At 64.3% G+C, this 56,914-nt stretch carries 56 protein-coding genes (2 of these 56 only partly in view); 27 read left to right on the forward strand and 29 right to left on the reverse strand.

Annotation, left to right across the window (positions count from 1 at the left end; genetic code table 11):
* The 13 genes from JQ616_RS03835 to urtA form a co-directional block, all read right to left on the reverse strand.
* Positions 1–586, reverse strand: partial view of an urease accessory protein UreE gene (locus tag JQ616_RS03835; protein ID WP_212012343.1) — the 5' portion only. 29 nt of this gene lie to the left of the window's left edge; 586 of the gene's 615 nt are visible here — the first part of the coding sequence; its start codon is at positions 584–586; its stop codon lies beyond the left edge, outside the window.
* A gap of 7 nt (positions 587–593) precedes the next feature.
* A complete protein-coding gene (locus JQ616_RS03840; RefSeq protein ID WP_212012344.1) occupies positions 594–893 on the reverse strand; it encodes a putative quinol monooxygenase in 300 nt (99 codons plus the stop codon).
* Between the two features lie 24 nt (positions 894–917).
* Entirely contained in the window at positions 918–1,217 is a 300-nt protein-coding gene (locus JQ616_RS03845; RefSeq protein WP_212012345.1) for a putative quinol monooxygenase, read from the reverse strand.
* A gap of 110 nt (positions 1,218–1,327) precedes the next feature.
* Entirely contained in the window at positions 1,328–3,043 is a 1,716-nt protein-coding gene (ureC, locus tag JQ616_RS03850) for an urease subunit alpha (protein ID WP_212012346.1), read from the reverse strand.
* A 1-nt stretch (position 3,044) separates the two neighbouring features.
* The gene (locus JQ616_RS03855; protein ID WP_212012347.1) at positions 3,045–3,599 is read right to left on the reverse strand and encodes an HD domain-containing protein; all 555 of its coding nucleotides are present in this window, start codon (positions 3,597–3,599) and stop codon (positions 3,045–3,047) included.
* A gap of 5 nt (positions 3,600–3,604) precedes the next feature.
* The gene (locus JQ616_RS03860; protein WP_016847280.1) at positions 3,605–3,910 is read right to left on the reverse strand and encodes an urease subunit beta; all 306 of its coding nucleotides are present in this window, start codon (positions 3,908–3,910) and stop codon (positions 3,605–3,607) included.
* Positions 3,911–3,919: 9 nt separating this feature from the next.
* Positions 3,920–4,222 carry an urease subunit gamma gene (locus tag JQ616_RS03865; RefSeq protein ID WP_050387204.1) on the reverse strand — a complete coding sequence of 101 codons (303 nt, stop codon included), beginning with the start codon at positions 4,220–4,222 and terminating at the stop codon, positions 3,920–3,922.
* A gap of 46 nt (positions 4,223–4,268) precedes the next feature.
* Entirely contained in the window at positions 4,269–5,105 is an 837-nt protein-coding gene (locus JQ616_RS03870) for an urease accessory protein UreD (protein WP_212012348.1), read from the reverse strand.
* Between the two features lie 50 nt (positions 5,106–5,155).
* The gene (gene urtE, locus JQ616_RS03875) at positions 5,156–5,851 is read right to left on the reverse strand and encodes an urea ABC transporter ATP-binding subunit UrtE (protein ID WP_212012349.1); all 696 of its coding nucleotides are present in this window, start codon (positions 5,849–5,851) and stop codon (positions 5,156–5,158) included.
* A 3-nt stretch (positions 5,852–5,854) separates the two neighbouring features.
* Positions 5,855–6,616 carry an urea ABC transporter ATP-binding protein UrtD gene (gene urtD / locus JQ616_RS03880; protein ID WP_050628281.1) on the reverse strand — a complete coding sequence of 254 codons (762 nt, stop codon included), beginning with the start codon at positions 6,614–6,616 and terminating at the stop codon, positions 5,855–5,857.
* Positions 6,617–6,620: 4 nt separating this feature from the next.
* Positions 6,621–7,790 (reverse strand): urea ABC transporter permease subunit UrtC, encoded by a 1,170-nt coding sequence (urtC, locus tag JQ616_RS03885; RefSeq protein WP_212012351.1) that lies wholly within the window; start codon positions 7,788–7,790, stop codon positions 6,621–6,623.
* The gene (gene urtB / locus JQ616_RS03890) at positions 7,787–9,382 is read right to left on the reverse strand and encodes an urea ABC transporter permease subunit UrtB (RefSeq protein ID WP_212013134.1); all 1,596 of its coding nucleotides are present in this window, start codon (positions 9,380–9,382) and stop codon (positions 7,787–7,789) included. Before urtB ends, urtC begins: the two co-directional genes overlap by 4 nt.
* 129 nt (positions 9,383–9,511) lie before the next feature.
* Positions 9,512–10,840: an urea ABC transporter substrate-binding protein gene (urtA, locus tag JQ616_RS03895; RefSeq protein ID WP_050628279.1), complete on the reverse strand. Its 1,329-nt coding sequence runs from the start codon at positions 10,838–10,840 to the stop codon at positions 9,512–9,514.
* A 551-nt stretch (positions 10,841–11,391) separates the two neighbouring features.
* On the opposite strand from urtA, the gene JQ616_RS03900 reads away from it, so the two are divergent.
* From JQ616_RS03900 to JQ616_RS03910, 3 genes are all read left to right on the forward strand, one after another.
* A complete protein-coding gene (locus JQ616_RS03900; protein ID WP_212012353.1) occupies positions 11,392–12,822 on the forward strand; it encodes a DEAD/DEAH box helicase in 1,431 nt (476 codons plus the stop codon).
* Between the two features lie 24 nt (positions 12,823–12,846).
* Complete coding sequence (gene infA, locus JQ616_RS03905) at positions 12,847–13,140, forward strand: translation initiation factor IF-1 (protein ID WP_016842649.1); 294 nt, start codon at positions 12,847–12,849, stop codon at positions 13,138–13,140.
* Between the two features lie 266 nt (positions 13,141–13,406).
* Complete coding sequence (locus tag JQ616_RS03910; protein WP_016842648.1) at positions 13,407–13,619, forward strand: cold-shock protein; 213 nt, start codon at positions 13,407–13,409, stop codon at positions 13,617–13,619.
* Positions 13,620–13,845: 226 nt separating this feature from the next.
* Here JQ616_RS03910 and JQ616_RS03915 read toward each other — a convergent pair whose 3' ends face one another.
* The 5 genes from JQ616_RS03915 to JQ616_RS03935 form a co-directional block, all read right to left on the reverse strand.
* Positions 13,846–14,487, reverse strand: coding sequence for a TadE/TadG family type IV pilus assembly protein (locus tag JQ616_RS03915; protein WP_212012354.1), 642 nt, complete (start codon positions 14,485–14,487; stop codon positions 13,846–13,848).
* Positions 14,484–15,035 (reverse strand): TadE/TadG family type IV pilus assembly protein, encoded by a 552-nt coding sequence (locus JQ616_RS03920; protein ID WP_212012355.1) that lies wholly within the window; start codon positions 15,033–15,035, stop codon positions 14,484–14,486. The genes JQ616_RS03915 and JQ616_RS03920 overlap by 4 nt, the downstream gene beginning before the upstream one ends.
* Before the next feature lie 179 nt (positions 15,036–15,214).
* Positions 15,215–15,721 (reverse strand): pilus assembly protein N-terminal domain-containing protein, encoded by a 507-nt coding sequence (locus JQ616_RS03925; RefSeq protein ID WP_212012356.1) that lies wholly within the window; start codon positions 15,719–15,721, stop codon positions 15,215–15,217.
* Between the two features lie 199 nt (positions 15,722–15,920).
* Positions 15,921–17,366, reverse strand: a complete 1,446-nt coding sequence (locus tag JQ616_RS03930) for a hypothetical protein (RefSeq protein ID WP_212012357.1) — start codon at positions 17,364–17,366, stop codon at positions 15,921–15,923.
* 23 nt (positions 17,367–17,389) lie between these two features.
* Positions 17,390–18,220 carry a sterol desaturase family protein gene (locus JQ616_RS03935; RefSeq protein WP_212012358.1) on the reverse strand — a complete coding sequence of 277 codons (831 nt, stop codon included), beginning with the start codon at positions 18,218–18,220 and terminating at the stop codon, positions 17,390–17,392.
* A 282-nt stretch (positions 18,221–18,502) separates the two neighbouring features.
* On the opposite strand from JQ616_RS03935, the gene JQ616_RS03940 reads away from it, so the two are divergent.
* The 9 genes from JQ616_RS03940 to JQ616_RS03980 all read left to right on the forward strand — a co-directional run bounded on the left by JQ616_RS03940 (position 18,503) and on the right by JQ616_RS03980 (position 27,261).
* The gene (locus JQ616_RS03940) at positions 18,503–18,667 is read left to right on the forward strand and encodes a Flp family type IVb pilin (RefSeq protein WP_139480303.1); all 165 of its coding nucleotides are present in this window, start codon (positions 18,503–18,505) and stop codon (positions 18,665–18,667) included.
* Positions 18,668–18,839: 172 nt separating this feature from the next.
* The gene (locus JQ616_RS03945) at positions 18,840–19,364 is read left to right on the forward strand and encodes an A24 family peptidase (protein ID WP_212012359.1); all 525 of its coding nucleotides are present in this window, start codon (positions 18,840–18,842) and stop codon (positions 19,362–19,364) included.
* Positions 19,365–19,492: 128 nt separating this feature from the next.
* Entirely contained in the window at positions 19,493–20,284 is a 792-nt protein-coding gene (gene cpaB, locus JQ616_RS03950) for a Flp pilus assembly protein CpaB (protein ID WP_212012360.1), read from the forward strand.
* 2 nt (positions 20,285–20,286) lie between these two features.
* Entirely contained in the window at positions 20,287–21,774 is a 1,488-nt protein-coding gene (locus tag JQ616_RS03955) for a type II and III secretion system protein family protein (RefSeq protein ID WP_249136374.1), read from the forward strand.
* A gap of 8 nt (positions 21,775–21,782) precedes the next feature.
* Positions 21,783–22,535 (forward strand): CpaD family pilus assembly protein, encoded by a 753-nt coding sequence (locus JQ616_RS03960; protein WP_212012362.1) that lies wholly within the window; start codon positions 21,783–21,785, stop codon positions 22,533–22,535.
* Positions 22,532–23,800: an AAA family ATPase gene (locus JQ616_RS03965; RefSeq protein WP_212012363.1), complete on the forward strand. Its 1,269-nt coding sequence runs from the start codon at positions 22,532–22,534 to the stop codon at positions 23,798–23,800. Before JQ616_RS03960 ends, JQ616_RS03965 begins: the two co-directional genes overlap by 4 nt.
* A gap of 24 nt (positions 23,801–23,824) precedes the next feature.
* Positions 23,825–25,288 carry a CpaF family protein gene (locus tag JQ616_RS03970; RefSeq protein WP_212012365.1) on the forward strand — a complete coding sequence of 488 codons (1,464 nt, stop codon included), beginning with the start codon at positions 23,825–23,827 and terminating at the stop codon, positions 25,286–25,288.
* Between the two features lie 11 nt (positions 25,289–25,299).
* Complete coding sequence (locus JQ616_RS03975) at positions 25,300–26,277, forward strand: type II secretion system F family protein (RefSeq protein WP_212012367.1); 978 nt, start codon at positions 25,300–25,302, stop codon at positions 26,275–26,277.
* Between the two features lie 9 nt (positions 26,278–26,286).
* Positions 26,287–27,261, forward strand: coding sequence for a type II secretion system F family protein (locus tag JQ616_RS03980; RefSeq protein ID WP_212012369.1), 975 nt, complete (start codon positions 26,287–26,289; stop codon positions 27,259–27,261).
* Between the two features lie 97 nt (positions 27,262–27,358).
* On the opposite strand, the gene JQ616_RS03985 is transcribed toward JQ616_RS03980, so the two are convergent.
* Positions 27,359–28,165 carry a tetratricopeptide repeat protein gene (locus JQ616_RS03985; protein ID WP_212012371.1) on the reverse strand — a complete coding sequence of 269 codons (807 nt, stop codon included), beginning with the start codon at positions 28,163–28,165 and terminating at the stop codon, positions 27,359–27,361.
* Positions 28,166–28,372: 207 nt separating this feature from the next.
* On the opposite strand from JQ616_RS03985, the gene JQ616_RS03990 reads away from it, so the two are divergent.
* Both JQ616_RS03990 and JQ616_RS03995 read left to right on the forward strand, forming a co-directional pair.
* Positions 28,373–29,752: a leucyl aminopeptidase family protein gene (locus JQ616_RS03990; protein WP_212013137.1), complete on the forward strand. Its 1,380-nt coding sequence runs from the start codon at positions 28,373–28,375 to the stop codon at positions 29,750–29,752.
* The gene (locus tag JQ616_RS03995; protein WP_212012373.1) at positions 29,745–30,587 is read left to right on the forward strand and encodes a C40 family peptidase; all 843 of its coding nucleotides are present in this window, start codon (positions 29,745–29,747) and stop codon (positions 30,585–30,587) included. The genes JQ616_RS03990 and JQ616_RS03995 overlap by 8 nt, the downstream gene beginning before the upstream one ends.
* A 151-nt stretch (positions 30,588–30,738) precedes the next feature.
* Here JQ616_RS03995 and JQ616_RS04000 read toward each other — a convergent pair whose 3' ends face one another.
* The 6 genes from JQ616_RS04000 to JQ616_RS04025 form a co-directional block, all read right to left on the reverse strand.
* On the reverse strand, positions 30,739–32,364 hold the full coding sequence (locus tag JQ616_RS04000; RefSeq protein WP_212012375.1) for an ABC transporter ATP-binding protein: 1,626 nt from the start codon (positions 32,362–32,364) through the stop codon (positions 30,739–30,741).
* Between the two features lie 3 nt (positions 32,365–32,367).
* Positions 32,368–33,552: an ABC transporter permease gene (locus JQ616_RS04005; protein ID WP_212012376.1), complete on the reverse strand. Its 1,185-nt coding sequence runs from the start codon at positions 33,550–33,552 to the stop codon at positions 32,368–32,370.
* Positions 33,552–34,661 carry a microcin C ABC transporter permease YejB gene (locus tag JQ616_RS04010; RefSeq protein ID WP_212012378.1) on the reverse strand — a complete coding sequence of 370 codons (1,110 nt, stop codon included), beginning with the start codon at positions 34,659–34,661 and terminating at the stop codon, positions 33,552–33,554. The genes JQ616_RS04005 and JQ616_RS04010 overlap by 1 nt, the downstream gene beginning before the upstream one ends.
* A 3-nt stretch (positions 34,662–34,664) precedes the next feature.
* On the reverse strand, positions 34,665–36,536 hold the full coding sequence (locus JQ616_RS04015; protein ID WP_212012380.1) for an extracellular solute-binding protein: 1,872 nt from the start codon (positions 36,534–36,536) through the stop codon (positions 34,665–34,667).
* A 17-nt stretch (positions 36,537–36,553) separates the two neighbouring features.
* Positions 36,554–38,458 (reverse strand): extracellular solute-binding protein, encoded by a 1,905-nt coding sequence (locus JQ616_RS04020; protein WP_212012382.1) that lies wholly within the window; start codon positions 38,456–38,458, stop codon positions 36,554–36,556.
* A 215-nt stretch (positions 38,459–38,673) separates the two neighbouring features.
* Positions 38,674–39,222 (reverse strand): c-type cytochrome, encoded by a 549-nt coding sequence (locus tag JQ616_RS04025; RefSeq protein ID WP_212012384.1) that lies wholly within the window; start codon positions 39,220–39,222, stop codon positions 38,674–38,676.
* A 199-nt stretch (positions 39,223–39,421) separates the two neighbouring features.
* Here JQ616_RS04025 and JQ616_RS04030 point away from each other — a divergent pair, with 199 nt between their 5' ends.
* Positions 39,422–40,162: a 3-deoxy-manno-octulosonate cytidylyltransferase gene (locus JQ616_RS04030; RefSeq protein ID WP_212012386.1), complete on the forward strand. Its 741-nt coding sequence runs from the start codon at positions 39,422–39,424 to the stop codon at positions 40,160–40,162.
* Between the two features lie 33 nt (positions 40,163–40,195).
* Complete coding sequence (locus tag JQ616_RS04035; protein ID WP_212012388.1) at positions 40,196–41,056, forward strand: prephenate dehydratase; 861 nt, start codon at positions 40,196–40,198, stop codon at positions 41,054–41,056.
* A gap of 149 nt (positions 41,057–41,205) precedes the next feature.
* On the opposite strand, the gene JQ616_RS04040 is transcribed toward JQ616_RS04035, so the two are convergent.
* On the reverse strand, positions 41,206–42,225 hold the full coding sequence (locus JQ616_RS04040) for an LLM class flavin-dependent oxidoreductase (RefSeq protein WP_212012390.1): 1,020 nt from the start codon (positions 42,223–42,225) through the stop codon (positions 41,206–41,208).
* 390 nt (positions 42,226–42,615) lie between these two features.
* On the opposite strand from JQ616_RS04040, the gene metF reads away from it, so the two are divergent.
* From metF to maiA, 3 genes are all read left to right on the forward strand, one after another.
* Positions 42,616–43,530 carry a methylenetetrahydrofolate reductase [NAD(P)H] gene (gene metF / locus JQ616_RS04045; RefSeq protein WP_212012391.1) on the forward strand — a complete coding sequence of 305 codons (915 nt, stop codon included), beginning with the start codon at positions 42,616–42,618 and terminating at the stop codon, positions 43,528–43,530.
* Between the two features lie 3 nt (positions 43,531–43,533).
* Positions 43,534–47,388 (forward strand): methionine synthase, encoded by a 3,855-nt coding sequence (metH, locus tag JQ616_RS04050; protein ID WP_212012392.1) that lies wholly within the window; start codon positions 43,534–43,536, stop codon positions 47,386–47,388.
* A gap of 182 nt (positions 47,389–47,570) precedes the next feature.
* Positions 47,571–48,230 carry a maleylacetoacetate isomerase gene (gene maiA / locus JQ616_RS04055; protein WP_212012393.1) on the forward strand — a complete coding sequence of 220 codons (660 nt, stop codon included), beginning with the start codon at positions 47,571–47,573 and terminating at the stop codon, positions 48,228–48,230.
* Between the two features lie 236 nt (positions 48,231–48,466).
* Here maiA and JQ616_RS04060 read toward each other — a convergent pair whose 3' ends face one another.
* The 3 genes from JQ616_RS04060 to JQ616_RS04070 form a co-directional block, all read right to left on the reverse strand.
* Positions 48,467–49,537: a Cj0069 family protein gene (locus JQ616_RS04060; RefSeq protein WP_212012394.1), complete on the reverse strand. Its 1,071-nt coding sequence runs from the start codon at positions 49,535–49,537 to the stop codon at positions 48,467–48,469.
* A 147-nt stretch (positions 49,538–49,684) separates the two neighbouring features.
* Positions 49,685–50,767 (reverse strand): nickel/cobalt efflux transporter, encoded by a 1,083-nt coding sequence (locus JQ616_RS04065; RefSeq protein ID WP_212012395.1) that lies wholly within the window; start codon positions 50,765–50,767, stop codon positions 49,685–49,687.
* Between the two features lie 21 nt (positions 50,768–50,788).
* The gene (locus JQ616_RS04070) at positions 50,789–51,067 is read right to left on the reverse strand and encodes a metal/formaldehyde-sensitive transcriptional repressor (RefSeq protein ID WP_016847064.1); all 279 of its coding nucleotides are present in this window, start codon (positions 51,065–51,067) and stop codon (positions 50,789–50,791) included.
* A 177-nt stretch (positions 51,068–51,244) separates the two neighbouring features.
* On the opposite strand from JQ616_RS04070, the gene JQ616_RS04075 reads away from it, so the two are divergent.
* The 8 genes from JQ616_RS04075 to JQ616_RS04110 all read left to right on the forward strand — a co-directional run.
* On the forward strand, positions 51,245–51,601 hold the full coding sequence (locus JQ616_RS04075; protein WP_212012396.1) for a hypothetical protein: 357 nt from the start codon (positions 51,245–51,247) through the stop codon (positions 51,599–51,601).
* Between the two features lie 188 nt (positions 51,602–51,789).
* Positions 51,790–52,608 carry a chromate resistance protein ChrB domain-containing protein gene (locus tag JQ616_RS04080; protein WP_212012398.1) on the forward strand — a complete coding sequence of 273 codons (819 nt, stop codon included), beginning with the start codon at positions 51,790–51,792 and terminating at the stop codon, positions 52,606–52,608.
* 80 nt (positions 52,609–52,688) lie between these two features.
* Positions 52,689–52,919 carry a hypothetical protein gene (locus JQ616_RS04085; protein WP_212012400.1) on the forward strand — a complete coding sequence of 77 codons (231 nt, stop codon included), beginning with the start codon at positions 52,689–52,691 and terminating at the stop codon, positions 52,917–52,919.
* A 27-nt stretch (positions 52,920–52,946) separates the two neighbouring features.
* Positions 52,947–53,282, forward strand: a complete 336-nt coding sequence (locus JQ616_RS04090) for a hypothetical protein (RefSeq protein ID WP_212012402.1) — start codon at positions 52,947–52,949, stop codon at positions 53,280–53,282.
* Positions 53,283–53,326: 44 nt separating this feature from the next.
* The gene (locus tag JQ616_RS04095; protein WP_212012404.1) at positions 53,327–54,271 is read left to right on the forward strand and encodes a DUF1259 domain-containing protein; all 945 of its coding nucleotides are present in this window, start codon (positions 53,327–53,329) and stop codon (positions 54,269–54,271) included.
* A gap of 61 nt (positions 54,272–54,332) precedes the next feature.
* Positions 54,333–55,511 carry a chromate efflux transporter gene (gene chrA / locus JQ616_RS04100; RefSeq protein WP_212012406.1) on the forward strand — a complete coding sequence of 393 codons (1,179 nt, stop codon included), beginning with the start codon at positions 54,333–54,335 and terminating at the stop codon, positions 55,509–55,511.
* Positions 55,512–55,620: 109 nt separating this feature from the next.
* Positions 55,621–56,595, forward strand: coding sequence for a magnesium transporter CorA family protein (locus JQ616_RS04105; RefSeq protein WP_212012408.1), 975 nt, complete (start codon positions 55,621–55,623; stop codon positions 56,593–56,595).
* A 130-nt stretch (positions 56,596–56,725) separates the two neighbouring features.
* A protein-coding gene (locus JQ616_RS04110) for a dihydrofolate reductase family protein (RefSeq protein ID WP_212012410.1) crosses the window boundary here: on the forward strand, positions 56,726–56,914 show its start. 528 nt of this gene lie beyond the right edge of the window; 189 of the gene's 717 nt are visible here — the first part of the coding sequence; its start codon is at positions 56,726–56,728; the stop codon falls past the right edge of the window.

Consider the following 56,914-nt stretch of genomic DNA (forward strand, 5'->3'; position numbering starts at 1 on the left):
CATGGTGATGATGGGCATGCTCGCAATGCTCATCATGGTGGTGGTGATCGTGGCCATGATCATGGTCATGCCCGTGATCATGGTGATGACCATGATCTTGCGCATGGCTATGGGCGTGATCGTGGCCGGCATGAGCATGCGCCTCGGCATGCGCATGCTCGGCATAGGCGCCGCCCTCGGGATCGAACGGCGCCTCGATTTCGATGACGCGCGCCCCTAACCCCTTCACCATCGTCTCGATCACGTGATCCCTGCGGATGCGCAGGCCCTTCGGCATGATCTGCGTCGGCAGATGGCGATTGCCGAGATGCCAGGCGACGCGGATCAGGTGATGCGGATCGCTGCCGCGGATTTCCGCGAGCGGCTCGGGAGCTGCGACCACCTCGACGAGGCGGCCGTCCTCCAGCACCAGCGCATCGCCGCCGCGCAACGCGACCGCGTTCTCGAGATCAAGCAGGAATTCGAGACCGCGCGTTCCGGTCATCGCCATCCGCCGCCGGTGCCGGTCGTCGAAATCGAGCACGACAGTGTCGGCTGCGGCTTCCTTGAAGCGATGCTGTCCCAGAACCTTGGTTGCGCGGATCATCGATGCCTCAGAGCTTCTGAACCTTGCCGTCGCTGATGATCTCGATCACCGTCGGCCCGGTCTTCATGTCGGCGGAATATTCGCGCCACACCTTCATGTGCGGCGCCTTGCTGTGCGCAGTCAGGTCATCGCGGGTTTCCCAGCGCTCGACCACGACATACAGATTGGGATCATTGACGCTGACATGGCCCTCATAGGAGAGGCAGCCCTTCTCCTTGTGGGTCTCGACGATGCAGGCCTTGTGTCCCTTGATGAAGGCGTCCTTGTTCTCCGGCTTCATCGGTGTGGTCGCGATGACGTAAATCATGATGTTTCTCCGTTCTTGTTCTTATTATCGGACGTCGACCTTCTCGGGCGTGATCACCTCGATCTTCGGCGGCGCGGACATGCACTTCACCGCGACCCGGCCGAAGGTCTTCATGTGCTCGGCGGTGCGATGCGGCACCAGGGCGTCGGCATTTTCCCACTGCTCGACGAACACCATCTTGGCGTGATCGGTGACGCTCTCATGCAGATCGTAGGCGATGTTGCCGGGCTCCTTGCGGGTTTCCTTGATGCAGGCCGTCGCCGCAGCGATGAATTCGGCGCGGGTCTCGGGCTTGATGGTCAGCGTGGCAACGACGTAAATCACGGAAATTCCTCCCGGTTTTCTTTTCTGGTTGAGTCTTGTCTTGGCGCGTTTTCTTTCCGCGAGCCGGAAATCCACTTCGCTCGAAAACGCTCAGGTTACCGGGGTGGGTTTTAGAACATAAAATAGCGCTGTGCCATGGGCAGCACCTCGGCCGGCGCGCAGGTCAGCAGCTCGCCGTCTGCACGGACCTCATAGGTCTCCGGATCGACCTCGATCTTGGGCGTCGCGTCGTTGTGGATCATGCTCTTCTTGGAGATTTTTCCGCGGGTGTTCTGCACCGCGTAGAGCTTTTTGCTGATCCCGAGCTTGCGGGCGAGGCCGCCTGTGACCGCGGCCTTCGAGGTGAACACGACGGAGGATGCGGTCAGCGACTTGCCGAAGGCGGCGAACATCGGCTGGTAATGCACCGGCTGCGGCGTCGGGATCGAGGCATTGGGATCGCCCATGGGAGCTGCCACGATCGAGCCGCCCTTGATGATGCAGTCCGGCTTGACGCCGAAGAATGCCGGCGACCACAGCACGAGGTCGGCCATCTTGCCCTTCTCGACCGAGCCGATCAGCTTCGACACGCCATGCGCGATCGCCGGGTTGATGGTGTATTTGGCGATGTAGCGCTTGACGCGGAAATTGTCGTTGTCGTTGCCCTTGTCCTGCGGCAGGGAGCCACGCTGCTTCTTCATTTTGTCCGCGGTCTGCCAGGTGCGGATGATCACCTCGCCGAGCCGGCCCATCGCCTGCGAGTCCGACGACATCATCGAGAGCGCGCCGAGATCGTGCAGGATGTCTTCGGCCGCGATGGTCTCCTTGCGGATCCGGCTTTCGGCGAAGGCCAGGTCTTCGGCGATCGAAGGATCGAGGTGATGGCACACCATCAGCATGTCCAGATGCTCATCGATGGTGTTGCGGGTGAACGGCCTGGTCGGATTGGTCGAGGACGGAAGCACGTTCTTCAGGCCGGCGATTTTAATGATGTCCGGCGCGTGGCCGCCACCAGCGCCTTCGGTGTGGAAGGCATGGATGGTGCGGCCCTTGAACGCCTTCACAGTGTCTTCGACGAAGCCAGATTCGTTCAGCGTGTCCGAATGCAGCATGACCTGGACGTCGTAATCGTCAGCCACTGACAGGCAGGTGTCAATTGCCGACGGCGTGGTGCCCCAATCCTCGTGCAGCTTCAGCGCGCAGGCACCCGCCTTGATCATCTCGACCAGCGCCGCCGGGCGCGAGGCGTTGCCTTTGCCCGAGATGCCGAGGTTGACCGGGAAAGCGTCGAACGACTGGATCATCCGTCCCATGTGCCACGGGCCGGGCGTGCAGGTGGTGGCGAAGGTGCCGTGCGACGGGCCGGTGCCGCCGCCCAGCATCGAGGTGACGCCCGCCATCAGCGCGTGCTCGATCTGCTGCGGGCAGATGAAATGGATGTGGCTGTCGAAACCGCCGGCGGTGAGGATCTTGCCCTCGCCCGCGATCACATCGGTGCCGGGGCCGATCACGATGGTGACGTTGGGCTGGATGTCGGGATTGCCGGCCTTGCCGATCGCGGCGATCATGCCTTCCTTGATCGCGACGTCGGCCTTGACGATGCCCCAGTGATCGACGATCAGCGCGTTGGTGATGACGGTGTCGGCCGCGCCCTGCGCGTTGGTCACCTGCGATTGCCCCATGCCGTCGCGGATCACCTTGCCGCCGCCGAACTTCACCTCCTCGCCATAGGTGGTGAGATCCTTCTCGACCTCGATGATCAGATCAGTGTCGGCGAGCCGCACCTTGTCGCCGGTGGTCGGGCCGAACATGTCGGCATAGACGGAACGTTTGATCTTCACGGACATATCAGCCCCCAGTTTCAGCCAGCTCGGCCTTGGCGCGCGCAACGGTGTCATCGAAAATGCGATCGAGCCGCGGATTAATGCCCCGGCAACCGGCAACGACCTTCTCGGCCCAGGCAGCGTAATCGGCGAGATCGTCGCGCTCATCCTTGCTCGGATGCGGCACGATCCGGGCGCCGATATTGCTGACCTTGTCGGCGGTCTTGATCAGTTTTGCGTCGGGCGATTTGTGTGGAGCGTCCTCGATCTGCCTGTGGCGGCGGACCGACTTCGGCAAACTCATGTCGTCGGTGCATTCGACGACGAGATCGGCAACGCGCGCGCTGAACTTCTCGGCGAGCTCCTCGCGCGTAGTCTCGGTATCCTCGATGGTGTCGTGCAGCCACCCGGCGGCGACCAGCTCGGCATCGGCGCCATCGGTCACCTGCGCGAGCAGGTTCGCAACCTCGGCGAGATGGTTGATGTAAGGCTCACTCCCCCGCCCCTTGCGCGCCATGCCGTTGTGACGGTGTGCGGCGAGCTCGGCGGCTTCGGAGACAAGGCGGAGTGCGGGAAGCATCGGGCCTACAGCTTCCCCTTCACCTCGGCGCGGAAGCCGTGGATCACGCGCTTGCCGGCTAACGCGACCAGCTGGACGTCGCGGGTCTGGCCGGGTTCGAAGCGGACGGCGGTGCCGGCGGCGATGTCGAGGCGCATGCCGCGGGCTTTCTTGCGGTCGAATTTCAGTGCCGGGTTGGTTTCGAAGAAATGATAGTGCGAGCCGACCTGGATCGGACGGTCGCCGGTGTTGGCGACCGACAGCGTCACGGTCTTGCGGCCGGCATTGAGCTCGATCTCGCCGTCCTTGATGAAGAGTTCGCCGGGGATCATGTCGCGCTCCTATCGGATCGGCTCGTGCACGGTGACGAGCTTCGTGCCGTCGGGGAATGTCGCCTCGACCTGGATGTCGTGGATCATCTCCGGAATGCCATCCATCACCTGCGCGCGGGTCAGCACCTTGGCGCCCGCCTGCATCAGCTCGGCGACTGTGCGGCCGTCGCGCGCGCCCTCGACGATGAAATCGGTGATCAGCGCGATCGCCTCGGGGTGGTTCAGCTTGACGCCGCGCTCGAGCCGGCGGCGCGCCACCATGGCGGCCATCGAAACCAGGAGCTTGTCCTTTTCGCGGGGAGACAAATTCATGCGAGCACTCTGAAAGCGTTGAAAGGATTAGTTGAGCCACAGGCCTTTAGTTAAGCCAGAGTCTTGGCAGCGGGACGACGGAGGCGCGGCCGAGCACCGCCATCATGTCGGCGCGCAGCCGGGCCGCATCTTGGGCACAGAAGCGCACCATTGCAAAGCCATTCCAGGCGGAGATGCCGACTTCACCGCCGAAGCTGTCCGACGCCTCGCGGATGCGTTCGACCAGCGCCTCATCGCCCGGTACGATCAGCGCCGTGCCGATCGCGATGCCACCACCCGCGATCGCGGGCCTCGCAAGCTTCTCGCCGATCTCGCCGTCGAGCCTGATGGTCTCGGCAAACACCAGCCTGCCGCCGCGCCGCATCCGCCAGCGGTCGACGAACTCGCCATGGCGCATGGTCTCGCCCATCGCGGCGCGGCCGAACACCACGATCTCGCAGAGCAGCAGCGAGGCGCTTTCGGCGAGCTCGATGTCGAAGGTGCGGTGGATGCGCGCGCGGTCGAACAGTATGGTTTCCTGCGGCAGCCAGGAGAGGTGCGCGCCGTCGGCGACCTTCAGTGCGATGTCGAGCCGCGCGGCGGCGCCGGGCGCCCGATAGATCTTCTCAGCGGCTGCCGTGGTCAGCGTCAGACGGGTCCCCTCACCGGCCGAGATCGCAACCTCGAAGCGGTCGCCGCCGGCAATCCCGCCGGCGGTGTTGACGAACATGGCAGAGAGGCCATCGTCCTCCGGCGACGGAAAGCGGACGCGCAAAGAGCCGGACTCATGCAGGTCACCGCGGCGGGTCACGCCATCCTTGCGATGCACACCGAACCGGACAGCACCCTGGGCGCGGTTTGCCGCAAACGTCGCCGCTGCCGCGCTTGCGATCCCGCTCCGCATTCCCCCGACGCTCCCTTGCGCACGCCACGGAGGGCGGCGTCACATCCTGTTCACAGCGCCATCTGGCGGCTGATCTCGGCGGGATCGAGGCTTGCGCGGTCGCAGGCATATTTCACCGCACCCCGGTCCATCACGGCAAAACTGTCGCCGAGTTCGCAGGCAAAGTCGAGATATTGTTCGACCAGCACGATGGCGATGCTGCCGAGGTTGCGCAAATAGGAGATGGCGCGGCCGATATCCTTGATGATCGAAGGCTGGATGCCCTCGGTCGGCTCGTCGAGCAGCAGGAGCTTCGGCCGCATCACCAGCGCGCGGCCGATCGCAAGCTGCTGCTGCTGGCCGCCGGAGAGGTCGCCGCCGCGGCGGCCCAGCATGGTCTCCAGCACCGGAAACAGCGAGAACACGTCATCGGGGATGTTGCGGTCCTCGCGCTTCAACGGACCGAAGCCGGTCTTCAGATTCTCTTCCACCGTCAGCAGCGGGAATATCTCGCGGCCCTGCGGCACGAAGCCGATGCCGCGCCGCGCCCGCTCATAGGGCTTCAGCGCGGTGATGTCCTTGCCGTCGAAATTGATCGCGCCGGAGGCGATCGGATACTGGCCGACCATGGCGCGCAGCAGCGAGGTCTTGCCGACGCCGTTGCGGCCCAGCACGCAGGTGACCTTGCCCGGCTCGGCGGTCAGCGAGACGCCGCGCAGTGCCTGCGCAGCGCCGTAATAGAGATTGATGTTGTCGACCTTCAGCATCGCTCAGCGCCCCAGATACACTTCGACCACCCGCTCATTCGACGACACCTGGTCGATTGAACCTTCGGCGAGCACCGAGCCTTCGTGCAGGCAGGTCACCTTGACGCCGAGCTCGCGCACGAAGGTCATGTCGTGTTCGACCACCATGATGGTGTGGTTCTTGTTGATCTCCTTGAGGAGCTCCGCAGTCAGATGGGTCTCGACGTCGGTCATCCCGGCGACCGGCTCATCGACCAGCAGCACCTTGGGGTCCTGCGCCAGCAGCATGCCGATCTCGAGCCACTGTTTCTGGCCGTGCGACAGGCTGCCGGCAAGGCGGTTGCGCGCATCGGTCAGGCGGATGGTCTCCAGCACCTTGTCGATCCGCTCGGACTCGGCCTTGCTGCCGCGCCAGAACAGCGTGCCGCGCACGGAGTGATCGACGTTGAGCGCGAGCAGCAGATTGTCCTGCACAGTCTGGCTCTCGAACACCGTCGGCTTCTGGAATTTGCGGCCGATGCCGAGCTCAGCGATGCGGGTCTCGTCGAGCCGGGTCAGGTCGACGGTGCCGTCGAACAGCACGGTGCCCTCGTCCGGCTTGGTCTTGCCGGTGATGATGTCCATCATCGTGGTCTTGCCGGCGCCGTTCGGGCCGATGATGGCGCGCATCTCGCCGGGCGCGAGCGTCAGCGACAGATTATTGATGGCGTGAAAGCCGTCGAACGAGACGTGCACGCCGTCGAGATAGAGCATAGCCGAGGTGGCGCGGGTATCCATGACGTTCATCGGTCTACTCCGCCATCTTCGCAGCGCTGATGCCGTCTTCGCGCGCGGCGCTTGCCTCGTCGGCCGCGATGCCCGTGGTGCGCCGCGACTCCCACCAGCTGTTGAAGGTGCCGACGATGCCCTTGGGCAAGAGCAGCGTCACCAGGATGAACAGCGCACCCAGCATGAACAGCCAATACGGCGCGAGCGGCCCTGAGGTGAAGAAGGTCTTGGCGTAGTTGACCACGACGGCGCCGAGCGCCGCACCGATCAGCGTGCCGCGGCCGCCGACCGCGACCCAGATCACGGCCTCGATCGAGTTGGCGGGCGCGAACTCGCTCGGATTGATGATGCCGACCTGCGGCACATAGAGAGCGCCGGCAACGCCGGCCATGCAGGCCGACAGCGTGAACACGAACAGCTTGTAGGATTCGACGCGATAGCCGAGGAAGCGGGTGCGGCTTTCGGCGTCGCGCACCGCGATCAGCACCTTGCCGAGCTTCGAGCTCACGATCGCGCGGCAGATCAGGAACGCGATGATCAGGGCCAGGCAACTCAGCAGGAACAGCGCGGCACGGGTGCCTTCGGCCTGCACGTTGAAGCCGAGAATGTCCTTGAAGTCGGTCAGGCCGTTATTGCCGCCAAAACCGAAATCGTTGCGGAAGAACGCCAGCAGGAGCGCATAGGTCATCGCCTGGGTGATGATCGAGAGATAGACGCCGGTGACGCGCGAGCGGAAGGCGAGCCAGCCGAAGCAGAACGCGAGCAGTCCCGGCACGACGAGCACCATCAGCGCGGCAAAGGCGAATTTGTCGAAGCCGTACCAGTACCAGGGCAGCTTGTCCCAGTTCAGGAACACCATGAAGTCGGGCAGGATCGGGTTGCCGTAAACGCCGCGGCTGCCGATCTGGCGCATCAGGTACATGCCCATCGCGTAGCCGCCGAGCGCGAAGAATGCGCCGTGACCGAGCGAGAGGATGCCGCAATAGCCCCAGATCAGATCGATCGAGAGCGCGAGGATGGCGTAGCAGACATATTTGCCCCACAGCGCCACCAGATAGGTCGGCACCTGGAACATCGAGCCCTGCGGCAGCAGCAGGTTCGACAACGGGATCAGCACGCCGACCGCGGCGACGAGCAGGACGAACGCGGTCGCGGCGCGATCGAGCGAACGGGTCAGGATATGCGGCGTCATGCTTCCACCGCCCGGCCCTTGAGCGCGAACAGGCCGCGTGGCCGTTTCTGGATGAACAGGATGATCAAGACCAGGATCGCGATCTTGCCGAGCACCGCGCCTGCCACCGGCTCGAGGAACTTATTGGCGATGCCGAGCGTGAAGGCGCCGACCAACGTGCCCCAGAGATTGCCGACGCCGCCGAACACCACGACCATGAAGCTGTCGATGATGTAGCTCTGACCGAGATTCGGGCTGACATTGTCGATCTGCGACAGCGCCACGCCGGCGATGCCGGCGATGCCCGAGCCGAGACCGAAGGTCAGCGCATCGACCCGCGAGGTGGCGATCCCCATCGAGGCCGCCATGCGGCGATTCTGCGTCACCGCGCGCATCTCGAGCCCGAGGGCGGTGTAGCGCAGCATCGCGAGCAGGATAGCGAACACCGCGAGCGTGAAGCAGAGGATCCACAGCCGGTTATAGGTGATGGTGATCTGGCCGAGCTCGAAGGCGCCGCTCATCCAGGAGGGATTGCCGACCTCGCGGTTGGTCGGGCCGAACGCGGTGCGCACCGCCTGCTGCAGCACCAGCGACAGGCCCCAGGTCGCGAGCAGCGTCTCCAGCGGGCGGCCGTAGAGGAAGCGGATGATGGTGCGTTCGATCACGACACCGATGAGGCCCGCGACCAGGAAGGCGAGCGGCACCGCGATCAGCAGCGAATAGTCGAACAATGCGGGATAGCGGGTGCGGATCACCTCCTGCACCACGAAGGTGGTGTAGGCCCCGATCATCACCATCTCGCCATGCGCCATGTTGATGACGCCCATCACCCCGAAGGTGATGGCGAGACCAATCGCGGCGAGCAGCAGCACCGAACCGAGCGACAGGCCGTACCAGGCGTTCTGCACCATCGACCACATCGCAAGATTGCTCTGGATCGAGGACACCGCGCTTGCGGCGGCCTTGGCGACCAGCGGCGGCTGATCGCCGAGCCCGGTCAGCAGCGCCAGCGCCTCCTGGTCACCGCGCGCCTTGACCACGGCGACGGCGTCGAGCTTGTCGCTGTCGGATGCATCCGACTTGAACAGGATGATGGCGGCGCGCGCCTCGGCGAAGGCCTGCTTGATCGGCTTGACGCTCTCCTTGGCGAGGGCGCTCTCCACCGTCGGCAGCAGGTTCTCCTCGTGGCTCTTGAACACCGATTGCGCCGCGGCGAGCCGCTTAGCCGGATCTGATGACAGCAGCGTCAGGCCGCCGAGCGCGGCCTCCACGGTGCGGCGCAGGCGGTTGTTGAGCCGGACGGCCGCCGCGTTATCCGGCAGCTTGTCGACAGCAGCGCCCGTCGTGGCGTCGACAATCTTGCCGTCGGTCTGGGTGATGAAGACCTTCTTGCTGTCCGGATCGGCCGACAGCCGGCCGTCTTGCAGCGCGCCGATGATGCGCGGAGCCAGCGCGTTGCCCGATGCAGCAACCTCGCCGATCGCAGCCTCGGTGTCGGAGAACTCGTCATTGGCGAATTTGGCGACTGAATCCTCGAACGGGCCAGCCAGTGCCGGCACAGCAAGGCAGCTCAGCAGCAGGATCGAGAGACAAAGCGCACGAAAGCGATCAATACAAATGGCAAACACGTCAGGACCCCGGCAGGAGTGGGAGGAGAAGGCGGCGAACCACGCCGCCTTCTCCAGTGTTGGAAGGTTGTGTTGTGTCGTTAGGTCAGTTCAGGAGCTTAAGAGCCTTTCAGCTCAGGAGCCCTGGCCGCCGCACTTGTTGGTCTTGGTGTTGTAATTGCCGCACTTCTTGCCGACCCAATCGCCGATCAGGTCCTTGGAACCTTCGAGCTCCTTCGACCAGGCGTCGCCGGCCACCAGGCCCGGGGTCTTCCAGACCACGTCGAACTGGCCGTTGCCCTTGATCTCGCCGATGAACACCGGCTTGGTGATGTGGTGGTTGGGCAGCATCTTCGACACGCCGCCGGTCAGGTTCGGCGCCTCGATGCCCGGGAGCGCGTCGATCACCTTGTCCGGATCGGTCGACTTCACCTTCTCGACCGCCTTCACCCACATGTTGAAGCCGATGTAGTGCGCTTCCATCGGATCGTTGGTCACGCGCTTCGGATTCTTGGTGTAGGCCTGCCACTCCTTGATGAACTTCTCGTTCGCCGGGGTCTTGATCGACTCGAAGTAGTTCCAGGCGGCGAGATGGCCGAGCAGCGGCTTGGTGTCGATGCCGGCGAGCTCTTCTTCGCCGACCGAGAACGCGACCACCGGAATGTCGGTCGCCTTGATGCCCTGGTTGCCGAGCTCCTTGTAGAACGGAACGTTGGCGTCGCCGTTGATGGTGGAGACCACGGCGGTCTTCTTGCCGGCCGAGCCGAACTTCTTGATGTCGGCGACGATGGTCTGCCAGTCGGAGTGACCGAACGGCGTGTAGTTGATCATGATGTCGTCCTGGGCGACGCCCTTGGACTTCAGATAGGCTTCCAGGATCTTGTTGGTGGTGCGCGGATAGACGTAGTCGGTGCCGGCCAGCACCCAGCGCTTCACCTTTTCTTCCTTCATCAGATAGTCGACGGCGGGGATCGCCTGCTGGTTCGGCGCCGCACCCGTGTAGAACACGTTGCGCTCGGACTCCTCGCCCTCATACTGCACCGGGTAGAACAGGATGTTGTTCAGCTCCTTGAACACCGGCAGCACGGATTTGCGCGACACCGAGGTCCAGCAACCGAACACCACCGCGACCTTGTCCTTGGTGATCAGCTCGCGGGCCTTTTCGGCGAACAGCGGCCAGTTCGAGGCGGGATCGACCACGACGGGCTCGAGCTTCTTGCCAAGCACGCCGCCCTTCTTGTTCTGCTCGTCGATCAGGAAAAGGATCGTGTCCTTCAGGGTGGTTTCGCTGATGGCCATGGTGCCCGACAGCGAGTGAAGGATACCAACCTTGATGGTGTCGTCGGCCGCTTGCGCGGGCGCGAAGGGCGAGGACGCTGCCAGGCCCAAAACCAGGCCGGCCGTCGCCGCGAGCGCGCGGCGGCGGGTCATCGTCGCTATTCCGTGAGTAAGCTGAGTAAGCATGAAATGTCGTCTCCCTGACGCAGGCGTGAACGCTTGCGAAACGGCCGCATGGCCGCCTGCGGTTAAGGGAATCGCAAGAACTGTGCCACGGTGCGCAGGCACCGTAAGTTGATGAACCAGTTAGATAATTTTACGAGTTCCGGGCAAATACGGAAATCGGTTGCATAAACATTGGGCCGCCCAATTGACTGCCGAAAGAGCAATCAGATTATTTTTTGAGCAAAATGATCATCTTGGCTAAATTTCCGGCACAGATTTGTGACAGTTTGCGCGCTGGTTCGGCGCACTCGATGCGGCAATCTGGGCGATATCGTCCAATCCCGGCGATATCATCTTGAAACCGCCCAGTTCCTGGTCCATATCCTCGCCATGCCCGCGACATCGCGGTGCCTTCGCGAGCTGCGTGTTCAAGCTGCCCCAAGCGGCTTCTGGCTCGCCTTTCAGCTAACCCAGCTTGACGCCCCAGACACGCGGGTGTCCCCGAATGCCTTCATGCGATTCCGGCCGGTATTGGCCGGGACGATGACGGCTTTTATGGAAAGAACCACCTTTTGACCTCCTTTCAGGATTTCGGCCTCGCCGATCCCATCGCCCGCGCGCTTCGAGAAGAAAACTATCTCACGCCGACCCCCATCCAGGCCCAGACCATCCCGCTAGCGCTTGCCGGCCGCGACGTCGTCGGCATCGCCCAGACCGGAACCGGCAAGACCGCGTCCTTCGCGCTGCCGATCCTGCACCGGCTGCTGGAGAACCGCGTCCGCCCGCAGCCCAAGAGCTGCCGCGTGCTGGTGCTCTCGCCGACCCGCGAACTGTCCGGGCAGATCCTCGACAGCTTCAACACCTATGGCCGCCACATCCGGCTGTCCTCGACACTCGCCATCGGCGGCGTGCCGATGGGCCGCCAGGTCCGTTCCCTGATGCAGGGAGTCGAAGTGCTGGTCGCCACCCCCGGCCGCCTGCTCGATCTCGTGCAAAGCAACGGCCTGAAGCTCAACCAGGTCGAGTTCCTGGTGCTCGATGAAGCCGACCGCATGCTCGACATGGGCTTTATCAACGACATCCGGAAGATCGTCGCCAAGCTGCCGATCCGGCGCCAGACGCTGTTCTTCTCGGCCACCATGCCCAAGGACATCGCCGAGCTCGCCGAAGCGATGCTGCGCGACCCGGCCCGCGTGGCGGTGACGCCGGTCGCCTCGACGGTGGATCGCATCGCCCAGCGCGCGATCCAGGTCGATTTCGCCGCCAAGCCGGCGGTTCTGGCCCAGCTCCTGAAGCAGGAGCCGGTCAATCGCGCCCTGGTCTTCACCCGCACCAAGCACGGCGCCGACAAGGTCGTGAAGAGCCTTGCCAAGGCCGGCATCGAGGCCAACGCGATCCACGGCAACAAATCGCAGAACCACCGCGAGCGGACGCTGGCGGCGTTCCGGTCCGGCGAGATCCGCACGCTGGTGGCGACCGACATCGCCGCCCGCGGCATCGACGTCGACGGCGTCAGCCATGTCGTGAATTTCGACCTACCCAACATCCCGGAGACCTATGTCCACCGTATCGGCCGTACCGCGCGTGCGGGCGCAGACGGGGTCGCGATCTCGCTGATCGCCGGTGCCGAGGAGATGGGCTATCTCAAGGATATCGAGCGGCTGATCCGGATTACCGTGCCGCGGGAAGACCGCCGCACACAGGGCGGCTCCTCTGGCAGCCGCGAGGCTGCGGCGCCCGCGCAGGCCCCCCACCCGCACCGGGGCGGCCGTGCTGCGCCGCGCGCGCATAATGTTCGTGGGAATGAGGCTGCTCCGGGCACAAAAGGCCCTCGCCGCCGCCGCCGTCGGGGTGGTAATAATGGCGCGCCGCAGACGAGCCGGGGCGAGTCGCCGCGTCCGTCGCAGGCCGGCAACAGCGAAGGCATCCAGGGCGTCGCCTTCTTGCATCGCGAGAGCCGGCCGAATCCGCAACACAACCGCAACAACCGACCGAAGCACTAGCCGTCGCTCGATCTGGAGAACCATATGGCTAAGGAAGAGCTGATCCAGTTCGAAGGACTGGTGACCGAAATCCTCCCCGACGCTCGTTACCGGGTGCAACTCGACGCCGGACACGAGATCGTCGCCTACACCGCCGGCAAGATGAAGAAAAACCGCATCAAGACGCTGGCCGGCGACCGTGTGACGATCGAAATGTCGCCCTACGATCTCGAAAAGGGCCGCCTGATCTTCCGCCACAAGGACGAACGTCCGAGCGGCGCGCCCGGCGGGCCGCCGCGGGGCGGAGCCCAGCGCGGCGGCCAGTTCCGCCGCCGATAGCGGGCTTTGCAACCGCTGCGGGCATAACGTGCCGATGTCCTGCGCAACAATTGGCCGGCGGCTACGCCGGCCAAAAAATCGCGCACGTCAGGATTGTTTTGAGCCTTTCTATCGAATAATATCCTACCCATCGATTTTCGGCCGGACGACATTAGCCAATACCGGTACAGCCGGTTCAGACGCTGACGACCCTTCCAAAAATTCGATCTCACCACCCCGCCGATCAGCGGGTCTTGAACTTGTATATCTGAGAAGGGACTACCCACGTGAGCATGGGAACCGTGAAGTGGTTTAACGCGACCAAGGGCTACGGCTTCATCCAGCCGGATGAAGGCGGGAACGACGTGTTCGTGCACATCAGTGCAGTCGAGCGCGCCGGCCTTGGCACTCTGCGTGAAGGCCAGAAGATCTCCTACGAGATCGTTGCTGACCGCCGTTCCGGCAAATCCTCGGCCGACAATCTGCGCGCCGCTGGATAAGCCGATTTTCCGGGAGCGCTATGCTCCGGGAAATTGTCGTTAAAGCATCAAGGGCCGCACCTTCGGGTGCGGCCCTTTTTGTTTGCATCGCGCGTTTGTCTGTATCACTGCCTTGTGGCCGCGTCCTCGAGCATGATCCGGAAAAGTGCGAAGTGGTTTTCCGAAAGGATCATGCGCAAGCAACGGACTCAAGCGCGATGACGATCCAACCTAATCTCATCGTGCTCTAGTACTTCGAGCAGGTCGTCGGCATGGTGGCAGAGGTCGGGGCATAGTACACGCAAACGCCCTGCCGCGGCCGCGTAAAAGCGACGTCGCTGAGATTGATGCCGCTCTTGGCCATCACATAGCCGATGGTCGGAACGTATTTGTAGCTGACCTCGCTGAAGATCAGATAGGTGTCTCCAACCAGCAGCGCCGCCGGAACGAGGCTGGTCACGATGTCACCCTGGTTGCGGCTCGAGGCCGTCAGCGTGGCCTGGGTGGCGCCGGAGGAGATCGTGCCCGCCCTGCTCCACTGGATATGCGCGACGTTCGAGGTGTCGACGTAGATTTCAGACACCGTCATTTTGGTCGGCGACGCATCGTAGGGCGTCATGATGCCGACGCTGGCACTGAAATTGTTCTGAAGGTCGGCGTCCACCACGCTTGTCGCCTGCGAAGTCAAATCCGACGCGGCGCGCGCCATCAGCGTGACCTTGCGATCGACCGCGACACCGGTTGAGAATTCGACGGTGCCGAAGAACATCACCAGCATCAGCGGCAGGATGAAAGCGAACTCGACGGCGGCAAGACCGCGGCGGTCGTTGCAAAACGCAGCTACCGAGCGCAGCCAGGTTGCGGGCAGGCTTTTCACGGCTTTGCTCATGAGCATGTAGCCCCGGCGGTTCCGGCAGGCTCGTTCCTGAAGGTCGCAGTCGCGGTCAGGAGCCGCTTGCCGTTGGGGAGGTTGGCGACGTTGAAGCCGAGCTTGGTGACGAACAGCGGCCATTGATAAAACAGCCGGACCACCACGACGTCGGTGTCCTTGCCGGGGCACCATTTGACCTGGGTGGGATCGGTTATCGGAATCAGGTTGACGGTGGCAAACCCGTTCGAGGGATAGCTGCGCACGTCGACATAGATGCCGTTGGCGCAATCGAACAACGCGCTGACCTTGCCGCAGACGTAATCCTTGAACTGCTGCTGCGTGTAGTTTGCGCCCTGGGCCTGGCCGGTCATGATGTAACGCGAGGAATCCTGCGTCACCGTCTCGAGTACCTGGCTGGCGAGGAAGATCATCGCCACCTCGATGATCGCAAACAGCAGTCCGAAAAACAGCGGCGCGACCATCGCGAATTCGACCGCAGTCGCACCACGGCGATTGCGGCGGAAGCGATGGAGGAGGCGCATGAATGAATGAGCGGGCAGCGGCATCAACGACCCCGGACCAACATGGCGGCAACAACTACCAAAACTCACTACCCAAGACTCATTGTCGAAGTATTTCGCCGGATCGAGACAGAGCGACCCGATCCGTTAGGCTTTTCTTAACCATGATGGGGACAACGGCCATCGGCGGCCCCGGCTCGCGGAAGCGCCGGCGCCGGCGCGCGTCAATTCTGCGGCTTGCCAGCCGCGCCGGACCCGGATGCCTGGCTGCTGAGTGAACCGGCCTGGTCCATGGTCGACTTGAAGTAGGTCTCGCCGTCGCCGAGGGTGATGCGGCGCTGACAGACCGGCATGCAGCTGTAGGTTTCCCGATCGATCCCTCGATAGACGGTGACGAGCTGGTCGGTCGGACCTTCGACCTGGATCTGGCGATCCACCAGCACCTGGCCGGTGCGGTCGAGCGCGATGAAGTTGGTCGCGCCGTAGCCCTTGCCGGTCACGACGACAACGCCGCCATTCTGCAGGGTGACGTCGGCAATCAGGGGGTTTCCGACCACGATCGTGGCGATGCCGCCGGGCAGCTTGACGAGCTTGGCCTGATCGACATTGACCGCAATGCGGTCCGGATCCGGCGCGGCGGTTGCGAATGCGGGCCAGAGCAGCACGGCTGCGGCCAGCGAGATGAATCCGATGCGCGTGACGGCGCGAATACGTTGGGACTGAAACGACATACTCTACCCCGGGACGTGAACGAGCCGGCAAAAGCGATACGCAGCGGACCGGCGCCCGACGCTGCCAAATCTGACGGCAATTCATTTAAGAAGAGCAAAAATCGGCCGCCGAATTGCACGGATGTCGCGACTTCCGGAGCGGATCAGTCAGCGGCCTCGTCCCCCGGGAAAATACCGGTGCCGCGGGGACAGCCACGGCCTAGCCGGCCGCGCGCACATGGATCACGACCCGATCGTCGGCGTAGAGGCGCCGCCAGCCGTCGATGTGATCGAGAAATTTGGAGGCGGGCGTCGCCGGGTCGAGCATCACCGCATCGATGTCGTAGGCCTTGAGCAGATCGAGGAAGCCGTCGACATCCTTGAGCTGGAGCGCACGATAATAATCCATCTCGAACTTTTCGCCGTAAAGCTCGGCACGGCCGTCGACGAACACCGGCACCTGACGCCAGATCAGGTAACCGCCGAACTGCAGATCGTGGAGCACGCGCCGCGCATTGTACGCCTTCAGCGCGTCGACGGCCGCAGCCGGCGAATGGATCGGCGGCGGCGAAATGGTCTGGCGCGCCGCAACGATCGAGGTCGAGACGCACAGCGCGGCGATCAGCATTGCCGCCGGCGCGGCCTTCAGCCGGACGGTGCGCGCGGCACGCAGACCGAACTGGGTTGCCACCGGGGTCAGCGCAGCCAGCGGCAGCAGTAAGGCGAACAGCTCGAGATTCCGGACATGGGACAGCGCCATGTGCAGCAGGCCCAGCACCAGGGCGATGCGCGGCAGCGGCAGCTTCACCCCGCAATAGAGCGCGGCGCCGATCAGGCCGAGAATCGACAGTTCGAACGCATCGACCTGGCTGAAATTCGCCGGCATCCACTCGGCGATGAGATGCAGCAGCTCGCCGAGGTTCAGAATCTTCAGCGAGGCCAAGATCGAACCCCACCCATAGGGAGTGACGCAGCAGGCAGCCAGCGCGCCGAACCCGAATGCCGCCCAGCGCAGCGCCAGCGGCAACCTTTGCGCCGGCGCGGCATTCCACATTGCGTCGAGCGCGAAGGCGCCGGCCAGCACCAGGCCGAACAGGAAGCCGCCATGCAGATTGGTCCAGAGCGCGATCAACGGCAGTAGCCAGAACGAGGGCGCCTTACGGCGTTCGCTGGCAACCATCAGGCCGTTGGCCCAGACCAGCATGATCGGCAGCACCAGCACGTGCGGACGGGCGAGCAGATGCCCGCATGTCAGCACCAGCGCCGCGAGCGCGATCAGGCTGGCATGGATCGCCGGCAAGGCGCGGCTGAGGATCGCGGTGAGCAGCGCAAAGCTGGCGGCGCCGCAGGCCGCGGCCAGCGCCGCGGGCCCGGTCCACCCGGCAAGGTCATAGGCCTTCGCGAACAGGACCTGCGCCAGCCAGGACGACGACACCCATGGCTCGCCCGCCTTGGTGAAGGAATAGATGTCGACCGAGGGCAGCGCGTGGTGGTCGAGGATCCAGCGCCCGACGGCAATCTGCCAGTAGGTGTCGGGATCGGCGAGCAGCCGGTCGCCGACGATCAGCAGCAGCGCATAGACGCCGCACGCCATCCAGAACCAGGCCGGGACCTCGGCGAATATGGAGGTCCTGGCCTGCGGGATGGCTGCGGTCTCAGCACTCATGCGGACACGGAGCGGTTATGACGTCAATGCCGGAACGGATAGGCCAGCTGTCCGCCGATTTCCGCCGGCACGCCCTGCTCGGCGTCGACGCCGTAATCGTCCGGAAGCTTGCCTTCGGGCATCCGGAACGTTCCGAACAGAATATCCCAGAGCGGAAACGTGCCGGCGAAATTGGTGTCGCCGCCTTCTTCCAGCGCGGTGTGATGCCAGCGGTGGAACACCGGCGTGGCGATCACATATTTGAACGGGCCGAGCGTCCAGCTCAGGTTGGCGTGCACGAATGCCGAGTGGAATGTGGTGAACGGGCCGACCCACAGCATGATGTTCGGCGAGATGCCGGCCATCAGCAGGATGACGTCGACCGTGATCGTGCCGATCAGGAGATTGACGGGATGGAAGCGCGCCGCCGAAATCCATTCGAGATCCTCGGAGGAGTGATGAATGGCGTGATACTTCCAGAAGCCGCCGCCGTGAAACATCCGGTGCAGCCAGTACAGCATGAAGTCGGAAGCGACCAGGAAGACGATCGACTGCAGCCAGAGCGGCAGCTGCGCCAGCGGGCCGTGCCCGTTCTCATAGAATGAGATCAGCTCGTCGGCGCCGTGCACGTTGAAGACCGCGGCAGCGCCGACCACCAAGAGACCGATGCGCAGCACGCGGGCGAACACCGGCACGAAGAACCAGTAGCAAATATCCGTGACCAGCTCACGCTTCTGCCACCACGGCTTGCCGGGATTGCAGGCCCAGTAATGGGTGAGCACCGTGAAGAACAGTGCCAGCGCCATCGTGATCGGCACCACCCGCATCATCGTCTGGCCGAGCATCTCGATGACTTCGATCGGAAGGGTGGACATTGGCAGCCTCATTTGACGGAAGCCCCATGACTATAGATGTGCACTTAAAGAGCCGTGAATAGATGCCGGCAGCGGCCGGCCCGGCAACAATCCGCAATTTTAGCGAGCCGTTTAATTCCAAATTTACTGTGCGCAACAACAGCGGGTTCCCCCAGAGTTTATGCAATCAAATTAACTGCACCGAAATCGTCCAACCCTAGGGTGCCGCAATGGTCACGGTGCTGAGAACGCCGGCGAGACCAAACCTAGTTCGACCAGCCACGTGTACACAGGAGTTATTTTATGAAGAACCTCGTTTCGCGCTTCGTGAAGGATGAATCCGGCGCGACCGCCATCGAGTACGGCCTGATCGCCACCGGTATCGCCATCGCGATCATCGCTGCAGTCAACGGCGTCGGCTCGAAGCTCTCGGGTACCTTCAACTCGATCTCGGGTTCGCTGAAGTAAGCCGGTTCCTACGAATTCGCATCAAAGGTCCCGGCAACCCCGGGACCTTTGCTATTTGTCGGGGACCGATTGGCGGCCCGTTTTGAGGGCACCGGCGATCCTTTCCCGATTGTTCACCATTGGCCGCTAGCGTCGGGTCTCGACCGCAGCTCCAGCTTGACGGCATGAATCCATGATCCTCGACATCGCACGCTTGATGCTGTTTCCGGCCCTGATGGCCTTCGCGGCGGCGAGCGATCTGTTGACCATGACGATCCCGAACCGGATCTCGCTGGCGCTGGTGGCCGGCTTCTTCGTCCTGGCGCCGCTGACCGGGATGGGCGTCCACGAGATGCTCACCCATGCCGGCGCAGGCGCACTGGTGCTGGTGGTGGCGTTCGGCATGTTTGCGATGGGCTGGGTCGGTGGCGGCGATGCCAAGGTTGCGGCCGCGGCCGGCCTGTGGTTCGGGTTCGAGCATCTGCTGCCCTATCTGGTGTTTGCGTCGCTGTTCGGCGGGGCGCTGACCGTGCTGCTGCTGCAACTGCGGCAATGGCCCCTGCCCTATCCGCTCGCGTCCCAGGCCTGGCTGAGCCGCCTGCACGACAAGCAGACCGGAATCCCCTACGGCATCGCGCTCGCCCTCGGCGCACTCCTGATCTATCCCGAGACGGACTGGATCAAGACGATCGACCTCGCGCACTTCGCCATGCGCTGAGCAGGCGGGCGGTAACCGCCCGTTAAGGCGATTTAGATACGCCTCATTAACCATGCTTTGACGAATAGCTGGTCAACTCCCATCACGGCGGCGGCAGCGTCGCGGCGTCATGTGGAAAGTGAAGCGTAATGGATAGGGCCCGCATTCTGGTCTTGGCAATTGCAGGCTGCGCCGGCATTGCGGCGCTCTATTTGGCAAGCGGAGGCGAGGACAAGCCGGCGCCTCCTCCGCCGGTCGCGCAGTTGCCCACCGTCGACATCCTGGTCGCGCGCACCGACATCGGTCTCGGCCAGGCCGTGAAGCCCGACGACGTGCAGTGGCAGACCTGGCCGGCGGCGACCGCCAGCGCCAGCTTCATGCGCAAGGACAGCAACGCCGACGCCATCAAGGACGTCACCGGCTCGATCGCACGCGCCCCGTTCATCCAGGGCGAACCGATTCGCGAGCAGAAGCTGGTCAAGGCCGACGGCAGCGGATTCATGGCCGCGATCCTGCCCACCGGCATGCGGGCGGTATCGACCGAAATCTCGCCCGAGACCGGCGCCGGCGGCTTCATCCTGCCGAACGACCGGGTCGACGTCCTGCTCTCGAAGCGCGACAAGAACCCGGACCGCAACGGCACCGACATCGTCAACTCCGAGGTCATCCTGACCAATGTTCGCGTGCTCGCGATCGACCAGGCGCCGAAGGAGAAGGACGGCACCAACGCACTGATCGGCAAGACGGTGACGCTGGAGCTGAAACCCGAACAGACCGAGACGCTGGCGCGCGCGCGCCAGAGCGGCGTCCTGTCGCTGGCGCTGCGCAGCATCGCCGACAACAACGCGCCCGAGACCAAGACCGACGACACCCGTAAGCGCGGTGAGACGATCAACGTCATCCGCTTTGGCGTTGCCAACCAGGCAACGATGCAGAAGTGACCATGAGGATACACGTGATGAAGGGCGGGGCAACTCAACGGACGATGCGGGCCTTCATGGTCCGCGCTTTGTCGTTCTCGGCCGTCACGGCGCTCACGCTCAACCCGGCGCTGACGCCGGTGATCGCGAGCGATTACCGCGCCGCGCCGGCTCCTGCCACGTCGGCCGATGGCGGCCAGATGAATGCCCGTTTCCTTGCGCTCGGCGTCGGCAAATCGATCGTGATCGACCTGCCGAGGGACATCAAGGACGTGCTGGTCGCCGATCCCAAGATCGCCAACGCCGTGGTCCGCTCGGCGCAGCGCGCCTACATCATCGGCGCGACCGTCGGCCAGACCAATATCGTGTTCTTCGACGCAGCCGGGCAGCAGATCGCGGCCTATGACATCGCGGTCAAGCGCGACCTCAACGGCGTGCGCGCGGCGCTGCGGGCGGCGCTGCCGAATTCCGATATCCAGATCGAGGGCGTCGGCGACGGCGTCATGCTGAGCGGAAGCGCGGCGAGCCCGATCGAGGCGCAGCAGGCCGCCGACATCGCCACGCGGCTGGTCGGCGCCGCCGACAAGGTCGTGAACTCCATCACGGTTCGCGGCCGCGACCAGGTGATGCTGAAAGTCACGGTTGCCGAAGTCTCGCGCAGCCTGATCAAGCAGCTCGGCATCGACCTCACCGCAAACCTCAATTACGGCACGGCCGTGGTGAAGTTCGCCAACGCCAACCCGTTCACGGCGAACAATGCTCCCCTGGTGCCCAACAACGCGATCACCACGTCGTTCGGATCGTCGGTGTCGGCGACGATCCGCGCCATGGAGAGCGCCGGCGTGGTGCGGACGCTCGCCGAGCCGAACCTGACCGCGATCTCGGGCGAATCGGCGACCTTCATCTCGGGCGGCGAATTCCCGATTCCGACCGGCGTGACCTGTCAGACCACGACGTCAGGCGCGATCGGACAGTGCGTTCAGACCGTCAGCTTCAAGAAATTCGGCATTTCGCTCAACTTCACGCCGGTGGTGCTGACCGAAGGACGGATCAGCCTGCGCGTGATGACGGAAGTGTCGGAGGTTTCGACCGAGAACTCGCTGACCGGCGGCGCCAATGGAACGACGATCCCCTCGATCAAGACCCGCCGCGCCGAAACCACGCTGGAAATTCCCTCGGGCGGCTCGATGGCGATGGCCGGCCTGATCCAGGACCAGACCAAGCAGGCGATCAACGGCCTGCCCGGGCTGGCGTCGCTGCCCGTGCTCGGCACGCTGTTCCGCAGCCGCGACTTCGTCAACAACCAGACCGAAATGATGGTGCTGGTGACGCCCTATGTGGTTCGCGCCGTGGCGCAGAAGGACCTGGCGCGCCCGGATGACGGTTTCGCCAACGCCTCCGATCCGCAGGCCGACCTGCTGGGCAGCATCAATCGCGTCTACGGCGTGCCCGGCCGCGCCACCGAGCCGGCACGGAATTACCGCGGCACCTACGGCTTCATTACCGACTGAGGCGGACGATGACACAGACCACATCCAGGACACCCGCCGAACACAAGCGCAGCATCGGTCTGGCCGGCGCGCTGGTCGGCCTTGCCATGACGCTCGGCGCCTGCCAGCACGCCGCCGACAACAGCTTCGCGATGGTGAACTCGCCGGCCGACTATCGCGAGCGTCATCCGATCGCAGTCACCGAAGCCGATCGCTCGATCGTGGTCTTCGTCGGGCGCAGCCGTGGCGGTCTGACTGCGGAGCAGCGCGCCGAGGTGATGGGGATGGCGCAGGACTGGATGCGTGAAGGCACCGGCGCCGTCACCATCGACGTTCCCACCGACACGGCGAATGCGCGCACCGCCCAGGAATCGCTGCACGAAATCCAGGCGACGTTCAGCGCCGCGGGCGTACCGCCGCGCGGCATCATCGTGCGCAAATATCGTCCCGACAATCCGCGCCTGATGCCCGCGATCCGGGTGAACTATCCGAAAATGAAGGCGGTCGCCGGGCCGTGCGGCCTCTGGCCGGAGGACCTCGGCCCGTCGATCCACAACGGGTCCTACATCGAGAACAAGCAGTACTACAATTTCGGCTGCGCCAATCAGCATAACCTCGCGGCCATGGTCGAGGACCCGACCGACCTCGTGCAGCCGCGCGCGGAGACCCCTGCCTACACGGCGCGTCGCAGTATCGCCTTCGACAAGTATCGCAAGGGCACCGCCACCGCCACGACGTATCCCGAGTCCGACAGGGCCAAGCTAAGCGACACAGGAAAATGATCACCTACGCGCAGCAAAACTCCGAAGAGCAGACGGACGCGCCGGCTCAGGCCGCGGACGACCATATTGCTCCGGCGCCACGGGTTTCCGTTCAGGCGTTCTGCGAAACGGTCGAGACCGCTGCCGCGGTACAGTCGGCGGGCGAGGATCGCCGGCTGGCCAAGGCCCACCTCAAGATCCAGATGGGCGGCATGGCCGCCGCCATCGAGGCCTATCGCTCCGCGCCGACACCCAACGTCATCATCCTCGAGACCGAGGGTCGCAACGACGTGCTGACCGGCCTCGATCAGCTTGCCACGGTGTGCGACGCCGGCACCCGCGTGGTGGTGATCGGCCGGGTCAACGACGTCACGCTGTATCGCGAGCTGGTGCGCCGCGGCGTCAGCGACTACGTGATCGCGCCGGCCCATGCGATCGACGTGGTGCGCGCGGTCTGCAACCTGTTCTCGGCGCCGGAAGCCAAGGCGGTCGGCCGCGTCGTCGCCGTGGTCGGCGCGAAGGGCGGCGTCGGCGCCTCGACGATCGCGCATAATGTCGCCTGGGCGATCGCCCGCGATCTGGCGCTGGATTCCGTGGTCGCCGATCTCGACCTCGCATTCGGCACCGCCGGCCTCAATTACAATCAGGACCCGGCACAGGGCATCGCCGACGCCGTGTTCTCGCCGGACCGCGTCGATACCGCCTTCGTCGACCGCCTGCTGTCGAAATGCACTGACCATCTGAGCCTGCTGGCGGCGCCGGCCACGCTCGACAAGGTCTATGATTTCGGCGCCGAGGCGTTCGATGCGGTCTTCGATACGCTGCGCACCACGATGCCCTGCATCGTGCTCGACGTGCCGCATCAATGGTCCGGCTGGACCAAGCGCGCGCTGATCGCGGCCGACGACATCCTGATCGTGGCGGCGCCCGACCTCGCCAATCTGCGCAACGCCAAGAACATGTTCGACCTGTTGAAGGCGTCGCGGCCGAACGACCGCGCGCCGCTGTACTGCCTGAACCAGGTCGGCGTGCCGAAGCGGCCGGAGATCGCGGCCGGCGAGTTCGCCAAGGCGATTGAAAGCCAGCCGATCGCGGCCATCCCGTTCGATCCGCAGATCTTCGGTTCGGCCGCCAATAACGGCCAGATGATCGCCGAGATTTCCGCCAATCACCGCGCGGTGGAGATGTTCCTGCAGATGGCGCAGCGGCTGACAGGCCGCGGCGAGACCAAGAAGCCAAGGGGGTCCTTCCTGTCGCCCCTGCTCGAAAAGCTGCGGTCCAAATAGTGGCCCGCGTGGAGTCAAGACGTCGTGTTTGGTAAGCGTAGCGGAAACGATGGGGACGTGCGGGCACCCAAGCCCGCTTTTCAGACGCCGGAGCCTGCCGGCACGTCGACCATGCCGCGCGAGTCCGCGGCACCGGCGATCTCGTCGCCACCGCTGGCACCGAGCAAGCCGCCGCCCGCTCCCGCTGCCGAGGCGCGCCGCTCGGACAATTACTACCAGGTCAAGGCGACGATCTTCGGCGCCCTGATCGAGGCGATCGACCTGGCCCAGCTTGCCAAGCTGGACAGCGAGTCGGCGCGCGAGGAAATCCGCGACATCGTCAACGAGATCATCGCGATCAAGAACATCGTGATGTCGATCGCCGAGCAGGAAGAGCTGCTCGACGACATCTGCAACGACGTGCTCGGCTACGGCCCGCTCGAGCCGTTGCTGTCGCGCGACGACATCGCCGACATCATGGTCAACGGCGCGGGCACCGTGTTCATCGAAGTCGCCGGCAAGATCCAGCGCACCGGAATCCGCTTTCGCGACAACCAGCAGCTGCTCAACATCTGCCAGCGCATCGTCAGCCAGGTCGGCCGGCGCGTCGACGAATCCTCGCCGATCTGCGACGCCCGCCTCGCCGACGGCTCGCGCGTCAACGCCATCGTGCCGCCGCTGGCGATCGACGGCCCCGCACTCACCATCCGCAAATTCAAGAAGGACAAGCTGACGCTGGAGCAGCTCGTCAAGTTCGGCGCCATCACGCCGGAAGGGGCGACCATCCTGCAGATCATCGGCCGGGTCCGCTGCAATGTGATCATCTCGGGCGGCACCGGCTCGGGCAAGACCACGCTGCTGAACTGCCTGACCAACTATATCGAGCACGACGAGCGCGTCATCACCTGCGAAGACGCCGCCGAACTCCAGCTGCAGCAGCCGCACGTGGTGCGACTGGAAACCCGGCCGCCGAACATCGAAGGCGAAGGCCAGGTGACGATGCGCGAACTGGTGCGCAACTGCCTGCGTATGCGCCCCGAGCGGATCATCGTCGGCGAAGTCCGCGGACCCGAGGCGTTCGACCTGTTGCAGGCGATGAACACGGGCCATGACGGCTCGATGGGCACGCTGCACGCCAACAATCCGCGCGAGGCGCTGTCGCGCTGCGAATCCATGATCACCATGGGCGGCTTTTCGCTTCCTTCGCGGACCATTCGCGAGATGATCTGCGCCTCGGTCGACATCATCGTGCAGGCCGCGCGCCTGCGCGACGGTTCGCGCCGCATCACGCACATCACCGAGGTGATGGGCATGGAAGGCGACACCATCATCACCCAGGATATCTTCCTCTACGACGTGGTCGGGGAAGACGCCAACGGCAAGATCATCGGCAAGCACCGCTCGACCGGCATCGGCCGGCCGCGCTTCTGGGAACGTGCGCGCTACTACAATGAAGAGAAGCGGCTTGCGGCGGCGTTGGACGCCTCCGACTCGCCGCCGCCGGCCTAGGGAGACGCAGGATGCAGATGCAGATCCTTGCCCTCGCGTTTCTCGCCGCCACCACCGTGGGCGGCCTCGCCTGGGTGTTCCTGTATCCCTACCTCTCGGGGGAGAAGAAGGCCGAGTCGCGCCGCGCATCGGTGGCGCGCAGCGAACCTTCGACGAACCGGACGGCCGACCGCACGCAGCGCTCGCGCCGCGAGCAGGTCGAAGGATCATTGAAGGAGCTCGAGGCGCGCCGGCAGAAGGACAAGAAAGTCCCGCTCGGCGTGCGCATCTCGCAGGCCGGGCTGGAATGGTCCGAGCAGAAATTCTGGATGATCTCCGGCGCCCTCGGCCTGTTCGGCTTCGGCATCGCGTTCATGATCGGCGGCGGCCTGCTCGGCGCGGCCGGCATCGGCTTTGCCATGGGTCTCGGCCTGCTGCGCTGGTTGCTCGGCTTCCTAAAGAAGCGTCGGGAGAAGGCTTTCCTGAAAGCGCTGCCCGATGCCGTCGACGTCATCGTGCGCGGCATCAAGGCCGGCCTGCCGCTGTTCGAATCGCTCAAGGCTGTGGTCAACGACGCGCCGGAGCCACTGCGCAGCGAGTTTCTCGCGATCATCGAGACCCAGGCGATCGGCATGCCGCTCGGCGAGGCCTGCGCCCGGCTCTATGAACGCATGCCGCTGCCGGAGGCGAACTTCTTCGGCATCGTGATCGCGATCCAGCAGAAGTCCGGCGGCAATCTGTCGGAAGCGCTCGGTAACCTGTCGCGGGTGCTGCGTGACCGCAAGAAGATGGCCGAGAAGATCCAGGCGATGTCGATGGAAGCGAAGGCTTCCGCCGGCATCATCGGCTCGCTGCCGCCGATCGTGATGATCCTCGTGTTCCTGACGACGCCGGACTACATCGCCCTGCTCTGGACCAACTCGATGGGACAGCTGATGCTGGTCGCCTGCGCCCTCTGGATGACATGCGGCGTCTTGGTGATGAAGAAGATGATCAATTTCGATTTCTGACGGTGCAGCATGATTGATTTTCTGGTCGCCAAGCTTCACGACGTCAGGTTCATGACCATGCTGCTTGCCTTCTTCGCGGCAAGCGCGACGGTCTACACGCTGGTGATGCCGCTGCTCGCCGGCGGCGATCTCAACAAGCGCATGAAGGCGGTCGCCAGCGAGCGCGAGCGGCTCCGGCAGCGCGAGCGCGACCGTCTCTCCAAGACGGAGAAGGTGGCACTGCGGCAGACGCCGAAGCAGGTCGTCTCCAGGGTGGTGGACGACCTCAACCTCTCCAAATGGCTGGCCCAGGAAGCCGCTCTCGAGAAGCTGGTGATGGCGGGCTATCGCGGCCACGCTCCCTACGTCACCTTCCTGTTCGCCCGCGCGGTGACGCCGATCGTGATGCTGCTCGGCGCAATCATCTATACGTTCTTCATCGCCGGCGCGAACTGGTCGCTCACGCTCAAGATCGGCATTTGCGTCGGCGCGGCCTATGCCGGCCTGCAGGCGCCGATGCTGTTCCTGAAGAATGCGATCTCCAAGCGCCAGCTCCAGATCAAGCGCGCCTTCCCCGATTCGCTCGACTTGCTGCTGATCTGTATCGAGTCCGGCATGTCGGTCGAGGTCGCGTTCCGCAAGGTCGCCAACGAGATCGTCGGGCAGTCGATCGCGCTGTCGGAGGAATTCGCGCTGACCACCGCGGAGCTGTCCTATCTGCAGGACCGGAAATCCGCCTATGAGAACCTGGCGCGCCGCACCGGGCTCGATGGCGTGAAGTCGGTGTGCATGGCGTTGCAGCAGTCCGAACGCTACGGCACCCCGCTCGGCCAGAGCCTGCGCGTGATGGCGCAGGAAAATCGCGACATGCGCATGAACGAGGCCGAGAAGAAAGCAGCGGCGCTGCCGCCCAAGCTGACCGTGCCGATGATCCTGTTCTTCCTGCCCTGCCTGTTCATCGTGATCCTCGGGCCGTCCTACATCAAGATCGCCACCATGCACTGAGTTTGCGTGACTGCGCATACGAGAACGCCCGGCATTGCCGGGCGTTTCTCTTTGTGCGTATGAGAGTACGGGTATCGCGAAGCTGCGAGAGGTGGCGTTAGTCGCCCTTGGCAACGACAGGTGCGGCGCGCGACGCGGTCTTCGGCCCATCCTTGCGGTTCAGCATGTCGCGGAGATAGGCGACGTTGGCCGCAGCCTCGTCTGCCGGCAGATCCGCCTTGACGATCGTCTCGGCCTCCGCGAAGCGGCCCTGCAGGCCGACCACGAGCGCAAGGTTCTGCCGGATCCTGGTGTCGGCGCGGGCGCTGGCATAGGCCTGGCGCAGCGTCTCTTCTGCCTTCGGCAATTCCTTGGTCAGCATGTAGGACAGGCCGAGATTGGACAGCACCGATGGCTCGTCCGGGGCCAGCCGCAGCGCGCTGGCGTAGTAGCGCCGCGCTTCGTCGTGCCGGTTCAATTTGTCGAGCGTGGTTCCCTGCACCGACAGGATCCGCCAGTCCGGATTGTCCGGGCTGTGCGCGCGGCTCAGCACGTCGAATGCGGCCTGCGCATTGCCGTTGTCGGCGAGCGCCCGGCCATAGGCGGCGAGCAGCGCCTTGTTGCCGGGGTTGGCGATGGTCGCCTGCTCCAGCACCGCGCAGGCCTGCGAGCGCTGTCCGGTCATGCGCAGCGCCTGGCCATAGGCGATGGCTGCCTCGGTATCCTTGGGGTTCTTGCGATAGCGCTCGCCATAGACCTCGGCGGCGCGGCGCGGATCATCGGGCGTGGCCGGCGTGGGGTCCGAGCGGGACGCGATCGATCCCGTCACGTCGGACATGGTCTGGCAACCGCCGAGCCCTGCGGCGAGGACCGCCACAAGGGCTGCGGAAGCGAGATGCCGGCTCAAATGAGACTGTCGACGCATGGCACTGTGACTCACGAAATCGGGCGAATGGCTGCAACCGAGCGTGCCAGCAATAGACTGTTAACCCTAACGTCTGGTTAACTGGCGGCACAGGCGACCGGCGTGAAGGTTCCAATCCTGCAGGTCGTGTGGACCGCGGCCGCGCTACCATCCGCCGCGAAAGGCGTGTTAGTCACCAACCACGACGCCAGAACAGCCGAGAGCCGCATGCCATCCGTGTTCGAGACCGCCCCCACGACCGCCGTCACGCCGATCACCTTCGTCACCAAGGCGACATGGGATGCGGTCCGCAACGAGCTGCCGGCGCCGGCGCGCCAGTTCGCCGAGGCCAACCGCTTCGAGGCCAAGCCGGGAAAACTCCTGGTCCTGCCGGCGGCCGATGGCGGCATCGCGCAGGTACTGTTCGGCCTCGAGGACACAGACCACAAGGCGCGCGACCCGTTCCGGCCCGGCGCCCTGCCCGGCCTGTTGCCGCCGGGCGTCTACCGCTTTGCCAACGCGCCGCATGACACGCGGCTCGCCGCGCTCGCCTTCGCGCTCGGCTGCTACCGCTTCGGCCGCTATCGCAAGAACAAGGCTCCCGAGGTCCGCCTGGTGCCGCCTGACGGCATCGACGCCGACGAGATTGCACGGATGGCGGATGCCGCGGCGCTGGCGCGCGACCTCATCAACACGCCGTCCAACGACATGGGCCCGGCCGAGCTCGCCGAGGTGGCGCGCGATCTCGCCAGCCGGTTCGGCGCCGCCTTCAATTGCATCGAGGGCGACGAGCTCGCGCAGAATTTTCCGCTGATCCACGCCGTCGGCATGGCCTCGACGCGCGCACCGCGGCTGATCGAGCTCTGCTGGGGCGATCCGGCGCATCCGAAGGTGACGCTGGTCGGCAAGGGCGTCTGCTTCGACACCGGCGGGCTCGACCTCAAGCCGTCGAGCGGCATGCTGCTGATGAAGAAGGACATGGGCGGCGCCGCCAATGTGCTGGCGCTCGCGCAGATGGTGATGGACGCCAAGCTAAAAGTGCGGCTGCGCGTGCTGATCCCGGCGGTCGAGAACGCGGTTGCCGGCAATGCGTTCCGTCCGCTCGACATCTTCAAGTCGCGCAAAGGCATCACGGTGGAGATCGGCAATACCGACGCCGAGGGACGGCTGGTGCTTGCCGACGCACTGGCGCTGGCCGACGAGGAGACGCCGGATCTGCTGGTCGATCTGGGCACGCTGACCGGCGCGGCGCGTGTGGCGCTGGGCCCGGATCTGCCGCCGTTCTACACCAACGACGAGGCGCTCGCCGGTGACGTCGCGGCTCATGCGAAGAGCGAGAACGACCCGTTGTGGCGGCTGCCGCTGTGGCCGGCCTACGATGCCTGGCTCGACTCCAAGACCGCCGATATCACCAACGCGCCGTCGGGCGGCTTCGCGGGCTCGATCACCTGCGCGCTGTTCCTGCAGCGCTTTGTCGAGCACGCGCGGAGCTGGCTGCATGTCGACATCTACGGCTGGACGCCGTCGGCAAAGCCCGGACGCCCCGAAGGCGGCGAGTGCCAGGCGGCGCGTGCGATCTACAAATTGCTGAGCCAGCGCTATGCATGATGCCAGATTGACGCCGGCCCGCGCCGACCTCGCCGCGAAATATCTCGAGGGCAAGGTCACGGCCGCGCGCTTCGTCGAAGGCACGCTGTTCGAGGTGGTTGATGCGATCGCGCCGCTGCGCCGGGCGCCGGCAAGCGATGCCGAGCAGATGACGCAGGCACTGCGCGGCGAGCGCGTCACGATCTATGATCGCAACGGCGAAGGCTGGGCCTGGGGCCAATTGGCCGATGACGGCTATGTCGGCTGGTTACCCGAGGCCGCGCTGACGGCGCCCGGCGCCGCACCGACGCACAAGGTGACGGCGCTGCGCACGCTGGCGTTTCCGGGACCGTCGATCAAGCTGCCGCCGGTCGAGGCGCTGGCGATGGGGACCAAGCTCGCGATCCTCCGCGAGGACGGCGCTTTCGCCGTGACCCGAGAAGGCTGGCATCTGCCGCGCCAGCACCTCGCGCCGCTCGACGCGATGGCAGCGGATTTCGTCGGGATCGCCGAGCAATTCGTCGGCACGCCCTATCTCTGGGGCGGCAAGTCGAGCCTTGGCATCGATTGCTCCGGCCTGGTGCAAATCGCGCTGACGGCGGCCGGTACCGGCTGCCCGCGCGACAGCGACATGCAGCAGGACGGACTCGGCCGCGAACTGACTTCAGCGGAATCGAAGCACCTGCAGCGCGGCGACCTGATTTTCTGGAAGGGCCATGTCGCCATCGCCCGCGATGCGACAACGATCGTGCACGCCAATGCGCATCACATGGCAACAGTCGTGGAGAACACGCAGGCCGCGATTGCAAGGATCAAGGCTGCCGGCAGCGATGTCGTGGCGATCAAACGGCTGTGAGCCCGTCATTCCGGGGCGGCGCGGAGTGCCGAGCCCGGAATCCATTCATCGTCAGAATCTGCGGCCTGATGGATTCCGGGCTCGCGCGGAGCCTGTCATCGGGCGCGCCTTCGCGCGACCCGTTGGCGCGCCCCGGAATGATACGCGGTGACTACGTCGCCACCGACCCATCACCGGCCGCTTCGATGCGGAACGCGGCGGCGAACAGCGCGCGGGTGTAGTCACTCTTCGGGTTCTTGAACAGCTCGGAGGCCGGCCCCTCCTCCTCGACCTTGCCGGATTTCATCACGATCAGATGGCTCGCGAGCGAGGCCACCACGCGCAGATCGTGCGAGATGAACATGTAGGTGAGGTCGCGCTTGCGCTGCAGGTCGCGCAACAGATCGACCATCTGAGCCTGCAGCAGCATGTCGAGCGCCGAGGTCGGCTCGTCCAGCACCACGAAATTCGGCTCCAGCACCACCGCGCGCGCGATCGAGATGCGCTGGCGCTGGCCGCCGGAGAATTCATGCGGATAGCGGAAGCGCCAGTCGGGATCGAGGCCGACATCCTTCATGGCCTTGATCACCCGCGCCTCGCGCTCCTCGCGCGACAGCTGCTTCTGGTGCACCTCGAGGCCCTCGGCGATGATGTCGGCGACCGACATGCGCGGGCTGAGCGAGCCGAACGGATCCTGGAACACGATCTGCATGTCGCGGCGGAACGGCCGCATCTGCTTGAAGCGCAGGCCCTGGATGTCGTTGCCGAGGAACACGATCGGGCCATCGGAGGAGATCAGCCGGAGCAGCGCGAGGCCGAGCGTGGTCTTGCCGGAACCGGATTCGCCGACCACGCCGAGCGTCTCGCCCTTGCGCACCGCGAGGCTGACGCCATCGACCGCCTTGATGTGGCCGACGGTCGAGCGCAACAGCCCGCGTTTGATCGAAAACCAGACCTTGAGATTGTCCGCCGACATCACGACCGGCGCACCCGGCTGCGGCGGCGCCGGATCGGGCTTCGGCTCGGCCGCCAGCAGCGCCTTGGTATAGGCGTGCTGCGGGGCGGTGAAGACCTGCTCGACCGGACCCTGCTCGACGATCTTGCCGCTGTTCATCACGCAGACTGTGTCGGCGATGCGGCGCACGATGCCGAGATCGTGGGTGATGAACAGCAGGCTCATACCGAGCCGTGCGCGGATCTCGGCCAGCAGTGCCAGGATCTGCGCCTGCACGGTGACGTCGAGCGCCGTGGTCGGCTCGTCCGCGATCAACAGATCAGGCTCGTTGGCGAGCGCCATCGCGATCATCACGCGCTGGCGCTGGCCACCGGACAATTGGTGCGGATAGCTCTTCAGCCGGGTCTCAGGCTCCGGGATGCCGACCTGGCCGAGCAATTCCAGCGTCCGCGCCCGCGCCGCCGCGCCACCGATGCCCTGGTGCAGCGACAGTATCTCGCCGATCTGGGTCTCGATGGTCTGGAGCGGATTGAGCGAGGTCATCGGCTCCTGGAAGATGATCGAGATGTCGTTACCGCGGACCTCGCGCATCTCCTGGTCGGACGCGGTCAAGAGATCGCGGCCGCGGAAACGGATTGCGCCGGAGGGATGCGATGCCGTGGGGTAAGGCAGCAACTTCAACACCGACAGCGCGCTGACGGATTTTCCCGAACCGGATTCACCGACCAACGCGACGCACTCGCCCCGCTTGATCGAGAACGAGATGCCGTCGACGGCAAGCGAGCGGCCGAAGGCGACCGAGAGGTCGCGGACATCGAGCAGAGGCTGGTTGATCGCGTCCATGCGTCAGCCCTTCGAGAACGTCTTGCGCGGATCGAAGGCGTCGCGCGCGGCTTCGCCGATGAAGATCAGCAGCGACAGCATGATCGCGACCGAGAAGAAGCCGGTGAGGCCGAGCCACGGCGCCTGCACATTGGCCTTGCCCTGCGACAGCAATTCACCGAGCGAGGGCGAACCGGGCGGCAGGCCGAAACCGAGGAAATCCAGCGCCGTCAGCGTCATCACCGAGGACGAGACGATGAAGGGCAGGAACGTCATAGTCGCGACCATCGCGTTCGGCAACAAATGGCGGAACATGATGACGCCGTTGGAAACGCCGAGCGCGCGCGCCGCCTGGATGTATTCGAAATTGCGGCCGCGCAGGAATTCGGCGCGGACGAGGCCGACCAGCGAGACCCAAGAAAACAGCAGCAGGATGCCGAGCAGGATGAAGAAGCCGGGCGGCAGCACCGCCGAGATGATCAGCAGCAGATAGAGCGAGGGGATCGCGGTCCAGATCTCGATCAGCCGCTGGAAGATCAGATCGGTCCAGCCGCCGAAATAGCCCTGCACACCGCCGGCCGCGATACCGATGATCGAGGACAGGATGGTCAGCGTCAGGCCGAACAGCACCGAGATGCGGAAGCCGTAGATCAGCCGCGCCACCACGTCGCGACCCTGATCGTCGGTGCCGAGCCAGTTGTATTCGAGGTCGCGGCAGCCGGTCAGGCCTTTCCGCTTCACTACATCCGCGCACTGCTTTTCGGTCAGCAGCCAGGTCGGCTTCGACGGCACCGCGGTCGGCGGATCGAGGTTGCGGCTGTCGTAGGAGTAGCGGATCGGCGGCCAGATCATGCTGCCGCCCTTGGCGGCGATCTGCTTCTGCAAATAGGGATCGCGATAGTCGGCCGCGGTCTCGAAGTCGCCGCCGAAGGTGGTCTCGGCGTAAGTGAACACCACCGGCCAGTAGAGCTTGCCGTCATATTTGACGACCAGCGGCTTGTCGTTGGCGATGAAATTGGCAAACAGCGAGGCCACGAACAGCACGAGGAAGATCCAGAACGACCAGTAACCACGGCGGTTGGCCTTGAAGTTCTGCCAGCGCCGCTTGTTCAGCGGCGACGGCGAAAACCCGTGGCGGGTGGCGGGCACCGCCTCGCCGAGCGGCGATTGCGTCGTGGTCTCGACCGGCTGGGGCGCGAGCATTGCCATCACACCTCCCGCGCCTCGAAGTCGATCCGAGGATCGATCCACATATAGGCCAGATCGGAGATCAGATTGACCACCAATCCGACCAGCGAGAAGATGAACAGCGTTCCGAACACCACCGGATAGTCGCGGTTCAGGACGCTCTCGAAGCCGAGCAGGCCAAGCCCGTCGAGCGAGAAGATGGTCTCGATCAGCAGCGAGCCCGAGAAGAACGCGTGGATGAACGCGCCCGGGAAGCCCGCGATCACGATCAGCATGGCGTTGCGGAAGACGTGGCCGTACAGCACCTGGCGCTCGCTGCAGCCCTTTGCACGCGCGGTCATCACGTATTGCTTGCGAATCTCGTCGAGAAACGAGTTCTTGGTCAACAGCGTCATGGTGGCGAAGGCGCCGAGCGCCATCGAGATCAGCGGCAGCGTCAGATGCCAGAAGTAATCGATGATCTTCCAGTACCAGGGGAACTGGGCCCAGCCGTCCGACGTCAGGCCGCGCAGCGGGAAGATGTTGAGGAACGAGCCGCCGGCAAACAGCACGATCAGCAGGATCGCGAACAGGAAGCCCGGGATCGCAAAGCCGATGATGATCACCGCCGAGGTCCAGGTGTCGAACCTGGAGCCGTCCTTCACCGCCTTGCGGATGCCGAGCGGAATCGAGATCAGATAGGTCAGCAGCGTCATCCAGATGCCGAGCGACATCGAGACCGGCAGCTTTTCCTTGATCAGCTGGAGCACGCTGACGCTGCGGAAATAGCTGTTGCCGAAATCGAACCGCGCGAAATTCCACACCATCAGCGCAAACCGCTCCGGCGCGGGTTTGTCGAAGCCGAACTGCACCTCGAGCTTCTTGATGAAGTCAGGATCGAGCCCTTGCGCGCCCCGGTACTTCGAATTGACGGCCGCGCCGGCGCCCGCTCCCTGGCCGCGCTGCGCGCCGAAATCACCGCCGCCGCCCGAGACGCGCGAGGTGCCGCCTGTGTCGGCGCCGTTGAGCTGCGCGATGACGCGCTCGACCGGACCGCCGGGAGCAAACTGCACGACCACGAAGGAGACGAACAGGATGCCGAGCAGCGTCGGCAGCATCAGCAGGATACGTCGGGCGATATAGGCGCTCATCGGCTACTTCGCCTGCTCGAGCTTCGCGGCCTTCGCTGCTTCATACCACCAGTTCTCCGGCGCACCGACGCCCTGGGTATATTTGGCGAGCTTCTCGGTATGACCGAACTGATCCCAATAGGCGATCGGATGCGTGTTACGGTACCATTGCGGCACCCAGTAGCGGCCGGCACGGAACACACGGTCGAACGCGCGGCAAGCGACCGTCAGCTCCTGCCGATTGTTGGCGCCGATGATCTTCTCGATCAGCGCATCGATCGCTGGATTGGCGATTCCCGCAAGATTGTATGAGCCCTTGGTCTTGGCTGCCTGCGACGAGAAGAAGGGCCGCATGCTGTCGCCCGGCGTCGCCGACGAGCTGAAGCGCTGCATGGTTAGGTCGAAATCAAAGTCTTCGACACGGGCTCTGTATTGCACAGCGTCGACCAGACGGAATGTCGCTTCGATGCCGAGCGTGCCGAGATTCTTGATGTAGGGTCCATGATGCGGTTGCAGCGACGGCTCGTCGTTGAGGAATTCGATGGTGAGTGGCTGGCCGTTCGGCAAAATACGCTTGCCGTCCTTGATGACGCAGCCGGCGTCGTTGAGCAGTTGCACGGCCTTGCGCAGCAGCGCACGGTCCTGTCCGGAGCCGTCAGACATCGGCGGCACGAACGGCAAGCCGAACACCTCGTCAGGCACCTGGCCGCGGAACGGCTCGAGCAGCGCGAGCTCCTCGGGTGGCGGCGGCCCGTTCGCCACCATGTCCGAGTTCTGGAACGGTGAGACGGTGCGCGCATACGCATCGTACATGATGGTCTTGTTGGTCCACTCGAAATCGAAAGCGTAGATCAACGCCTCGCGCACGCGCGGATCCTTGAACTTGTCGCGGCGCATGTTGATGAACCAACCTTGCGCGCCGGACGGCGTATCGTCGGGCAGCGTCTCGCGCTTGACCCGACCGTCCTTGACCGCGGGGAAATCGTAGCGTGTCGCCCAGACGCGCGCGGTGAACTCCTCGCGGAACAAATAGCTCTTCGAGGTGAAGCCCTCAAACGCCACGTCGCGATCGCGATAGAATTCATAACGCACGGTATCGAAATTGTAGCTGCCGCGATTGACCGGAAGCTCGGCGCCCCACCAGTCCTTGACGCGATCGTATTCGACATAACGGTTGACCTCGTACCGGCCTACCTTGTACGGCCCCGAGCCGAGCGGCGCATCGAGCGTCGATTCCTCGAACGATCGCGTCGCGTAGTAGGCCCTGGAAAAAATCGGCAGGCTCGCGACGTAGAGCGGCACGTCACGCGCGCGCCCCTCCGCGAAGGTCACGACTACGGTCGCGTCATCGGGCGCCTCGGCCTTGACGAAGTCGCGCAGCTGCACCTGGATCAGCGGATGACCTTTCTCCTTCAGCATATTGAGCGAGAAGGCGACGTCCTGCGCGGTCAGCTTCGAACCGTCATGGAAGCGCGCCTCGGGGCGCATGGTGAAGCGGTAGGTCAACTTGTCCGGCGAGATTTGCACCGACTTCGCGGCAAATCCGTACATCGCGTCAGGCTCGTCATTGGCGCGCGACATCAGGGTCGCAAACGTCATGTCCATGCCTTGAGCGCCCTCGCCCTTCAGGACATAGGCGTTCAGCGAGTTGAAGGTGTAGTAGGACTGGTTGTAGGCGCGCACCCACGGGATCACCGAGAAGGCGCCGCCCTTCGGCGCTTTCGCATTGACGTATTCGAAGATCTGGAAATCCGCCGGGTATTTCAGATCACCGAACACCGACATGCCGTGCATCTCAGTGCCGTTATCGGCCGCCGCCGGTGCGACACGCAAGCCGGCAGCACTCAACGCACCGATGCCGAGACCGAGTGCGTGCCGACGGGTAAACAGCGCCATGCGCGAATCCTTCGATCTTATGAACGCTTGAGCTTGGCCGCCTTGTCGGCGTCGTACCACCAAAGATTTGGGAATCCCGAAACACCATATTTCGGCAGCGGATCGGGATGGCTGAAGCGATCCCAGTACACATAGCGCTGCTTGTCGTAATTGAAGTGTGGAACGAGATAGAAGTTCCAGAGCAAGACCCGGTCCAGCGCCTTGGCAGCGGCGACCTGATCGGCGCGGCTGTTGGCGAAGATGATGCGCTCGATGATGGCATCGACGGCCGGATTCTTGATGCCGGGGAGATTGTTGGAGCCCGGCCGGTCGGCGGCCTGCGAGCCGAAATTGTCGCGCTGTTCATTGCCGGGCGAGATCGATTGTCCCCACACCTGGGTGACCATCTCGAAATCGAAATCGCGGATCCGGTTCTGGTACTGCACGGTGTCGACGGCGCGCAGATTGACGGTGATGCCGAGGCGTTCCAGGCTCGGTTTGTAGAACAGCGCAATTCGCTCCATGCCGGAATCGCCGCTGTTACCGAGTATCTCGACCGTAAACGGCTGGCCGGACGAATCGACCAGCTTGCGATCGCGGATCTCGAAACCGGCTTCCTTCAACAGCCGCGTCGCCTCGCGCAGATTGGCACGCACGTTCTCCGGCGTGCCGCCGACCGGATCCTTGTAAGGCGTCGTGAAGACTTCGGGCGGCACCTTGTCGCGCACCGTCTCCAGGATCTCGAGCTCCTTGCCTTCCGGCAGGCCGGTCGCCATCAGATCGGGGATACCGTCGAAATAGCTGGAATCGCGGTGATAGTCGCCGGTCGAGAGCACGCGGTTCATCTCTTCGAAATCGAACGCGTAGTTGAAGGCGCGGCGCAGCCTGGCGTCGGCGAATTTCGGGCGCCTCAGGTTGAACACCCAGCCCTGCATCCGGCCTTGATTGCGGACCGTGAACAGCTCCTTGAGCAGTCGCTTCTCGCGCACCGGCGGAACGTCGTAGGCCGATGCCCATTCCTTCGCGCTGCGCTCGCCGTACCAATCGAACTGGTCGGCCTTCAACGCCTCGCGCGCGACGGTATCGTCGCGGAAATATTCGTAGCGCAGCTCGTCGAAATTGTTCTGTCCGATCGCAATCGGGATATCCTTGCCCCAATAATCCTTGACGCGTTCGAGCGCCACCGATCGTCCGGCGACGAATTCCTTGATTTTGTAGGGACCCGATCCAAGCGGTGGCTCAAGCGTACTCGCGGTAATGTCGCGCTTCTTGCCCTGCGGGTCGGTGCCTTCCCACCAATGCTTGGGCAGGATAATGAGCTGGCCGGTGATCATCGGCAGCTCGCGGTTGCCCGGACTGTCGAAGGTGAACTTGATGTCGCGATCGCCGATCTTCTCGGCCTTTTCGATATGCCGGTAATAGGCGCTGAACATCGGGCTGTTCGCCTTCCACGCCTCGAAGGAGAAGATCACATCCTCAGGGGTGACCGGCTTGCCGTCGTGCCAGCGTGAACCGGGCCGCAGGCGGTAGATCACATAGGAGAAATCGTCGGGAAACGCCGCGGCCCCGGCGAGCTCGCCGTAATACGTATCGGGCTCGTCGAGCGAAGCTTCCATCAGCGAGTCATAGATGCGGCTGACGGCCGCCGAGACCGTTCCCTTCAACCCGGCGACGACCAGGTTGAAGCTGTCATAGGTGCCGGGCTGGAACAGCCGCACCACGCCGCCCTTCGGCGCGTCCGGACTGACATAGTCGTAGCGCTTGAAGTCGGCCGGGTATTTGATTTCGCCATATGTCGAGAGGCCGTGCCGCCATTTGAGCCCGTTGGGTGCGTCGTCGGCGAGCGCCGGCGTGATCGCCGACAGGCTGGAGTTGAGTCCGAGCGCCGGAGCGATTGCCGCCAGTGCGCTGCCTTGAAGGAGGTGTCGTCGGGTGATCGCCAAATTCGGTCTTCCTACTTGCGGCCCCGGTTACATGGGACCCAATATAAGGCAACGGTTCGACAAATTACGTTGCTTTTTCCTCATGATATTGGCCCGGGAACAATATCGGTGCGGCGAAACGTCCCGATAACAACCCCGCGACAACGGATTCGCCATGCGAAAACGGCCAGGCATTGCCTGGCCGTTTCATCCGCATGCTTGCGCGAAGCAAATGGTTACTTCGAAGCGGTCGGGAGCGGAGCCGGGTGCTCCGAGTTCGAATTCAGATAGGCGATGATGTCGGCGCGTTCGCTGTCCTTCGGAACGCCGGCGAAGCCCATCGCGGTGCCCGGGATGAAGCCCTTGGGGTTGGTCAGGAACTTGTTGAGGTCGTCGAAAGTCCAGGTGCCGCCCTTGCCCTTCATCGCAGCCGAGAAGTTGAAGCCGCGGCCTTCGCCGCGGGGCTCGTTGACGATACCGTAGAGGTTCGGACCGACGCGGTTGGGGCCACCCTTTTCGAAGGTATGGCAGGCCTGGCACTTCTTGGCGGCCGCGGCGCCCTTCTCGACGGAGGCGGTCTGCAGCAGCTTCTCGATCGGCTCAGACGGCGCGGCTGCGGCCTCGCCGCCACCGCCGTGGGACTCTTCCTTCACGGCGATCTCAAAACCCGGCTTCTCGGGCATCTTGGCCGAAAACACCGATCCGGCGGTAAAGCTCAGCACCAGGACGACGATGCAGGTGCCGAGAACCGCACCGAGGATTTTGTTGAGTTCGAAGGAGTCCATTTCGGTCAGGCTCCGGGCCTTGAATGTCGACTTCAGGCCGGGAATACGGCCGCGGGGAAAGACCCGGGAATCGACGTTTCGTGCCTCCCCCAGGCAGGGTTGAGATATCGGTTTGCCCGCGCTCTGGCAACCCGTATAAACGCGCCGAATTCAACCTCCTCCCCGGCAATTTCCGCAGGCCGGACGGGCCCCGATACGAATGACGCAATCTCGTACCTTGGTGCTGATTCCGGCCCGCATGGCCGCGACCCGACTGCCGGGAAAACCGTTGCTCGATATCGCCGGCCTGCCGATGATCGCCCATGTGCTGCGGCGGGCCGAGGCGGCCGGGATCGGCCGGGTTGCGGTCGCCACCGATACGGCCGAGATCGCAACCGCAGTGAAGGCGGTGGGCGGCGAGGTGGTGATGACCCGCTCCGACCATCCCTCCGGCTCGGACCGGATTTATGAAGCGATGATGACCCTCGACCCGGGCGGCCGCGCCGAGATCGTGGTCAATCTGCAGGGCGATTTCCCGACCATCACGCCGGAGACCATCCGCAGCGTGATGCCGGCGCTCGACGATCCCGCCGTGGATATCTCGACCCTGGCCTCGCAGATTCATACTGAGGAGGAGGATCGAGCCCCCAGCGTGGTCAAGGCGGTCGGGTCCCCGATCGGCGCCAACCGATTGCGCGCGCTGTATTTCACCCGCGCCACCGCGCCCCACGGCGACGGGCCGCGCTACCACCATATCGGCCTCTATGCCTACCGGCGCGCCGCGCTGGAGCGGTTCGTGAAGCTGCCGCCCTCGCCGCTGGAGCTGCAGGAGAAACTCGAGCAGCTGCGCGCGCTGGAAGCCGGGATGCGGATCGACGTCACCATCGTCGACACTGTCCCGCGCGGCGTCGACACCCCGGCGGACCTCGAAACCGCCCGCAGAATACTTTCCAAGGCCTGAGCGGGTGCTAAAAGGCCCCGCAGGAAAGAACCCATGACCAAGAAGCTGAAAATCGCGTTCCAGGGCGAGCCTGGCGCCAATTCCCACATCGCGATCGTCGAGGCCTATCCCGACGCCGAGCCGATGCCGTGCCCGACCTTCGAGGACGCGCTGGCCGCGATCTCCTCGGGCGAGGCCGATCTCGGCATGATCCCGATCGAGAATTCGGTCGCCGGCCGGGTCGCCGACATCCATCATCTGCTGCCGGCTTCCGGCCTGTTCATCGTCGGCGAATGGTTCTTGCCGATCCGCCACCAGCTGATGGCGCTCAAGGGCGTCAAGCTCGCCGACATCAAGAGCGTGGAGAGCCATGTCCAGGCGCTCGGCCAGTGCCGGCGCACCATCCGCAAGCTCGGCATCAAGCCGATCGTCGCCGGCGACACCGCCGGCAGCGCCCGCGATGTCTCCGAGCGCGGCGACCGCACCGTGGCCGCGATCGCCTCGCGCCTCGCCGCTGATATCTATGGCCTCGAGATTCTCGCCGAGGACATCGAGGACGAAGCCCACAACACCACCCGCTTCGTGGTGCTGGCGCGCGAGGCCAAATGGGCCGCGCAGGACTCGGGACCGCTGGTGACCAGTTTTGTCTTCCGGGTACGCAATCTGCCCGCCGCGCTCTACAAGGCGCTGGGCGGCTTTGCCACCAACGGCGTCAACATGACCAAGCTCGAAAGCTACATGGTCGACGGCAATTTCTTCGCCACGCAATTCTACGCCGATGTCGACGGCCACCCCGACGACCGCGGGCTCGCCTTCGCGCTGGAGGAACTTAAATTCTTCTCGCGCGAATTCCGCATCCTCGGCGTCTATCCCGGCAACCCGTTCCGCGCCACGTTCAGCGAGACGCAGGACTGAGCCGAGCGAACGCTATCCTCCCAAACGCCGTCCCGGCGAAGGCCGGGACCCATAACCACCGGCGCTTGTAGGCAGCAAAGCAACAACCAGTTCGCGCAGCAACTGGGGCCGCGGCGTATGGGTCCCGGCCTTCGCCGGGACGACGATCGTTATGCGGTGGCCCTCTTCTGTAGCCCGAACGCTTCGGCAAGCAGGCTGTAGGACTTCTTCCGCGCCGCGTGGTCGTAGACCGCGGTGATCACCATCAGCTCATCCGCCTGGCTCGCCGCGATCAGCGGCTGGAGCTTGGTCATCACGGTTGCGGGGCTGCCGGCGAACAGCCGCGCGCGGTTGCGGGCGATCGAGGCCCGCTCGGCGTCGGTGTAGGGATAGGCCTCGGCCTCCTCGACGCTCGGCAGCGGCAGATACTGGCCGCGGTCGCGGCGCAGGCGGTTGAGATCCATCGATAGCGCCAGCCGCTCGGCGTCCGCGTCGGTCTCTGCCGTGACGACAGCGACCGCCAGGATCGACTGCGGCGTCGCGCGCCAGCCGGACGGCTTGAAATGGGCGCGGTAATTCGTCATCGCCGCGATCGCGTCGTGAGTGGCGAAATGATGCGCGAACGCAAAGCCCATCCCGACCTGGGCGGCGAGCTCGGCGGAATAATCGCTCGAGCCGAGCAGCCAGATCGGCGGCAGCGGCGAATCATCCGGCATCGCCACCACATTGTTGTAGGGGTGGCCGGATGGGAAATCGCGCGTCTCCCACAGCGTCAGCTCGTGCAACCGCTCGAGGAAATCGTCGCCCTCGCGGCGATCGAGCCGGCTGCGCAGCGCGTAAGCCGTGGCGCCGTCGGTGCCGGGCGCGCGGCCAAGGCCGAGATCGATGCGGCCGGGAAACAGCGCCTCCAGCATCTTGAAGCGCTCGGCGACGACGAGCGGCGCATGGTTGGGCAGCATCACGCCGCCGGAGCCGACCCGGATGTGCTGCGTTACCGCCGCGATCTGCCCGATCATCAAATCGGGCGCCGGGCTCGCGACCGAGGCGAGGTTGTGGTGCTCGGCGAGCCAATAGCGCGTGTAGTCGAGAGCATCGACATGGCGCGCCAAATCGATGCTGTTGCGGAGCGCCGCGGCGGGCTTGGTGCCTGTGGTGACGACGGAGAGGTCGAGGACAGAAAGCGGGATCATGGGTGACAACCTAGTGTGAGGTCAGGAGGCGACAAAGTCCCTGACCGCGCAGAGCAGTCCCGCACCCGAAGGCTGGTGAAAGGAGCAAAAGGGCTTTGGGACGAAACAAGCCGATTAATTGAAAGATTACCTGGCCCACATTTCTCCTTGGCGACTTACCAGCCGGCTGATTTATATTTAATCTATATATTTCAATTAGATATAAACAAGCTCGATCAACCCCTCGTCGCCCACCGCGCGTGCCCCGCAGCCGATTTTTCTCATCTCTGTGCCGACAATGGGCAATTTCCCATACCCGATGGGCTGTTTTGGCCCACCGGTTTCGCCTATCTTAGGGCGTCCACATCCAGGCCGGACGTCTGCCCTCCAGTTGCGGAGCCCTTGCGTATCATGACCGAGATCATTTCCTCCCTGCCGAACGGCCAGCGCGCGCCCAAGGCGCCGAAAATCTCCTTCGAATTCTTCCCGCCGAAGACCGAGGAGATGGAGCGCAATCTCTGGGAGACCATCAACCGTCTGGCGCCGCTGACGCCGAACTTCGTCTCGGTGACCTATGGCGCCGGCGGCTCGACCCGCGAGCGCACCCATTCCACCATCAGCCGCATCCTGCGCGAGACCGATCTGCTGCCGGCCGCGCATCTGACCTGCGTCAGCGCCTCGCGCAGCGAGATCGACGAGATCGTCGACCGCTACCATGAGGTCGGCGTCCGCCACATCGTGGCGCTGCGCGGCGATCCGCCCGGCGGCATCGGCACGCCCTACTTCACCCATCCCGACGGCTACCAGAGCTCGGCCGAGCTCGTCGCCGGGATCAAGAAGCGCCACGCCGATATCGAGATCTCGGTGTCGGCCTATCCGGAGAAGCACCCGGAAGCGGCCGACTTCAACGCCGACATCGACACGCTGAAGGCCAAGGTCGACGCCGGTGCGACCCGCGCGATCACCCAGGTGTTCTTCGACAACGACCTCTATCACCGCTATGTCGACCGGGTGCGCGCGGCAGGCATCGAGATTCCGATCGTGCCGGGCATCATGCCGATGCACAATTTCAAGCAGGCCCGCAATTTCGTCACCCGTGCCGGCACCAGCGTGCCGGACTGGCTCGCCGAGAAATTCGAGGGCCTCGACAACGACGCCGAGACCCGCAAGCTGGTCGCGGCCACCGTTGCCGCCGGCCAGGTGCAGAAGCTGTTCAAGCACGGCGTCGACACCTTCCACTTCTACACCATGAACCGCGCGGACCTCGTGTTCGCGATCAGCCACCTGCTCGGCATCCGGCCGAACGGTGCCCAGAAAGCTGCCTGATCCATGACCATTCCTGTTTCTGCGAAGCGTAGCGCTTTGCTCGCGGCTGCCCGCGAGCGCATCCTGGTGCTCGACGGCGCCATGGGCACGATGATCCAGGGTCTGCAGTTCGACGAAGCCGCCTTCCGTGGCGAACGCTTTGCGGACTTCCACCGTGACATCAAGGGCAACAACGATCTCCTGATCCTGACCCAGCCCGAGGCGATCACCGACATCCACGCCGCTTACCTGCGTGCCGGCGCCGACATCGTCGCGACCAACACCTTCTCCTCGACCTCGATCGCGCAGGCCGACTACGACATGTCGGACCTCGCCTATGAGATGAACCTGCAAGGCGCCCGGCTCGCACGGACCGCCGCCGAGCGGGTCAGCGCCGAGGACGGTAAGCCGCGCTTCGTTGCCGGCGCGCTCGGCCCGACCAACCGCACCGCCTCGATCTCGCCCGACGTCTCCAATCCCGGCTATCGCGCCGTCACCTTCGACGATCTGCGCAAGGCCTATGGCGAACAGGCCAAGGGCCTGCTCGATGGCGGCGCCGACCTGCTGCTGGTCGAGACCATCTTCGACACACTGAACGCCAAGGCCGCGCTGTACGCGATCTCAGAGATCATCGAGGAACGCGGCATCGACGTGCCCGTGATGATTTCCGGCACCATCACCGACAAGTCCGGCCGCCTGCTCTCCGGCCAGTTGCCGGAGGCGTTCTGGCATTCGGTGCGGCACGCCCGGCCGATCACGATCGGCTTCAACTGCGCGCTCGGGGCCGAGGATCTGCGCGCGCACATCGCCGATATCGGCCGCGTCGCCGACACGCTGGTGTGCGCCTACCCGAACGCCGGCCTGCCCAACGAGTTCGGCCAGTATGACGAGACGCCGGACTACATGGCGCGGCTGATCGGCGAATTCGCCGCCGCCGGCCTCGTCAACATCGTCGGTGGCTGCTGCGGCACCACGCCCGACCATATCGCGGCGATCGCCAGGGCCGTCGCCCCGCACAAGCCGCGCGTGGTGCCCGAGATCGAACCGCGGCTCAAGCTCTCCGGCCTCGAGCCGTTCACGCTGACCGACGCGATCCCGTTCGTGAACGTCGGCGAGCGCACCAACGTCACCGGTTCGGCGCGCTTCCGCAAGCTGATCACCGCGGGCGACTACACCGCGGCGCTTCAGGTCGCACGCGACCAGGTCGAGAACGGCGCCCAGGTCATTGACGTCAACATGGACGAGGGCCTCCTCGACTCTGAGGCGGCAATGGTCACGTTCCTTAACCTCGTCGCCGCCGAGCCCGACATCGCGCGCGTGCCCGTGATGGTCGATTCCTCGAAATTCCACGTCATCGAGACCGGCCTGAAGTGTATCCAGGGCAAGCCGATCGTGAACTCGATCTCGATGAAGGAAGGCGAAGAGAAATTCCTGCACGAGGCGACGGTCGCCAAGCGCCACGGTGCCGCCGTGGTGGTGATGGCGTTCGACGAGACCGGACAGGCCGACACGTTCGCGCGCAAGACCGAGATCTGCAAGCGGGCCTACGACATCCTGGTCAACCGGCTCGACTTCCCGCCCGAGGACATCATCTTCGATCCGAATATCTTCGCGATCGCGACCGGCCTCGAGGAACACAACAATTACGGCGTCGACTTCATAGAGGCGACGCGCTGGATCCGCCAGAACCTGCCCGGCGCCCACATCTCCGGCGGCGTCTCCAATTTGTCGTTCTCGTTCCGCGGCAATGAGCCGGTGCGCGAGGCTATGCACTCGGTGTTCCTGTATCATGCGATACATGCCGGCATGGACATGGGCATCGTCAATGCCGGACAGATGATCGTCTATGACGACATCGATCCCGAGCTGCGCCAGACCTGCGAGGACGTGATCCTCAACCGCGATCCCGGCGCCTCCGAGCGGCTCTTGGCGCTTGCCGAGAAATTCCGCGGCAAGGAGAAGCAGACCAAGGAGCAAGATCTCGCCTGGCGCGAATGGCCGGTCGAGAAGCGGCTGTCGCACGCGCTGGTGCATGGCATCACCGAGTTCATCGAGCAGGACACCGAGGCTGCCCGCCAGAACGCCACCCGGCCGCTCGACGTCATCGAGGGGCCGCTGATGGCCGGCATGAACGTGGTCGGCGACCTCTTCGGCGACGGCAAGATGTTCCTGCCGCAGGTCGTGAAGTCGGCCCGCGTGATGAAGCAGGCAGTCGCTTATCTGATGCCGTTCATGGAGGAGGAGAAGGCGCGCAACCTCGCCAACGGCATCACCGGCGGCCGCAACGCCGCGGGCAAGATCGTGCTCGCGACCGTCAAGGGCGACGTCCACGACATCGGCAAGAACATCGTCGGTATCGTGCTCCAGTGCAACAATTTCGAGGTCATCGACCTCGGCGTCATGGTGCCCGCCAACAAGATCATCGAAACGGCGAAGGCCGAAGGCGCCGACATCATCGGCCTGTCCGGCCTGATCACGCCCTCGCTCGACGAGATGAGCTTCCTCGCCGGCGAACTGGAACGACAGGGCATGAACGTGCCGCTTTTGATCGGCGGCGCGACGACGAGCCGCGTACATACCGCTGTGAAGATCGACCCGAACTATCCCGGCGGACCGGTCGTGCATGTCAATGATGCGAGCCGCGCGGTCGGCGTCGCCTCCTCGCTTCTGTCGGACGAGAAGAAGCAGGCCTATGCCGCCGAGGTGCGGGCCGAATACGCAAAAATCTCGACCGCGCATTTCCGCGCCCAGGCCGACAAGAAGCGGCTGAAGCTTGGGGACGCACGTGCCAACAAGGTCGCGATCGACTTTGCAGCAGTGCCGCCGAAGAAGCCGACGTTCTTCGGCTTGAAGAGCTTCGATGCCTACGATCTCGCAGAACTAGCCGATTACATCGACTGGACGCCGTTCTTCCAGACCTGGGAATTGACCGGCCGCTTCCCGGCGATCCTCGACGATCCCAAGGTCGGCGAAGTCGCGCGCTCGCTCTACGCCGACGCCCGCACGATGCTCGACACGATCATCGCGGAGAAGTGGTTCACCGCCCGCGCCACCGTCGGCTTCTGGCCGGCGAACGCGGTCGGCGACGACATCGAGGTCTATGCCGACGAGACGCGGAAGGAGAAGATCGCGACCTTCCACACGCTGCGTCAGCAGCTCGAGAAGCGCGAGGGCCGTTTCAACGCCGCGCTGTCCGACTTCGTCGCACCGGTTTCTTCCGGCGTTCCCGACTATATCGGCGGCTTCGTGGTCACCGCGGGGATCGGCGAGGATGCGGTCGCCGATCGCTTCAAGAACGCCAATGACGACTATTCCTCGATCCTGTGCAAGGCGCTGGCCGATCGCCTCGCCGAAGCCTTTGCCGAGCGCATGCACCAGCGCGTGCGCAAGGAGTTCTGGGCCTATGCGCCCGAGGAGACGTTCTCGGCGGACGAACTGATCCTCGAGAAATATGACGGCATCCGCCCGGCGCCCGGCTATCCGGCGCAACCCGACCACACCGAGAAGCGGACGCTGTTCGCGCTGCTCGACGCCGAGAGCACCGCCGGCGTGAAGCTGACCGAGAGCTTTGCGATGTGGCCGGGCTCGTCGGTCTCGGGCCTGTACTTCTCGCATCCCGAGAGCTTCTATTTCGGCGTCGGCAAGATCGAGCGCGACCAGGTCGAGGACTATGCCGCGCGCAAGGCCATGACGGTCGCCGAGGTCGAGCGCTGGCTAGCGCCGGTCCTGAACTACATCCCGTCACAGGACGGCGCCAAGGGCCAGGCGATCGCGCCCGCCGCAACGCCCGCCAATGACGCGGAGCTGGCCTCGCATCCGCAGGGCTGCACCTGCGCCGTGCACCTGGCCTGGCGGAAGAAGAAGGTCGGGGCGGGCTAGCTCTTCCCTCCCCTGGAGGGGGAGGGTGAAGCATCATCGCCTCCCCGTCACTTGTCATCGCCGGGCTTGACCCGGCGATCCATCTTCCAACAAGATTCTGGCGAATATAGATGGATGCCCGGGTCATCCTCGCGAAGACGCGCTTCGCGCTTTTACCCGGCATGACGTGAGGAGTGCACTCCATGCAGTTCTTCTCCTTCTGGCGATCGCTGGCGAGCTTTCGGGTGCGGATCGCGCTCAACCTCAAGGGCGTGCCGGCCGACATCGTGTTCGTCGACATCGATGCGGATGCGCATCGCGCTGACGCCTATCGCAAGATCAACCCGCAGATGGCGCTGCCGGCGCTGGTGACCGACGACGGCACCGTGCTGTTCCAGTCGCTCGCGATCATCGACTATCTCGACGAGACCTACCCGACGCCACCGCTGCTGCCGGCCGATGCGCTCGGCCGCGCCCGGGTGCGCGGGCTGGCACTGATCGTCGCCTGCGAAGGCCATCCGCTGCTGACGCCACGGGTGCGCCGCTATCTCGACCGCGAGCTCGATCTGCGCGACAGCCAGCAGAACGCCTGGCGGCGGCACTGGACCGTCGAGACGCTGGCGGCGCTCGAAGGCCACCTCGCCGGCCACAAGGCGACCGGCCGGTTCTGTCACGGCGAGACGCCGACCATCGCCGACATCTGCCTGGTCGGCCATGTCACCGCGGCGATCAACCAGCAGATCAGCCTGTCGCCGTGGCCGACCGTGAAGCGCATCCACGACATCGCGATGGCGCTGCCGGAGTTCGCCAAGGCGCATCCGTCCGCACAGCCCGATACGCCGGAGGCGATGCGGGGGAAGTAGGCGTGACGCGAGGAATCTCCCCATCCTCGTCCTGGCCTAGTGCGCAATTGCGCACTAGGCCAGGACGACGGCGGAGGTCGGTTCAGCAACGCGGTGTCATCACCCGCGAAAGCGCGTGATCCGGTATCCCAGAGGCCGTAGTGCTTGAGCCGAGAGGCCGCAGCGTACTGGATCGCCCGGTCGAGCCGGGCGATGACAGTTGAGGATAAACGACATAGCTTCGCTGCTAGATGCTATCACCCGGGCTCGCTCTCTATGTGCCGCCGAATCCGCTCCCGCACCGTCCGCGCGATCGCGTCCGGCACTTCGTCGGGGATCGCGAAGCACGAACTGGCGTTGATCTCGCAGAGCACGTAGGTGTCGGCGCCGACAGCGTCGCGCGGACCATAGAGGAAGTCCGCATCCCAGATCACGGGCAGCGACGCCTCATCGATCGTCAGCACCTGCATCAGTTGCGGAATCCATTCGTCCTCCATCAAGCGCCGCAATGCCTGGAATTGCGGCGCGTCGGGGCCGTGCATGATGCGCGGGCCGGGCTGCGACTCCGGTGAATCCGGGCCCGGCGGCGGGACCAAGGCCTTGATCAGTTGGTGTCCGAAGCCCGCGACCTTCGATCCGCTGACATAGCAACGGATCATCCCCTCAGGCAGGCGCGGCTGGAATGGCTGATCGATGATGCAGCCGCCCCAACCGAAATACGGTTCGCAGCGCGCCATGAAAGCGTCCAGCGGCATCTCCTCGGGCTGGCTGCCACGCAGCGCATGCAGCACGCGAACCGTCGCATCCTTATGCGGCAAGGCCTCCACCTTCCAGACACCCTGCCCGCCATTGCCGCGGTTCTGCTTGAGCACGCGTGGCCCGCTTGCGCGAAGCCGCGGCGGGAATTCGGCACGGAAGGCGTCCGCGCTGGCGTATCGATGCGTATCGGCACCCCAGCCCAGATGACGCGTACGATAGAGCACCTCCTTGACGCCCATCTTGAGGATGACGTCGGGGTGTGCGGTGACCCATGGGCGTTTGGCCGCGACCTCGCACAGCAGCGGATCGAGCGCCGCGCGCGTCTTACCCTGATGGATCGGATCGACCCAGACCAGGACGCCGTCCATGGTCAACAATTGATCGCGGACGATGTCGGCGAAGGCCTCGTCATAGACGACGGGAATCGCCTCGAAGCCGGAGGCGGCAAGCGCCTCGAAGATGCGAACGAAGCGGCTGTTCTGCGGCGTCGCCTCGCGGCGCGCCGCAGCATCGCCACGCGACAAGATCGCGATACGAGAACGAGGAGATGTGTGGGGATTAGTGTCCATATCAAAGCTCCACGACGGATTGTCGCGCAGAGCTTGGACCGAGGTCTCACGGGGAGTCTGCCTTGTCCCCGTAGGACGGACTCTAGACCACCGCACGCAGCTTTCAAGCTGGAAATGGGATGACGCGGATCGGGCTCCGATCCCTTATCACGCCGTGATGCCGTGCAACCCGAGCCAGCCGGTGTAGAGGCCGACCAGCACGATCAATGCGGCCGACACATAGGGCGCGCGCCGCGCGAAGCGGCTGAAGCCGCCCCAGTGACGCTCGACATGACGGAGACTGAGCGCGGCCGCGACCCCGACGGAGACCATGGTGAGCGCAAGCCCGATGCCGAAGCAGAGCACCAGCACGAAGCCGAGGCTGAACTGCTTGAGCTGAAGGCAGAGCAGCAGCACGGTGATCGCCGCCGGACAGGGAATCAGCCCGCCGGTCAGGCCGAACAGGATGATCTGCCAGGTCGTGACAGTGCGTCCGGCAAAGCGCTTGCGGATGTCGGCGGCGTGCGCGCGCGCATGCGCATCGTCTTCGTCCTCGCCGAGGTCCATATGGGCGTGGTCATGCTCCGCGAACAGGACTTCCGCGATGTCTGTCCGCACCGCGACCCGCGCCTTGAATTCATGCGGCTCCGGAATTTCATCGACGCTTTCGAGATAGTCGTCGCGCGCGTCGAAGCGGAAGTGCTGCTCGCTGCCGTCGGGGCGGATCGTCACGACGCTGACCTCGCCGGCCGCCGGTAGCGCTCCGGTCTCGCTGCGCAGGCGCCAGCGCGGCGGCACGCCGTCCTCGAAGACTTCGAGCGACAGCGACTGCCCAGCCAAGGTCAATTGACGGGTTTCGTCGTGATGGTGATGATCATGATCGTGGTGATGATCGTGCTCGGCAGTCTGCTCGCGCCAGGTCCGCCAGGCCATCCAGGCTGCGATCGCGATGATGATCGCGGCCGAGACCAGTTGCAGCCAGGCCTCGCTGCGCTCGCCGGACCATTGCTGGCCGAAATGCAGGCCGGCGAGCGCGACGATCCAGACGATCGCGGTGTGCGAGATCGTCGCCGACAGGCCGAGCAGCACCGCCTGCACCACCGTGCCGCGGATCGCGATGATGAAGGCCGCCATCATCGTCTTGGAATGGCCGGGCTCGAGCCCATGCAGCGCACCGAGCAGGATCGCGCTGGGGATGAACAACCAGGCATGCGCGCTGCTTTGCTGCAGCAGCTGGGACAGATCGGCCATTTGCTTCACTTCAGGCTGGCGTCACTTCAAATAGGTACGGACGACGTCGATCAGGTCGGCGGCGCCCTGCGCCTTCTCAGGATCCTTTTCCCGGGCAGGGTCCACCACGTGATGCCGGATGTGATCCTCGAGCAATTCCGCGGTGAGCCCGTTGATGGCGCCGCGCACCGAGGCCACCAGCATCAACACGTCGGCACAGCCGATCTCGGACTCCAGCGCCCGCTCGACCGCCTCCAGCTGACCCTTGATGCGGCGAACCCGGCCGACGAGCTTGGACTTGTGCTTGATCGTGTGCGACATGCCCATAATATAGGGGGCTACCCTATATCGGTCAACCCGTTCGACGCCGGCCCCCGGCGCGGGGTGAGCTCACCGGTGAGATTGCCCGCGCATCACCTGTGATTGACGGCACGGGCGGTGTTGAATGCGTTCGATCCTGGAGCAAGACTAGCGAGACAACTGGAAGGGAGGCGTCACGTGAAACTCCACATCCTGATGTTGACGATCCCGCTTCTGCTTTCGAGCACACTGCCCGCCCTCTCCAAGAGCAGCATCGGGCACAATGACGGCCCCTGGAATTCCGATCACATCGACGATCTGCCGTCTGACGTCCGGCAATACATCGCGGGGATTTGCCGGGGGCCGGCCAGCGCCCAGCACGACTTCGCAACCTATTCGCCGCGTGAGAAGCGCTGGCGGATCAACCTCGAATATCTCCGCTGCACCGGCATCGGCGCGTTCCGTCAGGGAAACCAATGCCTGGACGTGGACTTCGTCGAGGTCGGCTCGCGATTTCGTGTTGGCGCAAAGCAATTCCGGGATTGCGGGTTCTAGACAGCATGCGTTGTTCCACGCCGCCCGGTGAATTGTTTGTGACAGGGACCTCGAGTCGCGCCGATGACGGCAGCGCACTCAGGTTGACATCGATCGGCACAAGGTCTTAATTCCAAGCTACGGGGATGTGCGATCTCCCCGCGAGGCGACATGCCCAAGAATCGCGTCCTGTTCACCAAGGGCGCAGCATGTCATCTTACACATCGATCTCATCCGAAAAATTGTCTCGTCTCATCGGCACGGCCAAAGCGCCGACGCTCGTCGACGTTCGTCTCGATGAGGATTTTGTCGCCGATCCGCGTCTGATCCCGGGCGCCATCAGGCACTCCCATCTCGACGTCCAGGATTGGGCATCCGGCCTCGGCGGCCAATCCGTTGTCGTCGTCTGCCAGAAGGGGCAAAAGCTTGCCGAAGGCACCGCCGCCTGGCTCCGATGCGGCAACATTGCTGCCGAGATTCTCGAGGGCGGGCATCTCGGCTGGCGACAAGCAGAGCTCCCGACCGTTCCAGCCGACAGGATTCCGAAACGCGACGGACGCGGTCGCACTGTCTGGGTAACGCGGTCGCGGCCGAAGATCGATCGCGTCGCCTGTCCGTGGCTAATCCGCCGCTTTGTCGATCCGGCCGCTGTGTTCCTGTTCGTCACATCGGCCGAAGTCGAGGCCGTTGCCGAACGCTTCGAGGCCACGCCGTTCGACATCGAGAACGTGTTCTGGAGCCATCGCAGCGAGCTTTGCACCTTCGACGTGATGATCAAGGAGTTTGACCTCTCGACACCGGCGCTGGAGCGGCTCGCGACGATGGTACGGGCGGCGGACACCGCTCGGCTCGATCTGTCGCCGGAAGCGCCCGGGCTGCTCGCGGCCTCGCTCGGCCTGTCGCGCATGTTCGACGACGACCTCGAACAATTGAGCGCCGGTATGCTGCTTTACGACGCGTTCTATCGCTGGTGCCGCGACGCGACCAGGGAGACGCACAACTGGCCGACCAGCAAGGTGAAGCCATGACGGACGCATTGCGGGGATGATCGGCGTCTCCGCCGCATCACGAAAACCTGGGGCAGCACAACACGACCAGGAGAACGATCATGCAGAAGCGAAAACTCTCCCTCATTCTTGCGCTGGCGATCGCAGGCATTGCCGTGCCGGCTCATGCTCTGACGCAGGACGAGCTTGTCGCAAAACTTCAGGCCGCCGGCTACGCCAACGTCAGCCACGTCAAGTCGACGGCCGAAGGCATGACGGCGAAAGCGGTGAAGAACGGCAAGCCGGTGAGGCTCGTGATCGACAGTAGCGGTCAGGTCAAGGAACAGGACTGAGCTTCACGCAACAATCGAGGGACGATCATGACCAGATCAACCATGGCCTTGTGCGCCGCGGTGCTTTGGCCCGCCATGGCTTTCGCTGCACCAAGTCAAGTCAGCGACACGCACGGCACAATCGCCGCGTTGGCCGAGGCCGCTGCCGTCCACCCGTCGGCGACGGAGACCCTGCGTGGCGTCGTCGACAGCGTCGACGAGCGCAGCGACACGATCAGGGTACGCCTGGCTCCGGACCGAACTGAGCCGTTCAGGGTTCAGGACGGCCTGCTCTTCAACGCCGTGCGCTTCGGCGACCCCGTCGCTTTCTCGGTGCAGACCATCTCCGGATTTCGAACCATCGTCGGGCTCACTAGGGAGTAGAGCCGCGACTGAAGCATCAAATGCACGTTCAAGGGAGCAATCCAATGCGAAACACGATTTCAGCGCTGATCGGCATCGGCGCATGCTGCTTCGCCACAGCCGGAAGCGCGCAAAAGATCGACTGGCAAGTGTTCGCCGAACCGTTCATCTCGTCGGCTCATGCGCAGAGCATCGACTGGCAGAAGGTCGATGACACGCTGGGCCGGAAGCCGGCCATCTCAGGCGATGTGCATCGCTATGGCTTCCCGCGGACCGATCTCACGGTGACGCTCGACGGCGTCGCCATCAAGCCGGCGCTGGCGCTGGGCGGCTGGGTCGCGTTCAAGCCCATGCACGATGGCGTCATGGCGATGGGCGACCTAGTGCTGCTCGAATCCGAGATCAACCCCGTCATGCTGAAGATGATCGGAAGCGGCCTGCAGATCACAGCCGTGCACAACCATTTACTCGGCGCGACCCCGGCCACCTTCTACATGCACATCGCCGGCCACGGCGACCCTGTCAAGATCGCCACCGCGATCCGGGATGGACTTGCCGAAAGCAAGACGCCGCTGAAGGCCGCAGCACCGGCATCGCCGCCGCCAGCGGTCGATCTCGACACCGCCCAGCTCGACCAGATCATCGGCATCAAGGGCCAGGCCAATGGCGGCGTCTACCAGTTCAACGTGCCACGTCGCGATCCGGTCACCGAGGAAGGCATGGCCTTAAGCCCGGTCGGCCCGATGGGTGTCGCGATCGGCATCAACTTCCAGCCGACCGGTGGCGGCAAGGCCGCCATTACCGGCGACTTCGTGCTCACCAACGACGAAGTGAATCCGGTGATCATGGCGCTGCGAACCCACGGCATCGATGTCACCGCGCTGCACAGCCACATGCTGGATGAACAGCCGCGCCTGTTCTTCATGCATTTCTGGGCCAATGACGACGCCATCAAGCTCGCCAAGGGCCTGCGCGCCGCCCTCGACAAGACGGCGAGCACGAAGAGCTGAGCGGAAAGACGCAGACGAGGAATACGGCGATGCTCTCGAAACCACGCGGAGCTTTTTGGCGATGACACCGACAGATCCGCAACGCAGCCATTTGGCAGAACTGGCGCGCTATTTCCTGCGGCTCGGCTTTCTCGGCTTCGGCGGTCCGGTTGCGCTGGTCGGGCAGATGGAGCGGGAACTGGTCGACGGCAAGAAGTGGCTGACCAAGGAGGAGATGAAGGAATCGATTGCCATCTGCCAATCGCTGCCGGGGCCGCTGGCGATCCAGGTCGGCATCTATGTGGCCTGGCTGCGCGGCGGCTTCTGGGGCGCCTGGGTCGGCGGATGGTGCTTCATCCTGCCCAACTTCGTCATCGTGGCGTCGCTCGGCGCCCTCTATGTCTATCTCGGCGATCTGCAGCCGGTCACCGCGATCTTCTACGGCGTCAGCCCCGCGGTGATCGCGCTCATCCTTCACTCCTGCTACCGGCTCGCCAAGCTCGGCATGGAAGACTGGTTGCAATGGGCGATCGCGACCGTTTGCCTGGCCGTCACTGTCATCCTCCAAGCCGAGGTCGCAGTGCTGTTCATTGGCGCAGGGATCGTGGGCATCCTCTATTACGGCAAGCTGTTCAAACGCTCGCCTGCGATCCTGCCGGGAATTGCCGTCGTGCCGGCCGCCGCAGGTCCGATCGCGCCGGCCGCAAGCGGATCCACACTCTCGAAGCTGCTGCTGTTCTTCCTCAAGGCCGGCTCGCTGACTTTCGGCAGCGGCCTCGTCATCGTGCCGTTCCTCGAGCAAGGGCTCGTGCAGCAATATGGCTGGCTCGATGAGCGGCAATTCCTCATCGCGGTCGCCATCGGCATGATCAGCCCGGGACCGGTGGTGATTACCGCGACCTTCGTCGGCTACCTCGTAGCGGGATTCTGGGGCTCTCTCGTCTCCACGATCGGCATCTTCCTGCCATCATTCCTGCTGGTGCTGATCGTTGCCCCACTGCTCGCACGGCATCGCGGAAACCCGAACGTTCAGGGCTTTGTGAAGGGCTCTTATGCTGCAGCGATCGGCACTATCCTCGGCGCGTGCATTCTGCTCGGCAAGATCGCCATCGGCGACTGGCTGACGGCGCTGGTCGGCGTGATCTCGCTGGCCATCCTGTTTCGCTGGAAGGTCAGCAATCCGCTGTTGATCGCTGCGACGGCTGTCGTCGGACTGATTGCGTATCCATGGCTGCAACCGACCTGGGTGATGGTTCACTAGCCGGACGCACTTGCCCGCACCGGCGCACGGACATTGGGCAAGATGCATGGAACCGGTTTGCGACCCCCGCTATTGTCGTGGCCGCAAGTCCCCATGCATGGAGCCGTAAGTGCTGAAACTGTACAGGTCGGTGAGCTCTGATTGGCAGAGCATCGGCACTGAGCTGCCGTCCGACGTCATCTGGATCGATCTGCTCGATCCCACCGCGGATGAAAAGCAGTTCGTCGAGCGCATGCTCGACATTCGCGTACCCACTGAACAATCATTGGGCCAGATCGAGGCGTCCAGCCGCCTCGTCACCGATCATGACCGGCTCTATCTGAGCTCGCCGGCGGTGCGGCTCGACGCCAACAACGAGGCCGAGATCACCAATATCGGCTTCGTGATCGGCCCCAAGGTACTGGTCACGGTGCGGTTTGCGCAGATGACCACCTTCGACGAGGTGATGAAACGGATCGGCACCGACAAGGGCCTGCAAAACGGCATGTGCGTGTTCACGGCGCTGCTCGAAGCCATGGTCGATCGCGGCGCCGACGTGCTGGAGCAGCTTGGCGCCAAGACCGACCGGCTGTCGCGCGGCGTGTTCAAGGGCGGGCTGGTGCGCAGCAAGCGACCGGTGCGCTCCAGCCGCCGGCTGCGCGAGGCGCTGGAGAATGTCGGCGAGCTGGCCGATCGCCTCGCCAAGGCACGCGACGTGCTGCTCGGGGTCGGCCGGGTCGCGAGCTTCGCCGACGACGTCGGCAATGAATGGATCACCGCGGCATCGAAGCGCCGGCTCGAGGCCGTCTCCAAGGATGTGGCTTCGCTGGGTGACTACGAGACAAGGCTGTCGGACAAGATCCAGCTGTTGCTGGACGCGGTGCTCGGCTTCATCAACATCCAGCAGAACGACCTGTTCAAGATCCTGACCATCGTATCCGTAGTCGGCGTTCCCCCGACCATCCTGGTCGGGGTCTGGGGCATGAATTTCAAGGTGATGCCGGAATTGGGCTGGACCTTCGGTTATCCGATGGCCTGCGCCGCGATCATCGCCAGCGGCATCCTGCCGATACTCTGGTTCAAGCAGCGCGGCTGGTTTGATTAGGCGGACAAGCGAAGTTGAACCGCCGCTGCGTTGTCGACGTTGAGAACGTGCCCGCGGCTCTCTAAATCAGGAAGTGCCCTACTCGCCCCCTGCGGCGCGATCATCCCACATTCCACCGAGAGTTCTGCTCATGCGCCCCCACATCATCTGCCACATGGGCACGTCGATCGACGGCCGGCTTCATCCCAGCCGCTTCACCAAGGCCGCCGCCGGTATCCCGGCCGACGTGCTGCGCTCCCACTACGAACGGATCCATGACGGCTTCAATGCCGATGGCTGGATCATCGGCCGCGTCACCATGAACGAGATGGCCAAGGGC

The sequence above is a fragment of the Bradyrhizobium tropiciagri genome (genome assembly GCF_018130545.1).
Classification (GTDB): domain Bacteria; phylum Pseudomonadota; class Alphaproteobacteria; order Rhizobiales; family Xanthobacteraceae; genus Bradyrhizobium; species Bradyrhizobium tropiciagri_A.

Bases quoted from the DNA above. Each gene is read 5' to 3' on its own strand.
- JQ616_RS04080 (WP_212012398.1), top strand. From the start codon at position 51,790: ATGTCATCTTACACATCGATCTCATCCGAAAAATTGTCTCGTCTCATC.
- JQ616_RS03955 (WP_249136374.1), top strand. From the start codon at position 20,287: ATGAGGATACACGTGATGAAGGGCGGGGCAACTCAACGGACGATGCGG.
- JQ616_RS03985 (WP_212012371.1), bottom strand. From the start codon at position 28,165: ATGCGTCGACAGTCTCATTTGAGCCGGCATCTCGCTTCCGCAGCCCTT.
- JQ616_RS03980 (WP_212012369.1), top strand. From the start codon at position 26,287: ATGATTGATTTTCTGGTCGCCAAGCTTCACGACGTCAGGTTCATGACC.
- JQ616_RS03995 (WP_212012373.1), top strand. From the start codon at position 29,745: ATGCATGATGCCAGATTGACGCCGGCCCGCGCCGACCTCGCCGCGAAA.
- JQ616_RS04090 (WP_212012402.1), top strand. From the start codon at position 52,947: ATGACCAGATCAACCATGGCCTTGTGCGCCGCGGTGCTTTGGCCCGCC.
- JQ616_RS03990 (WP_212013137.1), top strand. From the start codon at position 28,373: ATGCCATCCGTGTTCGAGACCGCCCCCACGACCGCCGTCACGCCGATC.
- JQ616_RS03945 (WP_212012359.1), top strand. From the start codon at position 18,840: ATGATCCTCGACATCGCACGCTTGATGCTGTTTCCGGCCCTGATGGCC.
- JQ616_RS03975 (WP_212012367.1), top strand. From the start codon at position 25,300: ATGCAGATGCAGATCCTTGCCCTCGCGTTTCTCGCCGCCACCACCGTG.
- JQ616_RS03935 (WP_212012358.1), bottom strand. From the start codon at position 18,220: ATGTCCACCCTTCCGATCGAAGTCATCGAGATGCTCGGCCAGACGATG.
- JQ616_RS04035 (WP_212012388.1), top strand. From the start codon at position 40,196: ATGACCAAGAAGCTGAAAATCGCGTTCCAGGGCGAGCCTGGCGCCAAT.
- urtC (WP_212012351.1), bottom strand. From the start codon at position 7,790: ATGACGCCGCATATCCTGACCCGTTCGCTCGATCGCGCCGCGACCGCG.
- JQ616_RS04065 (WP_212012395.1), bottom strand. From the start codon at position 50,767: ATGGCCGATCTGTCCCAGCTGCTGCAGCAAAGCAGCGCGCATGCCTGG.
- JQ616_RS03860 (WP_016847280.1), bottom strand. From the start codon at position 3,910: ATGATCCCCGGCGAACTCTTCATCAAGGACGGCGAGATCGAGCTCAAT.
- JQ616_RS03930 (WP_212012357.1), bottom strand. From the start codon at position 17,366: ATGAGTGCTGAGACCGCAGCCATCCCGCAGGCCAGGACCTCCATATTC.
- JQ616_RS04010 (WP_212012378.1), bottom strand. From the start codon at position 34,661: ATGAGCGCCTATATCGCCCGACGTATCCTGCTGATGCTGCCGACGCTG.
- JQ616_RS04070 (WP_016847064.1), bottom strand. From the start codon at position 51,067: ATGTCGCACACGATCAAGCACAAGTCCAAGCTCGTCGGCCGGGTTCGC.
- JQ616_RS04005 (WP_212012376.1), bottom strand. From the start codon at position 33,552: ATGGCAATGCTCGCGCCCCAGCCGGTCGAGACCACGACGCAATCGCCG.
- ureC (WP_212012346.1), bottom strand. From the start codon at position 3,043: ATGTCCGTGAAGATCAAACGTTCCGTCTATGCCGACATGTTCGGCCCG.
- maiA (WP_212012393.1), top strand. From the start codon at position 47,571: ATGCAGTTCTTCTCCTTCTGGCGATCGCTGGCGAGCTTTCGGGTGCGG.
- JQ616_RS04030 (WP_212012386.1), top strand. From the start codon at position 39,422: ATGACGCAATCTCGTACCTTGGTGCTGATTCCGGCCCGCATGGCCGCG.
- JQ616_RS04060 (WP_212012394.1), bottom strand. From the start codon at position 49,537: ATGGACACTAATCCCCACACATCTCCTCGTTCTCGTATCGCGATCTTG.
- JQ616_RS03965 (WP_212012363.1), top strand. From the start codon at position 22,532: ATGATCACCTACGCGCAGCAAAACTCCGAAGAGCAGACGGACGCGCCG.
- JQ616_RS04025 (WP_212012384.1), bottom strand. From the start codon at position 39,222: ATGGACTCCTTCGAACTCAACAAAATCCTCGGTGCGGTTCTCGGCACC.
- urtD (WP_050628281.1), bottom strand. From the start codon at position 6,616: ATGAACGTCATGGATACCCGCGCCACCTCGGCTATGCTCTATCTCGAC.
- JQ616_RS03960 (WP_212012362.1), top strand. From the start codon at position 21,783: ATGACACAGACCACATCCAGGACACCCGCCGAACACAAGCGCAGCATC.
- JQ616_RS03920 (WP_212012355.1), bottom strand. From the start codon at position 15,035: ATGCCGCTGCCCGCTCATTCATTCATGCGCCTCCTCCATCGCTTCCGC.
- JQ616_RS03870 (WP_212012348.1), bottom strand. From the start codon at position 5,105: ATGCGGAGCGGGATCGCAAGCGCGGCAGCGGCGACGTTTGCGGCAAAC.
- JQ616_RS03855 (WP_212012347.1), bottom strand. From the start codon at position 3,599: ATGCTTCCCGCACTCCGCCTTGTCTCCGAAGCCGCCGAGCTCGCCGCA.
- metH (WP_212012392.1), top strand. From the start codon at position 43,534: ATGACCATTCCTGTTTCTGCGAAGCGTAGCGCTTTGCTCGCGGCTGCC.
- metF (WP_212012391.1), top strand. From the start codon at position 42,616: ATGACCGAGATCATTTCCTCCCTGCCGAACGGCCAGCGCGCGCCCAAG.
- urtA (WP_050628279.1), bottom strand. From the start codon at position 10,840: ATGCTTACTCAGCTTACTCACGGAATAGCGACGATGACCCGCCGCCGC.
- infA (WP_016842649.1), top strand. From the start codon at position 12,847: ATGGCTAAGGAAGAGCTGATCCAGTTCGAAGGACTGGTGACCGAAATC.
- JQ616_RS04095 (WP_212012404.1), top strand. From the start codon at position 53,327: ATGCGAAACACGATTTCAGCGCTGATCGGCATCGGCGCATGCTGCTTC.
- urtE (WP_212012349.1), bottom strand. From the start codon at position 5,851: ATGCTGAAGGTCGACAACATCAATCTCTATTACGGCGCTGCGCAGGCA.
- JQ616_RS04015 (WP_212012380.1), bottom strand. From the start codon at position 36,536: ATGGCGCTGTTTACCCGTCGGCACGCACTCGGTCTCGGCATCGGTGCG.
- JQ616_RS03940 (WP_139480303.1), top strand. From the start codon at position 18,503: ATGAAGAACCTCGTTTCGCGCTTCGTGAAGGATGAATCCGGCGCGACC.
- JQ616_RS03865 (WP_050387204.1), bottom strand. From the start codon at position 4,222: ATGAATTTGTCTCCCCGCGAAAAGGACAAGCTCCTGGTTTCGATGGCC.
- JQ616_RS04000 (WP_212012375.1), bottom strand. From the start codon at position 32,364: ATGGACGCGATCAACCAGCCTCTGCTCGATGTCCGCGACCTCTCGGTC.
- JQ616_RS03840 (WP_212012344.1), bottom strand. From the start codon at position 893: ATGATTTACGTCATCGCGACCACACCGATGAAGCCGGAGAACAAGGAC.
- JQ616_RS04085 (WP_212012400.1), top strand. From the start codon at position 52,689: ATGCAGAAGCGAAAACTCTCCCTCATTCTTGCGCTGGCGATCGCAGGC.
- JQ616_RS04040 (WP_212012390.1), bottom strand. From the start codon at position 42,225: ATGATCCCGCTTTCTGTCCTCGACCTCTCCGTCGTCACCACAGGCACC.
- chrA (WP_212012406.1), top strand. From the start codon at position 54,333: ATGACACCGACAGATCCGCAACGCAGCCATTTGGCAGAACTGGCGCGC.
- JQ616_RS03925 (WP_212012356.1), bottom strand. From the start codon at position 15,721: ATGTCGTTTCAGTCCCAACGTATTCGCGCCGTCACGCGCATCGGATTC.
- cpaB (WP_212012360.1), top strand. From the start codon at position 19,493: ATGGATAGGGCCCGCATTCTGGTCTTGGCAATTGCAGGCTGCGCCGGC.
- JQ616_RS03915 (WP_212012354.1), bottom strand. From the start codon at position 14,487: ATGAGCAAAGCCGTGAAAAGCCTGCCCGCAACCTGGCTGCGCTCGGTA.